The 56792-nt window shown below is 65.0% G+C and carries 56 protein-coding genes and 4 tRNA genes (2 of these 60 cut by a window edge); 19 read left to right on the top strand and 41 right to left on the bottom strand.

Annotated elements, in window-relative coordinates; genetic code table 11:
• Positions 1-430 carry the 3' portion of an EamA family transporter gene (locus tag OHB26_RS14790; RefSeq protein WP_330184736.1) on the top strand. Its footprint begins 539 nt before the window's first position, so only the last 430 of its 969 coding nucleotides appear in the window; the start codon falls outside the window, past its left edge; the stop codon is at positions 428-430.
• On the opposite strand, the gene OHB26_RS14785 is transcribed toward OHB26_RS14790, so the two are convergent.
• Positions 414-611 carry an epoxide hydrolase N-terminal domain-containing protein gene (locus tag OHB26_RS14785; protein ID WP_330184735.1) on the bottom strand — a complete coding sequence of 66 codons (198 nt, stop codon included), beginning with the start codon at positions 609-611 and terminating at the stop codon, positions 414-416. The genes OHB26_RS14790 and OHB26_RS14785 overlap by 17 nt on opposite strands.
• A gap of 95 nt (positions 612-706) precedes the next feature.
• On the opposite strand from OHB26_RS14785, the gene OHB26_RS14780 reads away from it, so the two are divergent.
• The gene (locus OHB26_RS14780; protein ID WP_330184734.1) at positions 707-1675 is read left to right on the top strand and encodes a helix-turn-helix transcriptional regulator; all 969 of its coding nucleotides are present in this window, start codon (positions 707-709) and stop codon (positions 1673-1675) included.
• A 150-nt stretch (positions 1676-1825) separates the two neighbouring features.
• Entirely contained in the window at positions 1826-2539 is a 714-nt protein-coding gene (locus OHB26_RS14775) for a hypothetical protein (protein WP_330184733.1), read from the top strand.
• Between the two features lie 10 nt (positions 2540-2549).
• Here OHB26_RS14775 and OHB26_RS14770 read toward each other — a convergent pair whose 3' ends face one another.
• The 29 genes from OHB26_RS14770 to OHB26_RS14630 all read right to left on the bottom strand — a co-directional run bounded on the left by OHB26_RS14770 (position 2550) and on the right by OHB26_RS14630 (position 31106).
• Positions 2550-3017: a hypothetical protein gene (locus OHB26_RS14770; RefSeq protein WP_330184732.1), complete on the bottom strand. Its 468-nt coding sequence runs from the start codon at positions 3015-3017 to the stop codon at positions 2550-2552.
• A 22-nt stretch (positions 3018-3039) separates the two neighbouring features.
• Positions 3040-3636: a Uma2 family endonuclease gene (locus OHB26_RS14765; protein ID WP_330184731.1), complete on the bottom strand. Its 597-nt coding sequence runs from the start codon at positions 3634-3636 to the stop codon at positions 3040-3042.
• A 159-nt stretch (positions 3637-3795) separates the two neighbouring features.
• Complete coding sequence (locus tag OHB26_RS14760; RefSeq protein WP_330184730.1) at positions 3796-7749, bottom strand: DNA-directed RNA polymerase subunit beta'; 3954 nt, start codon at positions 7747-7749, stop codon at positions 3796-3798.
• A 105-nt stretch (positions 7750-7854) separates the two neighbouring features.
• Positions 7855-11340, bottom strand: coding sequence for a DNA-directed RNA polymerase subunit beta (rpoB, locus tag OHB26_RS14755; RefSeq protein ID WP_330184729.1), 3486 nt, complete (start codon positions 11338-11340; stop codon positions 7855-7857).
• A 619-nt stretch (positions 11341-11959) separates the two neighbouring features.
• On the bottom strand, positions 11960-12697 hold the full coding sequence (locus OHB26_RS14750) for a hypothetical protein (protein WP_330184728.1): 738 nt from the start codon (positions 12695-12697) through the stop codon (positions 11960-11962).
• A gap of 12 nt (positions 12698-12709) precedes the next feature.
• Positions 12710-13582, bottom strand: a complete 873-nt coding sequence (locus OHB26_RS14745; RefSeq protein ID WP_330184727.1) for a hypothetical protein — start codon at positions 13580-13582, stop codon at positions 12710-12712.
• A gap of 138 nt (positions 13583-13720) precedes the next feature.
• Positions 13721-14983 (bottom strand): MCE family protein, encoded by a 1263-nt coding sequence (locus OHB26_RS14740; protein ID WP_330184726.1) that lies wholly within the window; start codon positions 14981-14983, stop codon positions 13721-13723.
• The gene (locus OHB26_RS14735; RefSeq protein ID WP_330184725.1) at positions 14980-16200 is read right to left on the bottom strand and encodes an MCE family protein; all 1221 of its coding nucleotides are present in this window, start codon (positions 16198-16200) and stop codon (positions 14980-14982) included. Before OHB26_RS14735 ends, OHB26_RS14740 begins: the two co-directional genes overlap by 4 nt.
• Positions 16197-17453, bottom strand: coding sequence for an MCE family protein (locus tag OHB26_RS14730; RefSeq protein ID WP_330184724.1), 1257 nt, complete (start codon positions 17451-17453; stop codon positions 16197-16199). Before OHB26_RS14730 ends, OHB26_RS14735 begins: the two co-directional genes overlap by 4 nt.
• Positions 17454-17455: 2 nt before the next feature.
• Complete coding sequence (locus OHB26_RS14725) at positions 17456-18463, bottom strand: MCE family protein (protein WP_330184723.1); 1008 nt, start codon at positions 18461-18463, stop codon at positions 17456-17458.
• The gene (locus tag OHB26_RS14720) at positions 18463-19551 is read right to left on the bottom strand and encodes an MlaD family protein (RefSeq protein ID WP_330184722.1); all 1089 of its coding nucleotides are present in this window, start codon (positions 19549-19551) and stop codon (positions 18463-18465) included. Before OHB26_RS14720 ends, OHB26_RS14725 begins: the two co-directional genes overlap by 1 nt.
• The gene (locus OHB26_RS14715; RefSeq protein ID WP_330184721.1) at positions 19548-20903 is read right to left on the bottom strand and encodes an MCE family protein; all 1356 of its coding nucleotides are present in this window, start codon (positions 20901-20903) and stop codon (positions 19548-19550) included. The genes OHB26_RS14720 and OHB26_RS14715 overlap by 4 nt, the downstream gene beginning before the upstream one ends.
• Positions 20904-20973: 70 nt before the next feature.
• The gene (locus OHB26_RS14710) at positions 20974-21792 is read right to left on the bottom strand and encodes an MlaE family ABC transporter permease (RefSeq protein ID WP_330185645.1); all 819 of its coding nucleotides are present in this window, start codon (positions 21790-21792) and stop codon (positions 20974-20976) included.
• Positions 21793-21843: 51 nt separating this feature from the next.
• Complete coding sequence (locus tag OHB26_RS14705; protein ID WP_245677148.1) at positions 21844-22551, bottom strand: MlaE family ABC transporter permease; 708 nt, start codon at positions 22549-22551, stop codon at positions 21844-21846.
• Between the two features lie 97 nt (positions 22552-22648).
• On the bottom strand, positions 22649-23707 hold the full coding sequence (locus OHB26_RS14700; RefSeq protein WP_330184720.1) for an ABC transporter ATP-binding protein: 1059 nt from the start codon (positions 23705-23707) through the stop codon (positions 22649-22651).
• Between the two features lie 257 nt (positions 23708-23964).
• On the bottom strand, positions 23965-24342 hold the full coding sequence (rplL, locus tag OHB26_RS14695) for a 50S ribosomal protein L7/L12 (protein WP_330184719.1): 378 nt from the start codon (positions 24340-24342) through the stop codon (positions 23965-23967).
• A gap of 64 nt (positions 24343-24406) precedes the next feature.
• A complete protein-coding gene (gene rplJ / locus OHB26_RS14690; RefSeq protein WP_330184718.1) occupies positions 24407-24973 on the bottom strand; it encodes a 50S ribosomal protein L10 in 567 nt (188 codons plus the stop codon).
• A 309-nt stretch (positions 24974-25282) separates the two neighbouring features.
• Positions 25283-25693, bottom strand: coding sequence for a PIN domain-containing protein (locus OHB26_RS14685; RefSeq protein WP_330184717.1), 411 nt, complete (start codon positions 25691-25693; stop codon positions 25283-25285).
• Positions 25672-25923, bottom strand: a complete 252-nt coding sequence (locus tag OHB26_RS14680) for an AbrB/MazE/SpoVT family DNA-binding domain-containing protein (RefSeq protein ID WP_330184716.1) — start codon at positions 25921-25923, stop codon at positions 25672-25674. The genes OHB26_RS14685 and OHB26_RS14680 overlap by 22 nt, the downstream gene beginning before the upstream one ends.
• Positions 25924-26149: 226 nt before the next feature.
• Entirely contained in the window at positions 26150-26860 is a 711-nt protein-coding gene (rplA, locus tag OHB26_RS14675; protein WP_067566981.1) for a 50S ribosomal protein L1, read from the bottom strand.
• Between the two features lie 114 nt (positions 26861-26974).
• Positions 26975-27409 (bottom strand): 50S ribosomal protein L11, encoded by a 435-nt coding sequence (gene rplK / locus OHB26_RS14670; protein ID WP_330184715.1) that lies wholly within the window; start codon positions 27407-27409, stop codon positions 26975-26977.
• A gap of 40 nt (positions 27410-27449) precedes the next feature.
• Positions 27450-28250 carry a transcription termination/antitermination protein NusG gene (nusG, locus tag OHB26_RS14665; protein ID WP_330184714.1) on the bottom strand — a complete coding sequence of 267 codons (801 nt, stop codon included), beginning with the start codon at positions 28248-28250 and terminating at the stop codon, positions 27450-27452.
• A 114-nt stretch (positions 28251-28364) separates the two neighbouring features.
• Positions 28365-28739 (bottom strand): preprotein translocase subunit SecE, encoded by a 375-nt coding sequence (gene secE, locus OHB26_RS14660; protein ID WP_330184713.1) that lies wholly within the window; start codon positions 28737-28739, stop codon positions 28365-28367.
• 63 nt (positions 28740-28802) lie between these two features.
• Positions 28803-28875: transfer RNA gene (locus OHB26_RS14655), tRNA-Trp, on the bottom strand.
• Positions 28876-29059: 184 nt separating this feature from the next.
• Positions 29060-30145 (bottom strand): fused (3R)-hydroxyacyl-ACP dehydratase subunits HadA/HadB, encoded by a 1086-nt coding sequence (locus OHB26_RS14650; RefSeq protein ID WP_330185644.1) that lies wholly within the window; start codon positions 30143-30145, stop codon positions 29060-29062.
• Between the two features lie 210 nt (positions 30146-30355).
• Entirely contained in the window at positions 30356-30526 is a 171-nt protein-coding gene (gene rpmG / locus OHB26_RS14645; protein ID WP_029925945.1) for a 50S ribosomal protein L33, read from the bottom strand.
• A gap of 46 nt (positions 30527-30572) precedes the next feature.
• Positions 30573-30645, bottom strand: a tRNA-Met gene (locus OHB26_RS14640).
• 75 nt (positions 30646-30720) lie between these two features.
• Positions 30721-30793, bottom strand: a tRNA-Thr gene (locus tag OHB26_RS14635).
• A gap of 230 nt (positions 30794-31023) precedes the next feature.
• A tRNA-Tyr gene (locus OHB26_RS14630) sits at positions 31024-31106 on the bottom strand.
• Positions 31107-31245: 139 nt separating this feature from the next.
• Between OHB26_RS14630 and OHB26_RS14625 the strand changes: the two genes are divergently transcribed.
• Positions 31246-31737, top strand: coding sequence for a YajQ family cyclic di-GMP-binding protein (locus OHB26_RS14625; protein WP_330184712.1), 492 nt, complete (start codon positions 31246-31248; stop codon positions 31735-31737).
• A gap of 151 nt (positions 31738-31888) precedes the next feature.
• Here the strand turns inward: OHB26_RS14625 and htpX are convergent, their stop codons facing one another.
• Entirely contained in the window at positions 31889-32791 is a 903-nt protein-coding gene (gene htpX, locus OHB26_RS14620) for a zinc metalloprotease HtpX (protein ID WP_330184711.1), read from the bottom strand.
• A gap of 178 nt (positions 32792-32969) precedes the next feature.
• On the bottom strand, positions 32970-33992 hold the full coding sequence (locus OHB26_RS14615; protein ID WP_330184710.1) for a polyprenyl synthetase family protein: 1023 nt from the start codon (positions 33990-33992) through the stop codon (positions 32970-32972).
• A gap of 313 nt (positions 33993-34305) precedes the next feature.
• Here OHB26_RS14615 and OHB26_RS14610 point away from each other — a divergent pair, with 313 nt between their 5' ends.
• Together OHB26_RS14610 and OHB26_RS14605 are read left to right on the top strand one after the other, a co-directional pair.
• On the top strand, positions 34306-35580 hold the full coding sequence (locus OHB26_RS14610; protein ID WP_330184709.1) for a geranylgeranyl reductase family protein: 1275 nt from the start codon (positions 34306-34308) through the stop codon (positions 35578-35580).
• Entirely contained in the window at positions 35577-35996 is a 420-nt protein-coding gene (locus tag OHB26_RS14605; protein ID WP_330184708.1) for a helix-turn-helix transcriptional regulator, read from the top strand. Before OHB26_RS14610 ends, OHB26_RS14605 begins: the two co-directional genes overlap by 4 nt.
• Positions 35997-36011: 15 nt before the next feature.
• Here the strand turns inward: OHB26_RS14605 and OHB26_RS14600 are convergent, their stop codons facing one another.
• On the bottom strand, positions 36012-37655 hold the full coding sequence (locus tag OHB26_RS14600) for a purine-cytosine permease family protein (protein WP_330184707.1): 1644 nt from the start codon (positions 37653-37655) through the stop codon (positions 36012-36014).
• A 225-nt stretch (positions 37656-37880) separates the two neighbouring features.
• On the opposite strand from OHB26_RS14600, the gene OHB26_RS14595 reads away from it, so the two are divergent.
• Entirely contained in the window at positions 37881-38315 is a 435-nt protein-coding gene (locus tag OHB26_RS14595) for a VOC family protein (protein ID WP_330184706.1), read from the top strand.
• A 169-nt stretch (positions 38316-38484) separates the two neighbouring features.
• On the opposite strand, the gene OHB26_RS14590 is transcribed toward OHB26_RS14595, so the two are convergent.
• On the bottom strand, positions 38485-38982 hold the full coding sequence (locus tag OHB26_RS14590) for a DUF2505 domain-containing protein (protein ID WP_330184705.1): 498 nt from the start codon (positions 38980-38982) through the stop codon (positions 38485-38487).
• Between the two features lie 93 nt (positions 38983-39075).
• Between OHB26_RS14590 and OHB26_RS14585 the strand changes: the two genes are divergently transcribed.
• The 4 genes from OHB26_RS14585 to OHB26_RS14570 all read left to right on the top strand — a co-directional run bounded on the left by OHB26_RS14585 (position 39076) and on the right by OHB26_RS14570 (position 45994).
• Positions 39076-39507, top strand: coding sequence for a DUF3592 domain-containing protein (locus OHB26_RS14585; protein WP_330184704.1), 432 nt, complete (start codon positions 39076-39078; stop codon positions 39505-39507).
• Positions 39508-39516: 9 nt separating this feature from the next.
• The gene (locus OHB26_RS14580; RefSeq protein ID WP_330184703.1) at positions 39517-40227 is read left to right on the top strand and encodes a demethylmenaquinone methyltransferase; all 711 of its coding nucleotides are present in this window, start codon (positions 39517-39519) and stop codon (positions 40225-40227) included.
• A 133-nt stretch (positions 40228-40360) separates the two neighbouring features.
• Positions 40361-44851 (top strand): bifunctional nitrate reductase/sulfite reductase flavoprotein subunit alpha, encoded by a 4491-nt coding sequence (locus OHB26_RS14575; protein ID WP_330184702.1) that lies wholly within the window; start codon positions 40361-40363, stop codon positions 44849-44851.
• 96 nt (positions 44852-44947) lie between these two features.
• On the top strand, positions 44948-45994 hold the full coding sequence (locus OHB26_RS14570) for an alpha/beta hydrolase (RefSeq protein ID WP_330184701.1): 1047 nt from the start codon (positions 44948-44950) through the stop codon (positions 45992-45994).
• Here OHB26_RS14570 and OHB26_RS14565 read toward each other — a convergent pair.
• Positions 45991-47025, bottom strand: a complete 1035-nt coding sequence (locus tag OHB26_RS14565; protein WP_330184700.1) for an aldo/keto reductase — start codon at positions 47023-47025, stop codon at positions 45991-45993. The genes OHB26_RS14570 and OHB26_RS14565 overlap by 4 nt on opposite strands.
• An 84-nt stretch (positions 47026-47109) precedes the next feature.
• Here OHB26_RS14565 and OHB26_RS14560 point away from each other — a divergent pair, with 84 nt between their 5' ends.
• Together OHB26_RS14560 and OHB26_RS14555 are read left to right on the top strand one after the other, a co-directional pair.
• A complete protein-coding gene (locus OHB26_RS14560; RefSeq protein WP_330184699.1) occupies positions 47110-47721 on the top strand; it encodes a TetR/AcrR family transcriptional regulator in 612 nt (203 codons plus the stop codon).
• Positions 47722-47739: 18 nt separating this feature from the next.
• The gene (locus tag OHB26_RS14555) at positions 47740-47973 is read left to right on the top strand and encodes a hypothetical protein (RefSeq protein WP_330184698.1); all 234 of its coding nucleotides are present in this window, start codon (positions 47740-47742) and stop codon (positions 47971-47973) included.
• 75 nt (positions 47974-48048) lie between these two features.
• On the opposite strand, the gene OHB26_RS14550 is transcribed toward OHB26_RS14555, so the two are convergent.
• On the bottom strand, positions 48049-48543 hold the full coding sequence (locus OHB26_RS14550) for a hypothetical protein (RefSeq protein ID WP_330184697.1): 495 nt from the start codon (positions 48541-48543) through the stop codon (positions 48049-48051).
• A 375-nt stretch (positions 48544-48918) separates the two neighbouring features.
• Here OHB26_RS14550 and OHB26_RS14545 point away from each other — a divergent pair, with 375 nt between their 5' ends.
• On the top strand, positions 48919-49347 hold the full coding sequence (locus tag OHB26_RS14545) for a GtrA family protein (protein ID WP_330185643.1): 429 nt from the start codon (positions 48919-48921) through the stop codon (positions 49345-49347).
• A gap of 3 nt (positions 49348-49350) precedes the next feature.
• Here the strand turns inward: OHB26_RS14545 and OHB26_RS14540 are convergent, their stop codons facing one another.
• On the bottom strand, positions 49351-50013 hold the full coding sequence (locus OHB26_RS14540) for a hypothetical protein (protein WP_330184696.1): 663 nt from the start codon (positions 50011-50013) through the stop codon (positions 49351-49353).
• Between the two features lie 18 nt (positions 50014-50031).
• Here OHB26_RS14540 and OHB26_RS14535 point away from each other — a divergent pair, with 18 nt between their 5' ends.
• Positions 50032-50199: a hypothetical protein gene (locus OHB26_RS14535; protein ID WP_330184695.1), complete on the top strand. Its 168-nt coding sequence runs from the start codon at positions 50032-50034 to the stop codon at positions 50197-50199.
• On the opposite strand, the gene OHB26_RS14530 is transcribed toward OHB26_RS14535, so the two are convergent.
• Positions 50196-50402 carry a DUF397 domain-containing protein gene (locus tag OHB26_RS14530; protein WP_330184694.1) on the bottom strand — a complete coding sequence of 69 codons (207 nt, stop codon included), beginning with the start codon at positions 50400-50402 and terminating at the stop codon, positions 50196-50198. The two genes, OHB26_RS14535 and OHB26_RS14530, sit on opposite strands and share 4 nt — an antisense overlap.
• Complete coding sequence (locus tag OHB26_RS14525) at positions 50399-51292, bottom strand: helix-turn-helix domain-containing protein (protein WP_330184693.1); 894 nt, start codon at positions 51290-51292, stop codon at positions 50399-50401. The genes OHB26_RS14530 and OHB26_RS14525 overlap by 4 nt, the downstream gene beginning before the upstream one ends.
• A 199-nt stretch (positions 51293-51491) precedes the next feature.
• Here OHB26_RS14525 and OHB26_RS14520 point away from each other — a divergent pair, with 199 nt between their 5' ends.
• From OHB26_RS14520 to OHB26_RS14505, 4 genes are all read left to right on the top strand, one after another.
• Positions 51492-51710, top strand: coding sequence for a hypothetical protein (locus OHB26_RS14520; protein WP_330184692.1), 219 nt, complete (start codon positions 51492-51494; stop codon positions 51708-51710).
• Positions 51707-52159 carry a hypothetical protein gene (locus tag OHB26_RS14515; RefSeq protein ID WP_330184691.1) on the top strand — a complete coding sequence of 151 codons (453 nt, stop codon included), beginning with the start codon at positions 51707-51709 and terminating at the stop codon, positions 52157-52159. Before OHB26_RS14520 ends, OHB26_RS14515 begins: the two co-directional genes overlap by 4 nt.
• 116 nt (positions 52160-52275) lie before the next feature.
• The gene (locus tag OHB26_RS14510; protein WP_330184690.1) at positions 52276-52539 is read left to right on the top strand and encodes a hypothetical protein; all 264 of its coding nucleotides are present in this window, start codon (positions 52276-52278) and stop codon (positions 52537-52539) included.
• Positions 52540-52577: 38 nt separating this feature from the next.
• Positions 52578-53111: a hypothetical protein gene (locus tag OHB26_RS14505; RefSeq protein ID WP_330184689.1), complete on the top strand. Its 534-nt coding sequence runs from the start codon at positions 52578-52580 to the stop codon at positions 53109-53111.
• Between the two features lie 181 nt (positions 53112-53292).
• On the opposite strand, the gene OHB26_RS14500 is transcribed toward OHB26_RS14505, so the two are convergent.
• Together OHB26_RS14500 and menD are read right to left on the bottom strand one after the other, a co-directional pair.
• On the bottom strand, positions 53293-54945 hold the full coding sequence (locus OHB26_RS14500; RefSeq protein WP_330184688.1) for an HNH endonuclease signature motif containing protein: 1653 nt from the start codon (positions 54943-54945) through the stop codon (positions 53293-53295).
• A gap of 307 nt (positions 54946-55252) precedes the next feature.
• A protein-coding gene (menD, locus tag OHB26_RS14495; protein WP_330184687.1) for a 2-succinyl-5-enolpyruvyl-6-hydroxy-3-cyclohexene-1-carboxylic-acid synthase crosses the window boundary here: on the bottom strand, positions 55253-56792 show its 3' portion. The gene runs 95 nt beyond the window's last position; 1540 of the gene's 1635 nt are visible here — the last part of the coding sequence; its start codon lies off the right edge, out of view; the stop codon is at positions 55253-55255.

Below are 56792 nucleotides of genomic sequence, written 5' to 3'. Positions count from 1 at the left end.
CTCCGGCAGTGCCGGGGACGCCGTTCCCGGCACCGTACTGGCCACCGGCGGACTCCTCGTCGGCGGCTTCGGCATCCTCATCGCGGGCCTGCTCGGCGTCGTACCGCTGCACGCCACCACCAATAGCGTTGCCTTCGAAGGCTTCACGACGCAGTGGTGGCAACCGCTGCTCGCACTCGGCGTCATCACCGCCTCGGTGGCCTATGTCACCGGTATCGCCGCCACCCGATTGCTCGGGTCGCGGCTGGCCTCTTTCGCCGCTCTCACCGAGGTGCTGGCGGCCATCCTCTTCGCCTGGGCGCTACTCGGACAGACCCCGCACGCCGTCCAATTGGTCGGCGGCGTACTGATTCTCATCGGTGTCGTGGTGGTGCGGCTCGGCGAACCCGAGCAGACTCCGGCCGAACCGACACTCAGCGAACCGCACTGAAGAAGGCGCGGATATCGGCGATATGCGCCCGCCAGTTCGCGCAGGTAGTCGACCGGGACGCCACGCGCTCCCACGCTTTGCCGGGCAGCTGCGCCGACCAGCGGACATTACCCAGGCGCTCGTGCAGATCGGCCAGATCGGCCTGCGGGACATCGATGCGGAACGGGCGAATCTCGATCATTCCATCCTCCTGAAGTGGCGACTATTGGAGCCGAGAACCACGTTAGAAAGGATCTAGGACAATCCCGGTCCTACTTTTGCGCGATCATTGAGAACATGAACGACACTCCCGCCCGGCTGCTGCGACTGCTGTCCCTGCTGCAAACCCCGCGCGAATGGCCCGGGAGTGAACTCGCCGACCGGCTCGGGGTCAGCGATCGCACGGTGCGGCGGGATATCGACCGGCTACGCGAACTCGGCTACCCCGTCGAGGCGACGCTCGGGGTGACCGGCGGATATCGGCTGGCAGCCGGGGCCGCGCTACCACCGCTGGTACTCGACGACGAGGAGGCCGTGGCCATTGCCGTCGGACTGCGCGCGGCCGCCGGACAGGCCGTGGCCGGGATCGAAGAGGCTTCGGTGCGCGCGCTCGCCAAACTGGAACAGGTACTGCCGCACAAACTTCGACGGCGGGTGCGGGTAATCGGCGCTGCCACAGCCACATTCCGAGGCGACGGCCCCACCGCCGATCCGGAGGTGCTCGCCACACTCGCCGCCACCGTCACCAATACCGAACGCGTTCGCTTCGCCTATCGCGACGCGGCGGGCAATGAGACCCGGCGCAATATCGAACCCAACGGCCTGGCCACCCAGCATCGCCGCTGGTACCTGGTCGGATTCGATCTCGATCGAATGGCCTGGCGCAGCTTCCGCGTCGACCGCATCGAACGACCGCAACCCACCGGAGCCCGATTCACACCCCGCGAACTGCCCGCCACCGATGCCGCGACCTACGTCGCCGGAGCCCGCACCGATCGGGGGAGCAAGCTCTACCGCGTCGACATCACCATCCACGCACCGCTGTATCGGATCGCCGGACGCCTGGGCGAGGAGCCCGGCGAACTCGACGCCATCGACTCCAACACCTGCCGCCTACGCGGCGAACGCGACGATGCGCCGGAATGGCTTGCCAGCCAGCTCATTTCAATCGACGCCGAATTCGAGGTGCGCGACTCACCCGAATTGGAGCACCGGCTACGAGAGGCAGCGGCCCGCGTAACCCGCGCACTGTCCCACCCCCGCTGACGGTCAGCCGAGCCACGGAATCACCCTGTCCCCGAACAGCTGTGGCGAACGGCGCATATGCGACGAAGGGGTTCCCCTCCCCCACCACCCCCGGTACGTTTCTCGGCAAACATCGGGCTCCGCGCAGCCCGCAACGCTAGGGGCACCACCATGGTAAAAACCAAGACCATTGCGCCAGTGCTACTGAGCCTCACCGCCACTGTCGCGCTCACCGCGAGCGGCGCACTCACCGCCACCGCGACCGCCGAACCCGCACCGGCACCCGCGAATTCGACCCTCCAGCTCCAGGGCACCGACCACGGTGTCGGCTACCAGGTGGCACTCACCGACGACCACCGCGCCACCGTCAGCACCCTGCAGGCCGGCCGCTTCCTGGCCACCTGGGACGGTGAGGCGATCATCGCCACCGACGACGAGGGCCGCGTATTGGCAACGGTCCCACTGAAATACGACATCGCCGGCAAGTCCGTCGAATTCGCCCCCGCGATCGACACCGACAACAAACGACTCACCCTCACCCCGGTAACCCAATCCCCCACTCCCCTACGCGATATCGACGCCCAACAGCGCTTCTTCGACGTAGTCCAAGCCAATATGCCCACCGTCCTGACCGGCGCGGCGATCGGCGGAGCCATCGGCTTCCTGCTCGGCTTCCCCGCGGGCCTGTTCGTCTTCGACATCGTCACGGCCCCCATCGGCCTGGTGGTAGGCAGCATCGTCGGCGCGGCCATCGGCCTGCAACAGGGCGGCGGCCAGGAAGCGGTGAACGCCGCCCTCACCTACGCCGACACCCTCGTCCCCGGCGCCTCCCAAGCCATCCGCCCCGCCTTCGAGGCCCTCCCCGCCCCCCAACAACCCAACTGATCAACCCTTTTCACTCCAGGAAGGTAGCGGCCACCACCGCCATACTGTTGTCGGTGTAATACCAGTCGCCATTCATCGGCAAATCGAGCTGAAACTGCACGGCATGGCCGCTACCCGGCCCGGAGTTGATCGCCCACAACGTATTCGGCAACCCCGTGGCGGTACTGACACTCCCATCCGACCAGGTGAAGGTCGCCGACGTCAGCGTCCCGCCCCCATTCCACGGCAGCAGGGCATCGAACCTGCCCGAGCCGATGCCGGGCAACAGCGAACTCGAGCAATCCCACAGCTCCGCCGTCCGCCGCACACTCTGCCCCGCGCTCCCGGTCCCCGGCACCCGCTGCGCGGTCAGCACACTCCCCCGATAACACCCGCCGAGCCCGCTGTCCGGTGCCGCCGCCGCCCCCACCACAGCCGTCGATATCAGCAGCCCCGCACCACTCAGCAGAACCGCGACCGCACTCCGAAAAGCTCCCACGCCACCCCCTCCTGCAGAGGAATCACCAAGTGACTTCGGGCAACTCGATATCGATCAGGAACGGGCGATCGACCTTTACCCGCCCCCGGTGCACACCGGTCGGTGCGTAACCACCTTCAGGCAATAGCTCGAAGGTGTAGACGACCATGGTGTCGTTCTCGTTCTCAACGCGCCAGAAGCACTTGATGCCCGCCTCCGCGTACTGCAGTGGGCGCAGCTTGCGATCCTTCGTTTTCGTCCGAGGGGATACGACCTCCACCGCGAGGTGAACATCTTCCGGTTCGAAGATCAGGCTGTCGGACCGAACGACCGTGCGAGTTATCGCGAGCACATCGGGTTCGGGGACGCTTGCCCCAAGGTTGATGCCCTTCTCTGTGCCGATCACGAACTCGGCAGGTGCGACGGCCCGTAGCAGGTGCTTCAGAATGTCGACCGCCTCGTCATGCCAATGCGTGGCGGGAGCCATCATCACGACGTCACCGTCCAGCAGCTCGAAGCGGCCATCGACAACTTCTATCAGACGTGGCAGGTCCTCGGCGGTGAATCCGCCCGACGGCGGCATGGGCAGCGCCACCAGCCGAGTCACGATCGGCTCGTCTGGGTGCGGCGCGGCGGTCATATGAGCAGGGTAGCCCGTTGGCGAGTTCATTACTTGACAGTCCCCAGAGCCAATCCGATCCGAACGGATCACTACCGACTGGGAACTTGAACCCGAAACGCATTCGGCCCCCACTCCTCGGAAGGAGCGGGGGCCGAATGGTTTTGCCCTACTAGAGCTTTAGCGGTAGTCGCTGAAGCCGTAGTCGTCCAGCGGGACCGCGGCACCGGTGGTGGTGCCGAAGCCGTCGGGGCTGTAGTAGGTGTCGTCGTAGGACGGCACCGCGTACGCGGCCTGGCGGGCTTCCTCGGTGGGCTGAACCTGGATGTTGCGGTAACGGTTGATACCGGTACCGGCGGGGATCAGCTTACCGATGATCACGTTCTCCTTCAGGCCGATCAGCTTGTCGGAGCGGCAGTTGATCGCCGCGTCCGTCAAGACACGAGTCGTCTCCTGGAAGGAGGCCGCCGACAGCCACGAATCGGTGGCCAGCGACGCCTTGGTGATACCCATCAGGACCGGACGGCCGGAGGCCGGCTCGGCACCCTCGGACACCACGCGACGGTTCGAGTTCTCGAACTCGGCGCGCTCGACGAGCGAACCGGGCAGGAACTCGGTCGCACCCGAATCGATGATGGTCACACGACGCAGCATCTGACGGACGATGACCTCGATGTGCTTGTCGTGGATCGACACACCCTGCGAGCGGTAGACCTCCTGGACCTCGTGGACCAGGTGGATCTGCACCTGACGGGGGCCCATCACGCGCAGCACCTCGTGCGGATCCGCGGAGCCCTCCAGCAGCTGCTGGCCGACCTCCACATGATCGCCGTCGGCGAGCAGACGCTCGGAACCGTCCTCATGCTTGAACACGCGCAGACGCTGACGCTTCGAGAGCTTGTCGTACAGGACCTCGTCCGACCCGTCGTCCGGGATGATCGTGATCTTGTAGAAGCGATCGTCGTCCTCGAGCCGCACGCGACCCGAGACCTCCGCGATGGGCGCCTTGCCCTTGGGCACACGAGCCTCGAAAAGCTCCTGCACTCGGGGCAGACCACCCGTGATGTCGTCACCCGCGACACCACCCTGGTGGAAGGTACGCATGGTCAGCTGGGTACCCGGCTCACCGATGGACTGCGCCGCGACGATACCGACGGCCTCACCGATATCGACCAGCTTGCCGGTCGCCATCGAACGGCCGTAGCAGGTCGCACAGACGCCGGTGCCGGTGGTGCAGGTCAGCACGGAGCGGACCTTCACCTCGGTGATACCCGCGTCGAGCAGCGCCTCGAGGGCCGGGTCGCCGAGATCGTGACCCTTCTCGATGATGACATTGCCCTTGGCGTCGAGCGCGTCGGTCGCCAGCGTACGAGCGAAGGTGCTGGTCTCGACGTGCGCGTCCCGGATGAGCGAGCCGTCGGCCTGCTTCTCCGCGATCGGCACCACGATGCCACGCTCGGTGCCACAGTCGGTCTCGCGCACGATGACGTCCTGCGACACGTCCACCAGACGACGGGTCAGGTAACCCGAGTCGGCGGTACGAAGCGCGGTGTCGGCCAGACCCTTACGCGCACCGTGAGTGTTGATGAAGTACTCCAGAACCGTCAGACCCTCACGGAAGGAGGACTTGATCGGCTGCGGGATGAACTCACCCTTCGGGTTCGTCACCAGGCCCTTCATACCCGCGAGGGTACGAGTCTGGGTGAAGTTACCCGTGGCGCCCGAGTCGACGATCGTGATGATCGGGTTGTCGGCCGGGTAATGCGCACGCAGCGCCTTACCGACCTCTTCGGTCGCTTCCTGCCAGATCTTGACCAGGGCGTTGTTGCGCTCCTGGTGGTCCAAAGCACCACGCTGGTACTTCTTCTCGATCTGATCGGCCTGCGCGTCGTAACGCGCCATGATCTCCGCCTTCTCCGGCGGAACGAGCACGTCCGACATGGAGACGGTGACACCCGAGCGAGTCGCCCAGTAGAAGCCCGCGTCCTTCAGCTTGTCGACGGTCTGCGCCACGACAATCATCGGGTAACGCTCGGCGAGATCATTGATGATCGCCGCCTGACGCTTCTTCGGCATCGGCTCGTCGATGTACGCGTAATCAGCGGGCAGCAGCTCGTTGAAGACCACACGACCCAGGGTCGTCTTCGCGGTCCACGCGTCACCACGCTGCCAGCCGTCCGGGAACAGCTCGGCCTCGATGTCCTTCGGCGGACGCTGATTGGTCAGGCGGACCTTGATCAGCGAACGCACGGTGAGCTCACCGCGGTCGACGGCCATCTGCGCCTCCGCCGGCGAGGAGTACACGCCGAACTCGGCGGAATCCTTTGCGGCAGCCCGGTATTCACCCTTCGCACCCTCTTCGAGGCGAGTCAGGTAGAACAGGCCGGTCACCATATCCAGACGCGGCATGGCCAGCGGTCGACCCGAGGCGGGCGACAGGATGTTGTTCGAGGACAGCATCAGGATGCGAGCCTCGGCCTGCGCCTCCGCGGACAGCGGAAGGTGCACGGCCATCTGGTCACCGTCGAAGTCGGCGTTGAACGCCTCACACACGAGCGGGTGCAGCTGGATGGCCTTACCTTCGACCAGCAGCGGCTCGAAGGCCTGGATACCCAGGCGGTGCAGGGTGGGCGCACGGTTCAGCAGCACCGGGTGCTCGGCGATGACCTCTTCCAGGACATCCCACACCTGAGCGCGCTGACGCTCGACCATCCGCTTGGCGGACTTGATGTTCTGCGCGTGGTTCAGATCCACCAGACGCTTCATGACGAACGGCTTGAACAGCTCGAGCGCCATCAGCTTGGGCAGACCACACTGGTGCAGCTTGAGCTGCGGACCGACGACGATAACCGAACGACCGGAGTAGTCGACACGCTTACCGAGCAGGTTCTGACGGAAACGACCCTGCTTGCCCTTGAGCAGATCGCTCAGCGACTTCAGCGGGCGGTTACCCGGACCGGTGACCGGACGGCCACGACGACCGTTGTCGAACAGCGCGTCCACCGACTCCTGAAGCATGCGCTTCTCGTTGTTCACGATGATCTCCGGCGCACCCAGATCGATCAGTCGCTTCAAACGGTTGTTGCGGTTGATCACGCGGCGGTACAGATCGTTCAGGTCGGAGGTCGCGAAGCGGCCACCGTCGAGCTGAACCATCGGGCGCAGCTCCGGCGGGATCACCGGAACGGCGTCGAGAACCATGCCCATCGGCGAGTTGCCGTTGGTCTGGAACGCGGCGACGACCTTCAGACGCTTCAGCGCGCGAAGCTTCTTCTGGCCCTTACCGGTACGGATGATCTCGCGCAGGTTCTCGGCCTCGGCCGGGATGTCGAAGTTCTCCATCAGCTTCTGGATCGCTTCCGCGCCCATGGCACCGGTGAAGTACTCGCCGTAGCGGTCCTGCAGCTCGCGGTAGATGACCTCGTCGATGATCAGCTGCTTCACCGAAAGCTTGGTGAAGGTGGTCCAGATCTCGTCGAGACGGTCCAGCTCACGCTGGGCGCGGTCACGCAGCTGACGCATTTCGCGCTCGCCGCCGTCCTTGACCTTGCGGCGCACATCGGACTTGGCGCCCTCGGCCTCGAGCTCGGCGATATCCGCCTCGAGCTTCTGGGCGCGGGCCTCGAGATCGGCGTCGCGCTGGTCGGCGACGTTCTTCTTCTCGACCTCCATCTCGGCTTCGAGCGTGGAGAGTTCGTTGTGCCGCAGTTCCTCGTCAACGCCGACGATCACGTAGGCGGCGAAGTAGATGATCTTTTCCAGATCCTTCGGCGCCAGGTCGAGCAGGTAGCCCAGGCGTGAAGGCACGCCCTTGAAGTACCAGATGTGGGTAACCGGAGCGGCCAGTTCGATATGGCCCATCCGCTCACGACGCACCTTGGCGCGAGTCACCTCGACACCACAGCGCTCACAGATGATGCCCTTGAACCGGACCCGCTTGTACTTACCGCAGTAGCACTCCCAGTCCCGGGTGGGACCGAAGATCTTCTCGCAGAAGAGGCCGTCCTTCTCGGGCTTCAGCGTGCGGTAGTTGATGGTCTCCGGCTTCTTCACCTCGCCGAACGACCACTGGCGGATGTCTTCAGCGGTCGCCAGGCCGATCCGGAGTTCATCGAAGAAGTTGACGTCTAGCACGTAACTTCCTTTCCCCTGTTCGGGTTGAGTATGAGCAAAAGTCGCTAAATCCGTTGCCCGGGAAGGCTTTTCACATGCTGAGCGGCCTTCCCGGACCGATCGCTCTTACTGCGCCAGGTCGTCGACCGTCGCAGCCTCGTTGCGGGACAGGTTGATGCCCAGGTTCGCCGCGGCGCGCTCCAGGTCCTCGTCATCGCCATCGCGCATTTCGATCGCCGCACCGTCCGAGGACAGCACCTCGACGTTCAGGCACAGCGACTGGAGTTCCTTGAGCAGAACCTTGAACGACTCCGGAATACCCGGCTCCGGGATGTTCTCGCCCTTGACGATCGCCTCGTACACCTTGACGCGGCCGACGACATCGTCGGACTTGATGGTGAGCAGTTCCTGCAGGGTGTAGGCGGCGCCGTACGCCTGCATGGCCCAGCACTCCATTTCACCGAAGCGCTGACCACCGAACTGGGCCTTACCACCGAGGGGCTGCTGCGTGATCATCGAGTACGGACCCGTCGAACGCGCGTGGATCTTGTCGTCCACCAGGTGGTGCAGCTTCAGGATGTACATGTAGCCGACCGAGACCGGGTACGGGAACGGCTCGCCGGAGCGGCCGTCGAGCAGTACAGCCTTACCGTTGTCGTCGATCATCTTCTCGCCGTCGCGGTTCGGCAGGGTCGAACCGAGCAGGCCGGTCAACTCTTCCTCGCGCGCACCGTCGAAGACGGGGGTGGCGATATTGGTGTCGGCGGGCTGGCCGATCATCTCCTCGGGCAGGCGCTTGGCCCACTCGGGAGTGCCCTCGACCTGCCAGCCGGTCTTGGCGATGTAGCCCAGATGGGTCTCCAGCACCTGACCGATGTTCATACGACGCGGCACACCGTGCGTGTTCAGGATGATGTCGACCGGGGTGCCGTCCGGGAGGAACGGCATATCTTCCTGCGGAAGAATCTTGCCGATAACACCCTTGTTGCCGTGGCGACCGGCGAGCTTGTCGCCGTCCTGGATCTTGCGCTTCTGCGCGACGTACACGCGCACAAGCTCATTCACGCCCGGGGGCAGATCGTCGTCGTCGTCACGCGAGAACACGCGCACGCCGATGACCTTGCCGGACTCACCGTGCGGCACCTTGAGCGAGGTGTCGCGAACTTCGCGAGCCTTCTCACCGAAGATGGCGCGCAGCAGGCGCTCTTCGGGGGTCAGCTCGGTCTCGCCCTTCGGGGTGACCTTGCCGACCAGGATGTCGCCGTCACGAACCTCGGCGCCGATGCGGACGATGCCACGCTCGTCGAGATCGGCCAGGACCTCATCGGAGACGTTCGGGATATCCCGGGTGATCTCCTCCGCGCCCAGCTTGGTGTCGCGAGCATCGATTTCGTGCTCCTCGATGTGAATCGAGGTGAGCACGTCATCCTCCACGAGGCGCTGCGACAGGATGATCGCGTCCTCGTAGTTGTGGCCTTCCCACGGCATGATCGCCACGAGCAGGTTCTTGCCGAGCGCCATCTCACCGTTCTCGGTGCAGGGGCCGTCGGCGAGCACATGCCCGGCCTCCACGCGGGTGCCCTCGTCCACGATCGGACGCTGGTTCGCGCAGGTGCCCTGGTTGGAGCGCTCGAACTTGCGCATGCGGTACGAGCGGCGGGTGCCGTCGTCATGCATGACGGTGATGAAGTCGGCCGAAACCTCTTCCACCACACCGGCCTTCTGGTTCACGACCACATCACCGGCGTCGACGGCGGCGCGCAGCTCCATACCGGTGCCGACCAGCGGCGACTCGGAACGGATCAGCGGCACGGCCTGACGCTGCATGTTCGCGCCCATGAGGGCACGGTTGGCGTCGTCGTGCTCGAGGAACGGAATCATGGCGGTCGCGACCGAAACCATCTGGCGCGGCGAGACATCCATGTAGTCGACCGCGGAGGCGGCGACGTACTCCATCTCCTCGTTGCCGTGGCGGGCGAGGACGCGCTCCTCGAGGAAGTTGCCGTCCGCGTCGACCGGCGAGTTCGCCTGGGCGCGGATGTGGCGGTCTTCCTCGTCGGCGGTGAGGTACTTGACCTCATCGGTGACGCGGCCGTTCTCGACCTTGCGGTACGGGGTCTCGATGAAACCGAACGGGTTGACCCGCGCGTACACCGACAGCGAACCGATCAGGCCGATGTTCGGGCCTTCCGGGGTCTCGATCGGGCACATGCGGCCGTAGTGCGACGGGTGGACGTCACGAACTTCCAGGCCGGCGCGCTCACGGGACAGACCACCCGGGCCCAGCGCCGACAGACGACGCTTGTGGGTCAGACCCGAGAGCGGGTTGTTCTGGTCCATGAACTGCGACAGCTGCGAAGTTCCGAAGAACTCCTTGATCGCGGCCACGACGGGGCGGATGTTGATCAGGGTCTGCGGCGTGATGGCCTCGACGTCCTGAGTCGTCATACGCTCGCGCACAACGCGTTCCATACGGGAGAGACCGACCCGGATCTGGTTCTGGATCAGCTCGCCCACGGTGCGCAGACGACGGTTACCGAAGTGGTCGATGTCATCGACGTCGACGGGAACCTCGGCGCCGCCGGGGGCGGTCATCATGCGATCGCCCTGGTGCAGGCGCACCAGGTACTCGATCGTCGCGACGATGTCTTCCTTGGTCAGCGTCGAGCCGGTGACCGGCTGGTCCAGGTTCAGGCCCAGCTTCTTGTTGATCTTGTAGCGACCGACGCGCGCCAGGTCGTAGCGCTTCTCCTTGAAGAACAGGTTCTCCAGCAGGGTCTGCGCGGACTCCTTGGTCGGCGGCTCGCCCGGACGCAGCTTGCGGTAGATATCCAGCAGCGCCTCGTCCTGACCCGGAGTGCTGTCCTTCTCCAGGGTGGACATCATGATCTCGGAGAAGCCGAAGCGCTCCACGATCTCCTCGGCGGTCAGGCCGAGGGCCTTCAGCAGCACGGTGACCGGCTGCCGGCGCTTGCGGTCGATACGCACACCGACGGTGTCGCGCTTGTCGACATCGAACTCCAGCCACGCACCACGCGAGGGGATGACACGCACGGAGTGCAGCGTCTTCTCGGTGGACTTGTCGATGGAATCGTCGAAGTACACGCCCGGCGAACGAACCAGCTGCGAAACGACAACACGCTCGGTGCCATTGATGATGAACGTGCCCTTGTCGGTCATCATCGGGAAATCACCCATGAAGACCGTCTGAGACTTGATCTCACCGGTGTTGTTGTTGATGAACTCCGCGGTCACGAAGAGCGGCGCCGCGTAGGTCATGTCCTTGTCCTTGCACTCCTCGATGGAGGCCTTGACCTCTTCGAAGCGCGGGTCGGAGAAGGAGAGCGACATGGAACCGGAGAAGTCCTCGATCGGCGAAAGCTCTTCGAGCACCTCCTCGAGCCCACCGAAGGGGTTGACGTCGCCTCGGGCGACTGCCTTTTCCCGCCAATCCGGTGAACCGATCAGCCAGGCGAACGAGTCGGTTTGTAGATCGAGAAGACCCGGAACCTCGAGGGGCTCACGAATCTTCGCGAAAGACACCCGCTTCGGGGCTCCGGGAATACCGGCCTTGGTCTGGGTGGAGACTGCCAAGATGCGTCCTTCCAGCACCTCACGCGCGTCGCGTGGTGGTCCGCGACCGTCGCTTGTCTGCTACGAATTCCGCTGGTTACAACCCGAACGAAACCCGAACAGCAAACAGCGGAAGTAACACCGGAAGGTGGAACTTTCGTCGATGCGATCGAGGTATGGACAGGAGGCAGCCAGCGCAACGTCCAAAACTACACCCAAACCTACGGGGGTGTCAAAGTACCACCCGTGGTGAACCCCGGAGGGCTAACGCGCCGAAGCGTGTCGCGGTGGTGATCACACCGCATCGCTACGGGTGAAGACCGCGTCGCGGGCCGAATCGAACACCGCACGGCGGTGAGATCGGGTACCGCTGAGCGAGGCTGTCACACCATCTGCCGACCGGGCTCGGTGTCCGCTGGCTGCGTTCCTCGAGCACCCTGCCGGCGTCTGATTCCCCTGTGACAGCCGCCGCTGTTGTGAATAGCGTGACGGGTCGGACGAAACTCGTCAAGTGGCGCGAGAAGTTGACAAACCGCGAGATCCCCTGCCCCAGTACAAGATCACCCGGCGACGTCGCGCAATGAGTGCCCGGAGAACGCCGCAGGCCCCGAAAATCGGGGCCTGCGGTCGGGAATGTCCCGGGGGACGGCGGGTCGGATCAGCGGTCGGCGATCTCCGAGGCCAGCCATTTGCCGCCCACCTTCTGCATGTGCAGCACGATCGGACCGGCCGCCAGCGGCTGCGGCTTACCGTCCTTGATGGCGGCGATACTCAGGTTGACCAGCAGTTCCGCCCGATCGCCGGTGAGCAGCGTCACGCCGATGGGGTCGGCGGTGGCCTTGGTGTCGGTCTGGGTCTGCTTGATCGCGTCGATGCCGGTGTCGAGCAGTTTGTCCTTGTCGAACTCTTCGAGCATCTTGCCGGTCATGACCGCGCGGGCGGTATCGCGGAACTTGTCGATGTCCTTGGCGTTGTAGCCGTAGATCGTGGTCAGCGCGTCGCGGGCGGCGGCCTTCACCTGATCGGTGGTGGCGTTGTCCACATAGGCCTTGTTGCCGTCGTCCACACCGGGGCGCACCGCGCCGACGATGGCCAGGGCGGCCAGCAGCACCGCCGCGGTGCCGCAGATGATCGCGACCCGCCAGGTGCGCCAGAAATCGCCGGGACGGGCCGCCGGGCGCTTGGACCGCTCGGGCTGGTTCTTCGACAGGCTGGGGCCGCGCTGGGCCCCGGTGCGGGCGGTGCCACGGGCGCCGGTGTCACGCTTGGAACCCGTTGCGCCGCGCGATGATTCGGTCTCGCGCAGATCGGCGGCGGTGGTGCGGGCGCCGCTGCTGCGCTGGGCCGCCGGGCGGCGCTTGGAGCTGACGCGATTGACGGGGCGTCGATTTGCCATGATCGCGGTCTCCTAGTTACCCGGCTGCGGTGCGGGCTGCGTGGTCGGGTCGGCGGGGGCCTGCTGGGCCGGGGCGGCGCTGCCGATGGTGACCGGATCGGCCACCTGCTGCACCTGATCGGCTTTCCACACCCCGTCCTTCAGCACCACATCCAGCGACCAGGTGTAGCGCAGGCGACTGGCGGGCTTGCCCGCACCCGATTCGGTCACCTCCAGGACCACCAGGGCGCCGGCCTGATCGCGCTCGGAGTTGAGCTCGGTGATCGCGCCGCCGACGACCTTCGAGGTGGTGTTCACATTCGAGTCGGTGGCGGTCTTCTTGATCTGCGCGTCGTTCTTGGTGGAGGCGTCCAGCAGGTCGCCGGTCATCGAGGAGCGGGCCAGGGCCAGCGAACCGTCGATATCGCTCAGGTTCATCGAGGTGATGTTGATGGCGGCTTGCTGGGCCGCAGCCAGGGCGGCGTCACGGGCCTCGGCGCGCGGTTTGTCGCGCATGAGTCCGCCGACGATCCAGCTGCCGCCGAACCAGGCCGCGGCGACCGCGGCCACGACCAGTAGGGCGATCGAGGCGATGGTGACGATCTGCCGCGGAGTGCTCACCGGCGCGGCCGAACCGGCCCCGGACGGATCGGAACTCGTTGCGGCAGCGGCAGATTCGCGAGCCTTGCGGACCTTTGCGGGTGCGTCGCCGGATTTGCCGAGCGCCACCGTATCGGCGGAATCGGCGGTGGCCGTATCGCCGGACTCGTCGAGGACGACGGGATCGGCCGGTGCCTCCGGCGCGGAGTCAGCTGGGGAGCTCGACTCCAGGGTGGTCTCGTCCACCGGTTCGCCGACCGGCTCGTCGAGGGCCTCACCCTGGTTGCTGTCCTTTTGCTGGCTCACGCCGCCACCATACTTTCCTCTCCGCGCCGAACCACGTCGGCTGTGCGCATTACCACGCCGGAAGCGTGCGCCATCGGGGTTCGACGGCGCACGGAACCGTGCTCGATGGGACGCGCTGCCGAGTTCCGGCGGGGCGCGTCACCGCTTGGTGGTCACGCCCATGAGCGTGGCCAACTGATTGGCGACCGGATTCAGATTGAGCTTCTCCGGGTCGTACTTGGGCTTGTCGTCCCACGGCTGGGCGACGCTGGGGTCGGCCAGTTCGGCGCGCGCGCCACCGCGGACGGCGGACTCACTGCCTTGCGGCGCAATGCATTTCGCCTCGGTGTTGAACGGGAAGTCGTCGCGCGAATCATCGAAATTCGGGTTCTGCGCCTTCATCTGGTCGATGATGGCCTGCGTACCCTCGTAACCGATGGTGCACGGCGGCGGATTGTTGGTCTCGAGCACCAGTCCGAAGTGGGTGGTGCCGTCACCGGGTGCGGTCGCCGATGCGCCGATGGACAGCAGCGGCAGCATCTGCAGCACCGGTCCGAGCGCGTAGAACTTGGGCGAGATGGTCAGCAGCAGGGTGCGCAGATTGGTCAGGTCCTGGGTCAGGGCCGGACCGCTCTCCTGCAGCAGCTTCTGCAGCTGATCGCCCGCGCTGGTGCTGGTGCCGATGAGCCGCCGGATATCCGGATCGCTCGAGCGCAGCTGCTCGGTGAGCTTGTCCAGACCGTCGCTGAAGTTCAGGATGGCCGGGCCCTGCTCGGATTGGGTGGCGAGCACTCCGCGCGCCTCGCGGATCAGCGCGATGGTCTGCGGCAGGTTCTCCACACCGGTGGTGGTGAACTTGTTGAGCGAGTCCACCAGCACCTTGAGGTCATTGCCCTTGCCGTCGAAGGCTTTACCCAATTCGGTGACGGCGGTGCTGAGCGCCGCCAGGTCGGTGGTCTGGGCGAAGTGGTCGACGCTGGCGAGCAGGGTCTCCACCGGCAGCGGCAGTACCGCACCGGTGATGATCGAGCCGTCCTTCAGGTAGGGCGCGCCATTGTTGGTGGGCTGCAGATCCACATACTGCTCGCCGATGGCGGAGCGGTCGGCGATGATCGCCTTGGCGCTGGCGGGGACCTTCGGCTTACCCGAGTCCATCTCCAGGGTGATGACCACGCCGTCGGGGGTGATGTCGAGATCGCCGACCCGGCCGACGGGGACACCGCGGTAGGTGACCTCCGCGCCCTTGGACAGGTTGCCGGTGCCCGCCGCCTGCTTATCGGTGTCGTCGATCTGCAGGGTGACCTTGTAGAGCCCGAAGCCGAGCATATTGTTCAGCCGCACGTACTTCGCGCCGACGAAGGCGACACCGAGCACGGCGATGATCACGAACAGGATCAGCTGATTACGTACCAGACGGCTCATCGCGGACCCACTCCCAGCTGTTGCAGGATCGATCCCAGCGGATCGTTGGGCAGCGCGACCGCGGGCATCACGGTGGGCGGCAGCGGCAGCAGTGAGACGGTGGGCCAGCCACCGCGCGGACCGTTGCCGTTGTAGTACGGGTTGGTCGGGTCCACGTTCACCTGTCGCCCCTGCGGCGGGATGTACACCGGATCCGGTTTGCCCACACCGAGATTCGACAGCAGGGTGCCGACCTCGAGGTCCACCGACAGCCAGGTGTTGACCTGACCGCCGAAGGCGGACTTGATCGCCTCGTCCGGGAACGGGTAGGTCGGGATGAGCGGGAACGCGGTCACCAGATCGCCCGCGGACTTACCGAGCTCCTGCAGCGTGGGCCGCAACGAGCTGAGATCGGTGATCAGATTGTCCTTGGAGTGATCCAGCACGTCGAAACCGGCCTGGCCCACCCGATCCAGCTGGGTGAGCAGCGCGATCAGTTGTGGCCGTTGCTCATTGAGGATCTTGACGCCCTGCGGCAGCTCATCGAGGATCTTGCCGATCTGCTCGGTCTGCCGGCCGACCCGGGTGGAGAGCGTATCGAGCCCGTCCAGCGCCCGGGTGATGTCGTCGACCTGCTTGTTCAGCCCGTCGATGAGGGTATTGGCCTGCTCCAGCAGTGAGCGCACCTTGCCGTCGCGACCGTCGAGGGCCTTGTTCAGCTCCACCACGATGGGCTGCAACTGCGCCACGCCACCGCCGTTGAGCAGCAGTGAGAGTGCGCCGAGCACCTGCTCCACCTCGGTGGCGGTGCGGGTGTTCTCGACCTTGATGGTCGAGCCGTCCTTCAGCCGCGCCGGATCGGGATTGTTTGCGGGAGCGGACAATTCGACGAATTTCTCGCCGAGCAGATTGGACTGCTTGACCTCCGCGCGAGCATTGGCGGGCAGGTTCACATCCGAGTTCACCACGGCCTTGATGCTGGCGGTCCAGCCGTCCGGGGCGAGTTCGATCTTGTCGACCCGGCCCACGGCCACACCGTCGACCTTCACGGTCGACTGCGGTACCAGATCCAGCACATCGGAGAAGCGGATATCCAGATGCATCGGATGGTCACCGACGCTCGGACCACCGGGCAGCGGCACGCTGAACGCGCCATTGCCACCGCAGCCCGCGGCCACCACGGTCACCGTGCCGAGCGCGGCGGCCACGGCAGCGGTGCGAAAACGCTTGCGGCTCATCGCTGTCCACCCTCCTGCTGTGACGGCGGCTGCTGATCGGACGGCACACCGGGCACCGTGCCGGGCACCACATTGCGCTGCTCGTTATCCGCGCCGAGGATGCCGAACGGCAGCACCAGCGACGGCGTCTTCACACCGGCGGTGAGCTGATCGGTGATCGTGGTGCAGTTGTCCAGAATCGGCTTGAGCTGACGCGAGATGGCATCGAACTTGGGATCACCCGGCCGCAGTTTGCCCAGATCCAGCATCTTGCAGATCACCCCGAACGGGTTCTGCAGATCGGTGAAGTTGGGCCGCATATCCAGGGTGCCGGTCTCACCGTTGTGGACATTGATCAGATTGCTCAGCGCGGTCGGAATCAGCGGCAGCGCCTTGGCCAGATCATCGCGCTGATCGGCGAGGGTCTTGGTGAGCGAGGTCAGCGCATCGGCGTTGTTCTGCACCAGTTCCCGATTGTTGTCCACGAATCGGGCCACATCGCCGAGCGCGACCGAGAGCAGATTGAGCGCGTCACCGAGATCGCGGCGCTCATCGGAGAGGAAGCCGGCCAGCGACGACAGCTGCGAATTGAAGGTGCGCACCTGCGCGTCGTTATCGCCGAGCATCTGCACGAACACCTGCAGGTTCTTCACGGTATCGAAGATGTCGGTCCGTGAATCCGACAGCGCCGCAGCGGCTTTGGAAAGCTGCGTGAAGCTGTTGGCGAGCGCGTCGCCATTGCCCGCGAGGTTCTGCGCGGCGGTGCGAGCGAGCTCGTTCACCGCGCCGTCCTTGTTCGCGCCGTTGGGGCCGAGGGCATCGGAGAGTTCGGTGATGCTCTTGTACAGCCGGTCCACCTCGACCGGGGTGGCGGTGCGGTCCTTGGGGATGGTCGCATTGCGCGCCATCTTGGGTCCGCCCTTGTACGCGGGCGCGAGCTGGATGTACCGGTCCGAGACCACCGAGGGGGTGATCTGCGCGGCCTTGGCATCGGCGGGTACGTCGTATTTGCGGTCGACGTTCAGCACGACCTTGACCTGTTCGCCCTCCGGCGTCACCGAGGCGACCTTGCCGACGGGCACGCCGAGGATGCGGACGTCCGAACCCTCGTAGATGCCGACGGACTTGTCGAAGTAGGCGGTGATGGTGGTGGTGTTGAGCTTGTCCAGCCCCCACCAGGCCAGTCCGGCTGCGAGCACGGCCAGCACCGCGACTCCGGCGATGACCTTGCTCTTGGCACTGGACGCCTTCAGGGCGGTCAGCGGATTCGACATTGCTAGCCTCCCATCTTTCGGATCGGCGCCCGGTCACCCGGCACATCGGGCAGGGCGGGCGGGATCAGGTTGGTGATCACCGCGTCGAACCAGCGGCCGGTGCCGAGCACATTCGCGTACAGCCCGTAGAACGGGGCCGCCAGCGTCAGCGTCTTGGAGATATCGGCCTGGTGGGCGTTGAGCAAGTCGATGGTCTTGTTGAGGTTGGTCAGCGCGGGGCCGATCTGCTCCTCGTTGTCGTGCACCAGCGCGGTCAGCTCCGCCGCAATGGTTTTCGCGCCGGTGAGCAACTGCGCGATGGACTGCTGGCGCACATTCAGCTCGGCGAGCAGCTGTCCGCCATTGCCGATCAGCCGCTCGAACTCGGCATTGCGATCGGCGAGCACCTGGGTGGTCTTCTTGGTCGCGCCGAACAGCTTCTTGAGCTGATCGTCGCGCTTGGCCAGGGTCTCCGAGAGCCGGGCGACACCGTCGATGGAACCGCGGATATCAGCCGGCGTGCCGGAGAAGGCCTCCGAGAGCACCCGGAAGCTCTGCGCCAGCTGATCGGTCTTGGTGTCCTCGATATCGGCGGCGGCATCGCTGAACGCGTCCACCACGTCGTACGGGGAGACCGTGCGGGACAACGGAATATCCTTGGCCGGATCCGCCGCATCGGAGCCCTTGGGGTCCAGCGCCAGATACTTCTGCCCGAGCAGCGTCTTGATCTGGATGGACGCGGTGGTCTCATTGCCGATCCAGGCGTCCTGGGTGCGGAAGTCCACCAACACCCGGTCGCCGGCCAGGCGCACATCCTGCACCGAACCGACCTTCACACCGGCGATGCGAACCTCATTGCCCTTCTTCAGCCCGGCGGCCTCGGAGAATTCGGCGGTGTACTTCGTCCCCGCGCCCAGAATCGGCAATTTGTCCAGGCTGAACGCGGACATGGTCACCAACAGCACCAAGACCAGGCCCAGTCCGCCCATGAACGCCGGACTGCGCTTACCGAGCACTACCCGATCGTCCATCAGCGGCCTCCCTTCCCATGGCAGCGCGGAGCCGGATTCGTATAGATCGGCTGATTGACGGTCGGCATGTTCTGAATCGCCGCGGGCAGATTCAGCTGCGGCGCGTCGGCCGTACCCGGCCCGGCCACAATGTCGATACCGCACAGATAGAACTGGAACCAGGAGCCGTAGCTCGCGGCCCGACCCAATTTGTCCATCTTGATCGGCAGATTCGTCAGACCCTCGTTGACCTCGTCGGAGCGATCGTTGAGCGTGCCGGTCAACTGGTTCAGACCCGCGATCGCGCCCTGCAGATTCGGCCGCACCGGCACCAGCAGATCGGCGGTGGCCGAGGCCAGATTGCCCAGCGAGGTGACCGCGGAGCCGATGGTGCCGCGCTCGGCGTTCAAACCGGTGACCAGCGCCTCGGTATTGACGATCAGCTGATCCAACTGGCCGTCGTGCTCATTCACCGCGGCCAGAATGGCATTGAGATTGGTGATCACCGAACCGATGACGGCATCCTTGTCGGCGATTTTGTTGGTCAGCGCGGCGGTATTGGCGACCAGATCGGTGATGGTGCCCTTCTCGCCCTGGAACACCTGAATGATGTTGTAGGACAGCTTGTTCACATCATCCGGGGTGAGCGTCTGGAACAGCGGCCGGAAACCGTTGAACAGCTCGGTCAGATTCAGCGCGGGCTTGGTGCGCTCGAGCGGAATCGTCGCGCCCTTGTTGAGCTTGCGACCCTGCTCCCCCGCACCCTGCTCCAGCGCGATGTACCGCTGTCCCACCAGGTTCCGGTACTTGATCGCCGCGGTGGTGGAGGCGGGCAGCCAATTGCGGTCGGTGACCTCGAACTCCACATTCGCCAGCCGCTTGTCGACAATGGACACCTTGGTCACCTTGCCGACGCGCACACCCGCGATACGCACCTCGTCACCCGGATTCAACGACGTCACATCGGTGAACCGGGCATTGAACTTGGTACCGCCGCCACCGTAATTGGCGATGGTCAGCGCCAGCACGCCGGTGGCGAAGACCGTCACCAGAATGAAGACGATCAGTTTGGTCAGCGTGCCGCCGAGACCGCGCAGCAGATCCCTCATCGAATGCTCACCTCGCTGCCGCGGAAGGCCGGGGCCGCGATGCGCGACATCCAGCTGGGCACCTGGTCCGGCGAGACGCCATTGGCCGCACCGTAGATCGAGTTCAGGGTCTGCTGCTCCTGCGGAGAACCGGCGGTGGTCGGCGCGTGCGGGCCGAAAACCTTGTACTGCGGGGACGGCATGATCCCGATGTTCTGATCACCCGGGGTCCGGCTGGGCACCTGGTAGGAGCCGTCATTGGCGGAGCCGTCGGTGTACTGGCCCGGATCCACGGTCAGCGGATACTCCGGAATGCACAGCGCGCCACGGGGATCGAACCAGCGCGGCTCATCCTGATTGGGCACATAGCGGCCGCGCGGATTGACGATCTCCACCGTCACGCGCGAACCGGGCAGATCGGTGCCCTTACCGAACAGCTCGTCGATGCGCGGCTTCATCTGCGCGAAGTTCTTCAGCGCACAGGTGTAGCCGGGCGAGAACCTGGCCAGCGCCTCCAACGCGGGCCGCGAATCCGCCGCCACATCGATGATGTTGTCGCGGTTGGCGACCAGGAAGTCCGCCAGATCCGAGGAGCTGGGGGTCAAAGTGGCCAGCATCTGATCGATATCCGGGCGCTTCTGCACGATGGTCGCATTGGTGGTGCGCAGATTGTCCAGCGCGTCCACCAATTGCGGTGCGGCATCGGAGTACACCGTCGCCACATCGGCGAAGCTCTTCAAATCCTCCTGCAGCGTGGGCAATTCGGTATTCACCTGGGTGAAGATGTCGTCCAGGCGATCGATGGTCTTGCCCAGCTCCGCACCCTGACCCTGCAACGCCTGCGAGATCGCACCGAGCGTGGAGGCCAGGTACTGCGGCGGCAGCGCCTGCAGCAGCGGCAGCAGATGATCCAGCAGCTGGCTCACCTCGATGGCATGGCCGCTGGTGTCCTGGTGCAGGGTCATCCCCGCGGTGAGGAATTTGCCGTCCGGCTGCTCCGGCCACACCAGATCCACATAGCGCTCACCGAAGAGGGTTTTGGGCAACAGGCGCGCGGTCACATTGGCCGGAATCTTGCCGGCCTTGGCCGGATCCAGCGCCAGGTCCAGCGTCACCTGATGGCCGTCGTACGAACTCGACCGCACCTCACCGACATTCACGCCGCGGACCTTCACATCGGCATTGCGGGTCAGCGCATTGCCGACGGTATCGGTCAGCAGATTCACCCGCACGGTATCGACGAACTGCTTGTTGTAAATGGCGATCGTCGACCACAGGAACAGCGCCACCACCAGGAAGAACAGCAACCCCATGGTCCGCTTGCGCAGCTTCTCGGTCCGACGCCAGAACAGCACCCGCTCTGGATTGCTCATGCTCCACCCATCCGGCATGCACGGGGGCCTTGCGTGGTTACGCAAGCTGCCGCCTCCAGGCCCTGACCGTTCATCCCGCCACCCGCACCGTCGTGGTCGTGCCCCAAATGGCAAGGCTGAGGAAGAAATCGAGCACATTGATCAGCACGATGGCCGCACGCACCGCACGCCCCACCGCCACACCCACGCCCGCCGGACCACCGCTGGCATTGAAGCCGTAGTAGCAGTGCACCAGGATGATCACGAACGCGAAGACGAGCACCTTCAGGAATGAATAGATGACATCTTCGGGTGGCAGGAACAACTGGAAGTAGTGGTCATACGAACCACTGGATTGCCCGTTGAAATAGATACTGATCAACCGCGACGCCACATAGGTGCCGAGCAGACCGACGATATACAGCGGAATGACCGCCACGAAGCCCGCGATCACACGAGTGGTCACCAGGAACGGCACACCGGGCACCGCCATCACCTCGAGCGCGTCGATCTCCTCGGAGATGCGCATGGCGCCCAATTGCGCGGTGAAACCACAACCGACCGTCGCCGAAAGCGCAAGCGCCGCAACCAGGGGCGCGAGCTCACGGGTATTGATGTACCCGGTCAGGAAGCCGGTGAGCACGCCCGAACCGAGCGAATCCAGGGCCTTGAAACCCTGCAGACCCACGACCACACCGACCGACGCCGACATGAAGACGATGACACCGATGGTGCCGCCGATAACCGCCAGCGCACCCGAACCGAAGGTCACCTCGGCCAGCAGCCGCATGACCTCCTTGCGGTAATGCACGACGGTCTTCGGAATCGAGGAGACGGCCCGGGTGTAGAACGACATCTGATCGCCCGCGCGGTCGACCAGGTTCACGGGCGCTTTGAGCGCACCGGTCATCCGGCGCGCCCCCCGCTGAAATGCGTTGGTGCGCTGCGAAACAACCATGGATCACGCGCCCTTGGCCGGGACGACCTGAAGGTAAATCAGGGTCAGCACCAGGTTCAGGAAGAACAACACCAGGAACGTGATAACCACGGACTGGTTCACGGCGTCACCTACTCCTTTCGGGCCCCCCTTGGGATGCAGACCCTTGTAGGCGGCGATGACGCCTGCGACGAGTCCGAAGATCAGGGCCTTGATCTCGCCGATCCAGAGGTCGGGCAGCTGAGCGAGCGCGGAGAACGAAGCCAGGTAGGCGCCGGGCGTACCGCCCTGCAGACCCACGTTGAAGAAGTAGCCGCCGCAGATGCCGACGACCGCCACCAGACCGTTGAGCAGCAGCGCGACCAGCATCATGCCGAGTACGCGCGGAACCACCAGGCGCTGAATGGGATCGATGCCCAGCACCTCCATGGCGTCGATCTCCTCGCGAATGGTGCGCGAGCCGAGATCGGCGGCCACGGCGGAGCCGGCGGCGCCGGCGATGATCAGGGCGGTGACCACGGGAGCGGCTTGCTGCACGGTAGCGAGCACGCTGGTGGCACCGGTGAAAGCCTCCGCGCCGAGCTGCTTGATGAGCGAGCCGGTCTGCAGGGCGACCACCGCGCCGAACGGGATTGCCACCAGGGCGGCGGGGAGGATCGAGACACTCGCGATGAACCACGACTGCTCGATGAACTCCCGCCACTGGAAAGGCCGACGGAAAGTCTTGCGCATGACATCCAACAGCAGCGCAAAAATGTTGCCGGCCTGGGCAAGACCCGACTCGACCGGGGTGCGCAGCCGCGTCAGGGTTTGATTCACGGGCGGTATGTTACCCGTTAGTCAGGTTCTGTCGAACCGTGGTGTCATACCCGCCCGTGTAGGCGGGCATCACCTGTGTGTCGGCATCGCCGTTCTCCTCCATGGAGTGGCGAATCGCCTCCTGCGCGGCGGGCGGCAGGGTGTGCAGAATCTGGCGCACCCGCTCACGACGGCGACCCACGGCGGCACGCACGGGCATACCCGGCTGCGCCTTCATCTGCGGGATGATGCCCTCGACCTCTTCCGCGCCACCGGCGTGGTGACCGGCGTCGAACATGGCCTGCTCGCGGGCCATCTGCGATTCGTCCTTCTCCTCGGACATACCGATCGGGCCCTGCATACGGCCGTTGAGGAACTGCTTCACCACCGGCTCGTCCGAGGTCAGCAGCACCTCGCGGGGGCCGAACATGACCAGGTTGCGGCGGAACAGCATGCCGATGTTGTCCGGCACGGTACGCGCCAGGTTGATGTTGTGCGTGACGATCAGAATCGTCGCGTCGATCTGCGCGTTGATATCGATCAACAGCTGCGAGAGATAGGTCGTACGAACGGGATCCAGACCGGAGTCCGGCTCGTCGACGAGGATGATCTGCGGGTCCAGCACCAGGGCGCGGGCCAGTCCGGCGCGCTTACGCATACCACCGGAGATCTCACCCGGGAGCTTGCCCTCCGCACCGAGCAGACCGGTCAGCTCGAGCTTCTCCATGACGATCTTCTTGATATCGGATTCGCTCTTCTTCGTGTGCTCACGAAGCGGGAACGCGACATTGTCGAAGAGGTTCATCGAGCCGAAGAGCGCGCCGTCCTGGAACAGGACGCCGAACAGCTTGCGAATCTCGTACAGCTCCTTGTTGGAGCAGGTGGTGATATCGGTGCCATCGATGTAGATGGAGCCGCGCTCGGGGCGCAGCAGACCGATCAGCGACTTCAGGAAGACCGACTTACCGGTACCGGAGGGACCGAGCAACGCGCTGACTTCCCCCGACGGCAGCGTCAGCGAGACGTCCTGCCAAATCCGTTGCGAACCGAACGACTTGGTAATGCCTTCGGTCCTGACCTCGACGCCCACGCGTACCTCCACAATTCTCCGACGAGCGCCCCACTGCGGCGCACCACGAATTTTTCAATGCGCGGTGTGGCGCATCACAGTAGGTCCGGTCACTGTATCGCATAAGCCCCGTCTCGGACACCGAGACCTGACCGGTCAGTAACGAAACATTTCATTCCGGCCGATCACAACGCAATTACAAGGAGAGAAATACACGAAAAGGGCGGTCCCCCAACGGGAACCGCCCTTTCACAGACGTGCTAGACGCCCGACAAGAATTACTTGACGGAGATCTTGGCGCCGGCCTCTTCGAGCTTGGCCTTGGCGGCCTCGGCGGCCTCCTTGTTGACCTTCTCCAGGATGGCCTTCGGGGCGCTCTCGACGAGGTCCTTGGCTTCCTTCAGGCCCAGGCCGGAGACGATCTCGCGAACGACCTTGATGACCTGGATCTTCTTGTCGCCGGCCGACTCGATGATGACATCGAACTCGTCCTGCTCTTCGGCAGCCTCGGCCGGGGCAGCGCCACCGGCGACCGCGACGGCGACGGGGGCAGCGGCGGTGACCTCGAACTTGTCCTCGAACGCCTTCACGAACTCGGAGAGCTCGAGCAGGGTCATGGAACCGAAGGTTTCGAGCAGCTCGTCAACGTTAGCCATTGATGTTTCCTTTCGATGGGTTCATCACCGCGCGAGCGGCGACGAATAGGTTTGGGGTGGTGACTTATTCGGCGTCGGCCGCGGGAGCCTCGGCGGCGGGAGCGGCAGCGCCACCCTCGTTCGCCTTCTTCTCCTCGAGGGCCGCGAACAGACGAGCAAGCTGGTTGCCGGGGGCTGCGAACAGCCCGGCAGCCTTGGACAGGTTGCCCTTCATGGCGCCGGCCAGCTTGGCCAGCAGGACCTCGCGGGACTCCAGGTCGGCGATCCGCTCAACTTCGGCAACGGACAGCGCGACGCCGTCCATGTAGCCGCCCTTGATGATCAGCGCCTTGTTGTCCTTGGCGAAAGCCTTGAGCGCCTTCGCGGCTTCGACCGGCTCACCCTTGATGAAGGTGATAGCGGTCGGACCGACGAACAAGTCATCCAGGCCTTCGACGCCAGCTTCGGCAGCGGCGCGCTTGACCAGGGTGTTCTTGGCGACGGAGTAGGTGGCGTCCGCGCCGAGCGCACGACGCAGCTCGGTGATCTTGCCGACCGACAGTCCACGGTATTCCGTGACAACGGTGGCGGTCGAACCCTTGAACTGCTCCGTGATCTCCGCAACCGCGGTGACCTTTTCGGGTTTTGCCATACTTCGCCTCCTCTCTGGATGGTCGGTTCGTATATGAACTACCGACTTCCGCCAGGGGCCAGCGATAAAGCAAACGCCCCGCGGACGCAGAGTGGTCCCGGGGCGTGAAAGAAACACAAGGCGAGTGACTCGCAGTGGTTTCCCCTACCTCGGCTCTCCCTGCGTGGGCCGCCAGCAGTAACGCTGGACCTTCGACTGCCCGGGGGCAGCAACCAACGGTCTTCGGTAGAACGATGTGGGGTGATCACCGAACGTGCCGGCGACCGTGGACCAGCATAGCGGACGTGCATCTATCCACCAAAACGGGCCCTACGGCTCGATGCGATCGATCGTCTCGACCTTGCTGATTCCCTTGTCGAACGAGGCGATACGCGCTCCGGGAGCTGCCTCGGCGAGCGCGACCAGATAGGCATCCGCAAACGAAAGACGATAGTGCTCGTAGACATCAATGGCTCGAATGAGCAGGGCTGGATCGTCCGTAGCGATATTCCTGGAACTCACCAGCACTCGCGCGAGCGCCGCGACCTGGGGGCGGGCGACCTGATAGACGCTCTGCAATACATAGACCGTCTCGGCCAAGATCAGATCCGGCAGGTGCAGCGAATCCGCTTGCGCGAGAAAGGCTGTGGCTCTTCGGCCCATCTCAGGTGGCTCCTGGGTGAGATGCCGGATCAGCACATTCGTATCCAAGAAGACCGTCACGGCTCGCCCGCCCGCCATTGCTCCGCCCAAGCCGCTTCGCGAATCTCCTCCCAGGACTTGCCGCGGACCGCGGGTGGCACTGGGACGCTACCGGCCAATTCGAGTAGGTCCGGAGTACGGGCCAGCACCACGACCTGCCCCTCGACTCGGAACAGCACATTGTCACCGGCACTCAGATCGAGTGCGTCGCGGATCGCCTTGGGCACAGTTAGCTGGCCCTTCGAAGTCATACGAGCTACAGCGTCCATGACAACTCCTTACTTCGCCCAAAAAGTAAGGATATCGCACGCCCTGCGGGAAAGCGAAGGGCCGGTACAGGTTTCCCTGTACCGGCCCTAGGTCGCGATGCGGTATTTCGTAAGGATCGGGGTAACTCCTGGGGCACCCCCAGAATGGTTTCCCCACCTGACTGTTACTACGCGTGCGCTAGTCCGCACGGCTCTCAGCCGTGCGCCGAAGTCGCGGAGAGGCGGATCAGTCTTCTTCGGCGAAGTTGCGGGTGCGGTTCACGTCCACCGGGATGCCCGGTCCGGTGTTCGTCGAGAACGTCACCTTCTTGAGGTAGCGGCCCTTCGCGGTGGAGGGCTTGACGCGCAGGATCTCGTCGAGAGCGGCGCCGTAGTTCTCCGCCAGCTTCTTGTCGTCGAAGGACGCCTTGCCGATGACGAAGTGCAGGTTGGCCTGCTTGTCGACGCGGAAGTTGATCTTGCCGCCCTTGATGTCGTTGACGGCCTTGGTCACATCGGGGGTGACGGTGCCGGTCTTCGGGTTCGGCATCAGGCCACGCGGGCCCAGCACGCGAGCGATACGACCGACCTTGGCCATCTGATCCGGGGTGGCGATCGCGGCGTCGAAGTCCAGCCAACCGCCCTGGATGCGCTCGATCAGGTCCTCGGCGCCAACGGCGTCCGCACCGGCGGCCTCGGCCTCGGTGGCCTTGTCGCCGACCGCGAACACGATGACGCGGGCGGTCTTACCGGTGCCGTGCGGCAGGTTGACGGTGCCACGGACCATCTGATCGGCCTTGCGGGGATCGACGCCCAGACGGACGGCGACCTCAACGGTGGCGTCGGTCTTGGTGGTGGCGGTCTCCTTCGCGAGCCGCACAGCGGCCAGCGGGGCGTAGAACGCCGACTTGTCGACCTTGGCGGCCGCCTCGAGATAAGCCTTGCTTCGTTTTGCCATGTTGTTCTGTCCTGTTCGTAAGTTCAGACGTGGTTTGCGGGCCTGGCCGGCCCTCCCACGGGAGTTGCAGCCGAGTGGCTACTCCGATCATTTCGAGCGACCTACAAGCAGTCGCTACGACGTGACGGTGATACCCATCGAGCGAGCGGTACCGGCGATGATCTTGGCGGCCTGGTCGATATCGTTGGCGTTCAGATCTTCGGCCTTGGTCTTGGCGATCTCACGGATCTGATCCATGGTGACCTGCGCGACCTTGTTGCGGTGCGGCTCGGCGGAGCCCTTCTGCACACCGGCGGCCTTGAGCAGCAGCTGCGAGGCAGGCGGGGTCTTCAGCTTGAAATCGAAAGAACGATCTTCGTAGACCGTGATCTCGACCGGGATGATGTTCCCGCGCTGCGACTCGGTCGCGGCGTTGTAAGCCTTGCAGAACTCCATGATGTTCACGCCGTGCTGACCCAGCGCGGGACCAACGGGCGGAGCCGGATTGGCCGCACCGGCCTTGATCTGGAGCTTGATAAGCCCAGAGACCTTCTTCTTCTTCGGGGGCATCTTTCTTCCTTGGTTAGGTTCTTGCGGTTTGCAAGTCTGATCAGATCTTGGCGACCTGAGTGAACGCCAGCTCGACCGGGGTCTCGCGACCGAAGATCGATACGAGCACCTTGAGCTTCTGCTGCTCGGCATTGATTTCGGAAATGCTGGCCGGAAGGGTGGCGAAGGGGCCATCCATGACGGTGACCGACTCGCCGACCTCGAAGTCCACATCGATGGTGGGCTTGATGATCGGGGTCTCGCCCGAGGTCTCGCCGGAGCCGGAAGCGGCTGCCGCGGTGGGCTTCTGCTGCTTGGCGGCCGGGACCAGGAACTTCACCACATCATCGATGGACAGCGGGGACGGGCGCGAGGTCGCGCCGACGAAACCGGTCACACCGGGGGTATTGCGGACCGCGCCCCAGGACTCGTCGTTCAGCTCCATGCGGACCAGGATGTAACCCGGCAGCACCTTGCGATTGACGTTCTTGCGCTGGCCGTTCTTGATCTCGGTGACCTCTTCGGTCGGTACCTCGACCTGGAAGATGAAGTCCTCGAGACCGAGGTTCTGCACGCGGGTCTCGAGATTGGTCTTCACCTTGTTCTCGTAACCGGCATAGGAGTGGATCACGTACCAGTCGCCGGGGGCGCGACGCAGCGCGGCCTTCATCTCGGCTACCGGATCGGCGGGCTCGGCATCGACGGGAGCGGCCAGCTCATCGGCGGTCGGCTCATCGGCGGTCGAGTCGTCAGCGGCTTCCTCCGCGTCGGCGGGGTCCTCAAATTCCTCGACGTCGGTGGTTTCCTCCACCAGATCGTCGACCTGGAATTCGTCGGTTGTGCCGTTCTCCGGGGTGCTCACTGGGGCACTCGCTTCCTTGTCGTCACGTAATCCTCTGCGCGCCGGGGCTTACCCAGGCGGATGGTCCCGTCCCCCGCCTCTGCTCGGGGAGCGGTTACCGGCGCCGACGGTCAGCTAGCCGAACAACCAGCTGACACCCTTGATGAACGCCACATCCAACCCGCTGATGAACGCGATCATGAAGATCACGAACACCAGAACAACGCTCGTATAGGTGACCATCTGCTTGCGGTTGGGCCAGATGACCTTGCGCAGTTCCGCGATTACTTCTTTGAGGAACTTCACCAGGCGCTTGAACGGATTGCCCGCACCGCCACCGGCCTTGCCGGACTTCTTGTTCGCCTTGGCCGTTGACGCAGGACGATCGATCGTCGCTACATTCGTCGCCGCCGACGCATTTCGACGCCGGGCGGAACGCTTGCCGCTCGGACGAGCCACTGCGGCGGTGTCATCGCCATCTTCGTGGCGAGTATCCCGCTCGTCGCTCACGTCGATCCTTCCTCGTCGCTGTACTGACCGTTTCGAGCGACCCGCAAGCGATCGCTACGCGTGCAGGGGCGACAGGACTTGAACCTGCAACCTGCGGTTTTGGAGACCGCTGCTCTGCCAATTGAGCTACGCCCCTTCGGTTGGACGTCTGTTGCTCGTCCGACCACAGTATCTCTTCAGTTGTACTACGGGGTCGTCGCGCTATGCCTTTACATACATGCGCGCCGCTCCTCGGAGCAGCGCGCATCGGCTGGTGACCCCAGATAACCGAGTCTACGGTATCTCACGCAGCAATCGCCAATCGGGGGTCACCGGTCGAATCAGGCCAATTGGACGGTCGCGGTGGCGCGGCCGAAGATCTTGCGGCCCTCCGATTTCGCCACGATGGCGACCACGGCGGTGCGGTTCTCCGCATCGATCGACTTCACCTTGCCGGTGTATTCGATCTCCGCGGCCTTGTCCACGGGCACGTACACCGGACTGGTGAAGCGCACGTTGTACTCCTTCACCGCACCCGGATCGCCGAGCCAGGAGGTGACGAAGCCGCCGCCCAGACCCATGGTCAGCATGCCGTGCGCCACCACGTTCTCCAGGCCGACGAGCTTGACGACCTCATCGCTCCAGTGGATCGGATTCGCATCGCCGGAGACACCGGCGTAGTTGACCAGATCGCCGCGGGTGAGCCGCACCACGCGGGTGGGAAGCAGATCTCCGACGGCCACATCCTCGAAGCGGATGGCGTGCTTGCTCGGGGTGATCTTGCCGCTGCCGGGCAGGGTCACCGGCACCGGCTGCGGTTCGAGATCCGCGACCTGCAGGGTGCGCGGCTTGTGATCCGGGGTCTCCTCCGGGCCGACGCCGTGCATCAGCACATTGCGCACCGCGTCACCGACGTTGGGGTCGATATCACCGCCGCTGCGGCCGATGAGGGTGGTGTAGGTGGTGAGCACCAGCTCGTCGTTCTGATCGACCACATCGTTCTTGGTGACGATGATGTCGCCGCCGAACGCCTGCCGGAACGAGTGCAGGTACACGATGCAGGTGAGCTGGTCACCGGCCTTGATGGGCCGGTGGAACTCCAGGATCTGATCGGTCTGCATGATCTGGCTCAGGTCGTAGCCGGTGACGATCTGCTCGAAGAGCTTGCGCTGGGCCAGGATTCCGACCAGGGAGATGAAGCTGAGCGGGGCCACGAGGCCGTCGTAGCCGTACTCCTGAGCGACATCCTCATCCCAGTGCACCGGGTGGTAGTCCTGCACGGCGCGGGCGTATTCACGCACCTTCTCGCGACCGACCTCGTAGTAGTCCTCCACCCGGTAGTGGTGGCCGACCATGGCGGCGGCGTGGGCGGCAGGATCGAAAGCCTCACCCTGGGTGACCGTTTCGGTGTCGGTATTACTGACCATCTCGGCAGTATCGCTGACCAATTCGATCTCGGTGTTGATTGTCACGGCAGAGAGTCACCTATCTGATCCCTTTTCCGGGGACCGGCAGAGCGCTGAACCACCGCTATATACACCAAGTGCCGGACCGGGCGCCACTGTTCTCTGGTAGGGAGAACGTAGTGACGAGCCGATCCGGCACTTCTTCCACGCGGTAGAACGCGCGGGGTTAAGTTAGCGAGACTCGCGGTGGGCCCGGTGGGTACCGCAGTTCGGGCAGAACTTCTTGAGTTCCAGACGATCCGGGTCGTTACGCCGGTTCTTCTTGGTGATGTAGTTACGGTGCTTGCACTGCTCGCAGGCCAAGGTGATCTTTGGCCGGATATCAGTGGACTTCGCGGCCACGATGCGCCCTCTTTCCGGTAAGCCTGATGTGGTTAATCAGTATGGGTAGCGATGGCCGGACTTGAACCGGCGACACAACGATTATGAGTCGTTTGCTCTACCAACTGAGCTACACCGCCATGCGAGGATTCGCGGCGGCGATAGCCCGGTCCATCGATCTGGATGCCGAGTCGGTCACCACCGGCAATCCGGCGAGCCCCCTAACGGAATCGAACCGTTGACCTTTTCCTTACCATGGAAACGCTCTGCCGACTGAGCTAAGGGGGCATGTCTGCTTTGCTCCGGTCTTTCGAACCGGGCGCTGAAGACTTGAACGAGGTTACACAACATCTCACCCACTCTCCAAACCGTGTGGTCAGAAGAGGTTTTCACACCGTTTCGAGTGGGTACTCCCCTCCCAAGGCCGTATGGCGGTCGACAACGGCGTCGACCGCACCCGGCCGGGTCACACAGAATGCACGAAACCCCCCGAGACATCGTCTCGGGGGGTTTCGCGGTGGCAGATGTAGGATTCGAACCTACGTAGGCTTTCGCCGACGGATTTACAGTCCGCTCCCATTGGCCGCTCGGGCAATCTGCCTGGGTACGCCTTGCAGCGCGGTGACGAGAATACATCGAACACCCGCCCCGATTGCAAACCGGCTGGAAAACGCGGTGCCGGACGGACTACCTTCGGCGAGGCAACCCTCAATTTTCCGATCTCGGACAGGAGCACAAGCGTGGCCGATTCGTCGTTCGATGTCGTCAGCAAGGTCGACCGTCAGGAGGTGGACAACGCGCTGAACATCGCGGCCAAAGAGCTGGCCACCCGCTACGACTTCCGCGGTACGGGCGCCAGCATCGAATGGTCGGGCGAGGAGAAGATCATCCTCACCGCCGACTCCGAGGACCGGGTCAAGGCCGCGCTGGATGTCTTCAAGGAGAAGCTGATCCGCCGCGATATCTCGCTCAAGGCGTTCGACGCGGGCGATCCGGCGGCCTCCGGCAAGGTGTACAAAATCACAGGCGAGCTGATTCAGGGCATCAGCACCGAGCAGGCGAAGAAGATCGCCAAGAAGATCCGCGATGACGGGCCCAAGGGCGTCAAGGCGCAGATCCAGGGCGAGGAGCTGCGGGTCAGCAGCAAGAGCCGCGACGATCTGCAGGCGGTGCAGTCACTGCTGCGCAATGGGGACTTCGAGGTCGCCCTGCAGTTCGTGAACTACCGGTAATACCAGCGGAATCCGCGGGGGCTGGTCCGCTTCCCGAAAGGTCCGGGCGAAACCAGCCCCGTCATCCCGGCGCGTTTTGGCCGGGATCCACACCGTCAGCGCAAGTACCGCAGGGTGTGGATCCCGGCCGAAAGCATGCCGGGACGACGGATCAGTACTCGCGTGGGCCCGTGGTGGGGCCGCTGGTGCCGCCCGCCATCGCTTCGAGGCGGGCGATGCGATCCGCCATGGGCGGGTGGGTGGAGAACCAGCGCGCCATTTTGTCGCCGGCGCGGAACGGGTTGGCGATCATCATGTGTGACTGTGCGGTCAGCTGCGGCTCCGGAGGCAGCGGGGCGGCTTGCACCCCGCGTTCGAGCTTGCGGAGCGCTGACGCCAAAGCCAGGGGGTCGCCCGTGAGGGCTGCGCCGTCCTCGTCGGCTTGATATTCGCGCGAACGTGAGACCGCGAGTTTGATGAGCGAGGCCGCGATCGGTCCCAGCAGTGAAACCAGCAGGATGCCAATGACATTCGGCCCCTCGCCGTCGCGATTGCCACCGAAGGCGCTGGCGAAGAAGGCCAGGTTGGCCAGGCCGGAGATGACCGAGGCGAGCGCGCCCGCGACCGAGGAGATCAGGATGTCGCGGTTGTAGACATGGGAGAGTTCATGACCCAGCACCGCGCGTAGTTCGCGCTCGTCCAGGATCTGCAGAATGCCGGTGGTGCAGCAGACCGCCGCATGCCGCGGATTGCGGCCGGTGGCGAAGGCATTGGGCGCGTTGGTGGGGCTGATGTACAGCCGCGGCATGGGTTGCCTTGCGGCGGTGGCCAATTCGCGCACGATGCGATACATGATCGGTGCTTCGAGTTCGGTCACCGGTTGGGCGTGCATGGCCTTCAACGCGAGTTTGTCGCTGTTGAAGTACGCGTAGGCGTTCATGCCCACGGCCAGCAGAATCGACAGGATCAGGATGGTCGGACTGCGGAACATGGCTCCGGCGAACACGATCAGCGCCGACATGCCGACCAGCAGTCCGAAGGTCTTCACACCATTGGCGTACCCGTGCGAATGCAACTGTCCCGCCTCTCCGCGTCTTCAGGCCTGCCACTTACGTGCCGCGAGACTCAGTTCCAGGACTCACGCCGGGTGCCCGGCCTGTTTGGGCGTACCCGAGGAGTTACCGCACCTCACGAAATCAGTTGTCACTTTGCGTAACAGCTGGTCAACGCCTCGGGTAGGCCAGAAGTTCCCGCTAACCGACCCGTTCGATGGTGTAACGAACCAGCCGCTCCAGGGCCTCGTTGGCCGGACCGCCGGGCAGGGCGGAGAGTTCGGCGTGCGCGATATCGGCGTAGCCCTGCAGTTTCTCCTTGGCCAGCACCATGCCGCGTGAGCGGGAGAGCAGGTCAAGGGCCTCCTCGACCTCGGCGTCGGTCTCCAGCGGGCGGGCCAGCAGTTTGCGCAGGCGGTCACCCTCGGAGCCCTCGTCCCGCAGGGCGTACAGCACGGGCAGGGTGTGCACGCCCTCGCGCAGATCGGTGCCCGGGGTCTTGCCGGACTGCTCGGACACCGAGGAGATGTCGATGATGTCGTCGGAGATCTGGAAGGCGGTGCCGACCGCGTCGCCGAGTCGGGCCAGACGCTCCACGTGTTCGAGGTCAGCGCCGGAGAAGGTGCCGCCGAAACGACCCGAGGCGGCGATGAGCGAACCGGTCTTCTCCCAGACCACGCGCAGGTAGTGCTCGACCGGGTCCTGGGAGTTGCGGGCGCCGATGGTCTCGCGCATCTGCCCGGTGACCAGTTCGGCGAAGGTTTCGGCGATGATGCGCACCGCGTCCGGGCCGAGCGTGGAGACCAGGCGGGAGGCGTGCGCGAAGAGGTAGTCGCCGGCCAGGATGGCGACACTGTTACCCCAGCGCGAGTTCACACTGGGCGCACCGCGGCGGATCGGGGCCTCATCCATGACATCGTCGTGGTAGAGGGTGGCCAGGTGTACGAGTTCGACCACCGTCCCCGCGATGATCAGGTCCGGACTGTCCGGATCAGGGCCGAGCTGACCGGTGAGAATGGTGAACAGCGGCCGGAATCGCTTACCGCCCGCCTTGGCCAGATGCAGCGCCGCCTCCTGCAGGAAATCCTCCCCGTCGGACAGCTCGGTGATCAGCAGGTCCTCGACCTCGACCAGGCCCTTACGCACTGTTACCGCGAGCTCGGGATCGCCGAGATCCACCCCTGCCACCACCGTGCTCTCATCGCTCACAGCCGATGCGCTCATTTCATCTCCCAGTGCCGCGTCCGACCCCACGCCAAAGAACCTAGCGTGTGGGCTCTGTTCCTTCTGCCTCCGCTCCGCTCCGGCGGGTTCGCGGCCCTGTAAGCTCACTTCTTCCCTCCCTCCGCTCCTCCGCCTCGCTCCCCCGCTCCACTCGGTCCAGAAGTGAGCCGGGCCGCGAACAACCGGCGGAATCCAGCAAAATGTGGGCTTCGGCACAGTGTCCGTGGGTTTCTTCCCCCGGCCTGGGGTCCAGCCTGCCGCAACTCGTGGTCTCCGTCGACAGCTGTTCCGCCGGGCTGCAAGTATTAGGGCCATGGGTTCAGCGGAAATCGCGCCGGAGCAGGGGCACTCGTCGGATGTTCTGCCAGCGCATGCCGATGTGCTGGTGGTGGGCGCCGGACCGGCGGGTTCGGCCGCCGCGGCATGGGCGGCACAGGCGGGGCGCGATGTGCTGCTCACCGATTCGGCGGTCTTCCCGCGCGATAAGACCTGTGGTGACGGGCTGACGCCGCGCGCCACCGCGGAGCTGGAGCATCTGGGGCTCGGCGACTGGGTGCGCGCGCATACGGTCAATCACGGCCTGCGCATGGCCGGGTTCGGGCGTGAGGCGCTGCTGCCGTGGCCCAAGGGGTCGTTCCCGGTGTACGGAAGCGCCGTTCCGCGAACCGAACTCGACGACAAGCTGCGCGATACCGCGGTGAAGTTCGGTGCCCGCATGGTCGAGGGCGCGAAGGTGGTGGAGGTGGCGCGGGACGGGGATCGGGTCACCGGGGTCACCGTCAAGACCGAGGGCGGGCTGCGCGCGGTCTCGTGCAAGGTGCTGATCGTCGCCGACGGCGTGCGGTCGCCGGTGGGAAAGCTGTTGGGGCGCACCTGGCATCGCGAGTACGCGTACGGGACCGCGGCGCGCGCGTACATCAAGTCCGAGCGGCATGACGATCCGTGGATCACCTCGCATCTGGAATTGCGGGACGGCGACAATGAATTGGTGCCGGGCTACGGGTGGGTGTTCCCGCTCGGCAATGGCGAGGTCAATATCGGGGTCGGTTCACTGGCGACCGAGCGGCGACCCTCGCATATCTCGCTGAAACCGCTGCTGCAGCACTATGTCTCGCTGCGCCGGGAAGAGTGGGGTTTCGAGGGTGAGGCGCGCGCGGTCGCTTCGGCACTGCTGCCCATGGGTGGTGCGGTATCGAATGTGGCCGGGCGCAATTGGGCGCTGGTCGGCGATGCGGCGGGCTGCGTGAATCCGTTGAACGGTGAGGGCATCGACTACGGACTCGAAGGCGGACATATGCTTTCGGGCCTGCTGGACGCACCGGATCTGACCCGTATCTGGCCCGAGCTGCTGCGTGAGCGGTACGGCCGCACCTATTCGGTGGCGCGGCGGCTGGCGGCGCTGGCCACGCATCCGCGGGCGGTGCCGTTCGGCGGTCCGCCGGTGATGCGGTCGCAGTTGTTGCAGCGCACGGCCGTTCGGGTGATGGGCAATCTGGTGACCGATGAGGATCTGGATCTGACCGCCCGACTGTGGCGGGGTGCGGGGCGCGCGTCGATGCGATTCGACAAACTGCAGCCGTTCGCGTGACGCCCCGGCCGGTTCCCGAGGAGCTGCTTCCGCAGCTGCGGCGGGCCCGGGATCTGGCCGACCGGAATTACGCGGAGCCGCTGGATCTGGCGGCGCTGGCGGCGGCCGCGGGGGTGTCGAAGTATCACTTCCTGCGCTGTTTCGCCGCGACCTACGGTAAGACGCCCGCGCTGTATCTGGCCGAGCGCCGGATCGAGCGGGCCCAGGATCTGTTGCGCGCCACCAATATCACCGTCACCGAGGCGTGCATGATGGTCGGCTACAGCAGTCTGGGTTCGTTCAGTCGTAAGTTCACCGAGCTGGTGGGGATGTCGCCCTCGGAGTATCAGGCCAAGTTCGCCGCCGAGGGCGCTCCCCATATTCCGGGCTGCTACATCTTCATGCACGGTCTCTCGGATCGGAAACCGCCGCTGTAGCAGCCCTTTTCACGGCTACTGCGGTGGCAGGACGTGAATGCCGGTCTTATCGGTCGACAGTGCCAGTGAGCTGATGTACTGGATTTCACCCTCCGGTCCGGGGACCGGGGAGGCGATCATGTCCGGGCGTTCGAAGTCCATACCGGTGATGTGGCAGGTGAGCGTCGCACCGGAGGGGTTGCCGTGTTCGTCGAACATGGGCGCGGCGATGCCGTCGTCGGTGCGGCGCAGGTAGTACTTGCCCTTGGTGAGAATCGCGGTGAGCGGAGTGGCCACGAAGGACACGATGACCGCGATGATCGGCGAGTAGGGCTTCAAGGTCTCACCGAAGAGTCCGAAGAAGGTCATGATCGACAGCACGGCCGAGAGTCCGAAGCCGACCAGGCCGACCGGGTTGTAGTCGTAGAGCATGCCGCGCCGGAACTCCGGCTGCTTGGGCGAGATCTTCAACAGGTACTTGTTGACCGCGATATCGGTTGCGACGGTGACGATCCAGGCGATACCGCAGTTGGCGTAGAAGCCGAGAATATTGTTCAGGAAGTCGAACATATCGGCTTCCATGAGAATCAGCGCGATGAGCAGATTCAGGCCCAGGAAGACCAGGCGGCCCGGATAGTTCTTGGTGATGCGGGTGAAGGAGTTGGTCCAGGCCAGCGAACCCGAATAGGCGTTGGTGACATTGATTTTGATCTGGCTGATGACCACCAGCACCACGGCCAGGGTCATGGCGAGCCAGGCGGGCATCATGTCTCGGTAGATCTCCAGGAACTGGTGCACGGGCTGATTCGCGATATCTTGCGCGCCGGGCAGATTCGCGATCAGGTACACCGCGAGGAACAGACCCACCACCTGCTTGACCGCGCCGAACAGCACCCAGCCGGGGCCTGCCAGCAGCATCCAGCCCCACCAACCGCGCTTGTTCTCCGGGGTTTTGGGCGGCATGAAGCGCAGGTAGTCGATCTGTTCGGCGATCTGCGCGATGAGCGAGAGGCAGACGCCCGCGGCGAGCAGCGCACCGGTCAGGCTCACGCCCTGGCCGTCCTTACCGCCGTAGGACAGGAAGGTGCCGACCGAATCCGGGTGCCGCACCAGCAGGAACGCGAACGGCAGCACCATCAGGATGAGCCAGAGCGGGGTGGTCCACACCTGCAGTTTGGTGAGTGTCTTCATGCCGTAGATGACCAGCGGGAAGATCAGCAGTGTGGAGGCCAGATAGCCGAGCGGAAGTGGTACGTGCAGGCCGAGTTTCAGGCCCTGCGCCATGATCGAGCCCTCGAGCGCGAAGAAGATGAAGGTGAAGGACGCGAACACCACATTGGTGACGATCGAGCCCTTGTAGCCGAAACCGCTGCCGCGGGTGATCAGGTCCAGATCGATGTTGTAGCGCGCGGCGTAGTAGGCCAGCGGGAATCCGGTCAGCATGATGACGATGGCGAAGAGGCCGATGCCCAGCAGTGCGTTTCCGGTGCCGTTGGCGATGCCGATATTGGCGCCGATGGAGAAGTCGGCCAGATAGGCGATGCCGCCGAGCGCCGAGACGCCGACGACGGCCGGACTCCAGGTGCGGTAACTGCGCGGGGCGAAGCGGAGGGTGTAATCCTCCAGCGTCTCCTTGGTTGCCGCGACGGAGTTCGCCGCGCGGGTATCGACTTCGACCACCAGTACTCCCTTGATCCGGCTCGTAGCGAGCTGTTTCCGAGATCAAGACTTGTGGGCGTATGTAGAGGTGGCTTTGCCGAACAGTTTCCCGCGGGTTACGTCACACTCACCGTCGTGGACGCGCGGTACGGACTGGATGCGGTGCGCTATCGGCTGGCGAACCGGGCGCGCGACACCGCAATTTCGGAGAAGCGCGGCGGGCGGCCGGGTCCATAGCCTGATGCCATGACAACGATTACGAACGTTTCCCTCGCCACCGTCTACGTAACCGATCAGACCGCGTCCAAGCGGTGGTACATCGACAAGCTCGGTTTCGTGGAGGTCAGCGATATCACCATGGGCGACAACGGTTTTCGCTGGGTGACGGTGGCGCATCCGGATCATCTGGAGCTGGAGGTCACGCTCATGATTCCGGGGCCGCCGCTGGATGAGAATCTGGCCGGGGCGATCCGCCGGTCGCTGGCCAACGGCACGCACGGCGCGCTGGGATTGCGAACCGAGAACTGCCAGAAGACCTTCGAGGAGCTCACCGCCAAGGGTGTGGAGTTCGTCCAGCCGCCGTCCGAGCGCCCCTACGGCGTGGAGGCGATCATTCGCGATAACTCTGGCAATTGGCTGGTGCTGACCGAACCGCGCGAATTCGACCCCGGTCGCGCGTAGCGCTCCCACCCGACTTGGCCGCGCCCGCAAGAGCACGACCAAGTCGGATGAGCCCAATGTTCGCGGCCCGGCTCGGTTCTGGAGCGAGGGAGCGCAGCGACTGAGTGGAGGAGTGAAGAACCGAGCCTAAAAGGGCCGCGAACCCGCCCGGAGCGGAGCGCAGGGCAAATTAGACACTTGCGAACCAGGCCTCGACGGACTTGCGCTCGCTGTTCATCACCTTCTCCAGCAGGTTCTCCACCAGCGGCTCGATCGCGCCACCTACCAGGGGAACCTTGACGGCGACGGTGCCCGCGGCCTCGATCTCGGAACCCTCGGCGGTGGGCCGCAATTCGAAGGTGCCCTCCATCTCGGTGGTGATGCCGCCGGAAGCGCCCTGGAAGGCGCCCTTGGCGGTATCGCCCTCGAGTGCGCCCCAGGTGTCGGTGCGCTCGAGCATGAGGTCGCTCTTGAGAACCTTCTTGACCAGGCCGGGAATCTTGTCTTCTGGTGCTTTTTCGGTCATATGAATGCGAATGGTGCCGGGGCCGTCGGGATGCGACAGCTCCAGTGTTGCGGTGGTGGCGTCCGCGAAGCGGGCGTTCCACATCTCGTCGTTGGTCAGTGCCCGGTGAAGCTCTTCTACCGGAACGCTGTACTGCACGGTGAAGCTGAATTTACGGGACATGGCGGCAACCGTAGTCCAGTCATGGAATAGCCTGGTGAAGTGTCGGAAACCAGCCAGTCTGTCAGCCGGGCTCAGCACTTCCGTCGGGCTCGGATGACGATCGCCACCTTCGCCTGTGCGATCAGTGTCCTCGCGCTGCTGCTGGTGCTGGCGGCTTGGCGCGATGATCACCTCATCAGCTCGGATATGGGCGTGACCAGCGCCGAAGTACTGTCGGCGGGCACCTTGCGGTCGGCGGTCACCTTCGTGACACCCGATGGGGAGACACATAACCCGAAGGTCGGCGTGCTGTATCCGACCAAGCTCACCCAGGGTGAGCGCATCAATGTCGAGTACCGGCGCGGCGATCCGGACCTGGTTCGGGTGGCGGGTCGCGATGCGCGTGTCGCGGTCGTCCCCGCACTGTCGGTGATCCTGGTGGCGTGGCTGGTCGCGATCCCGGTGCTGTGGCTGCTGGGTTCGCCGCCGAAGGGGTGGTTCGGCGCGGCTCGGAGGCGATGGTCGAGGTCGCGCGTCGCGGGCTAATGTGCGGGTGTGGCGAATACAGAGCGGGAATTGGTTCGGGCCTCGTTGGACAAGCAGCCGCATGAGGTTGCCTCCATGTTCGACGGTGTCGCGAAGCGGTACGACCTCACCAATACGCTGATTTCGGTCGGTCAGGACCGCTACTGGCGCTGGGCGACGCGGAAAGCATTGGCGCTGCGGCCCGGTGAGCGGGTACTCGATCTGGCGGCCGGGACCGGGGTCTCCACGCTCGAGCTCTCCAAGTCCGGGGCGTGGTGTGTGGCCGCCGATTTCTCGCAGGGCATGCTGGCCGCGGGCCGCTTCCGCAGGGTGCCGATGGTCGCGGGCGATGCCATGGCGCTGCCGTTCGCTGACGAATCCTTCGACGCGGTCACCATCTCTTACGGGCTGCGCAATGTCGCCGATCCGGATCTGGCGCTGCGTGAGATGCTGCGCGTCACCAAGCCGGGCGGCCGGCTGGTGGTGGCCGAGTTCTCGACCCCGACCTTCGCACCCTTCCGAACCATCTACATGGAGTACCTGATGAAGGCGCTCCCGGCGGTGGCGAAGAAGGTCTCGAGCAATCCCGACGCCTATGTATATCTGGCCGAATCGATTCGGGCCTGGCCGACGCAGTCGCAGCTGGCCTTGCGCATTGCCGATGCGGGCTGGTCGCAGGTGAAGTGGCGCAATCTCTCCGGTGGCGCGGTGGCCCTGCATCGTGGCTACAAACTGGGCTGACCAGCCTTTCGGGTGTCCTTCCTCACAACATTCGCGCACCTCACGGCGGCCGTGAACGGTTGTGAGGTGGATTGTCACCTGGCGATAACCTTCGGTAAATCCGGCGCAATCGGGGATGACGAAGATCGGAGTCATGCCTGATTCCAGCGCTACCCCGCCGAGCATTCGAACCGCGTGCTCATACTGCGGAGTGGGCTGCGGTATCACCGTGCGGACCGAGACCGATACCGCGGGCGCGCGGGTTATCGCGAAGGTGAGCGGCGACAAGCTGCATCCGGTGAATGCCGGGCGACTCTGCACCAAGGGCGCCACGCACGCCGAGCTGATGCGGGCTCGGGGTCGGATGGAGTCCGCCCACCGGCGTCCCGAGCGCGGACAGCCACCGGTACCGCTGCCGGTCGACGAGGCGGTGCTGGAGGCGGCGCGGCGGCTGCGCGCGATTCTCGACGAGCACGGGCCCGATTCGATCGCCATGTACGTCTCCGGGCAGATGTCCATCGAAGCCCAGTATCTGGCAACGAAATTGGCCAAGGGGCACCTGCGCACCGTGCATATGGAGGCGAATTCGCGGCTGTGCATGGCCAGTGCGGCCACCGGATACAAACAGTCGCTGGGTGCGGACGGACCGCCCGGATCGTATGACGATGTCGATCACGCCGACCTGTTCTTCGCCATCGGCGCGAATATGGCCGACTGCCATCCGATTCTGTTCCTGCGCATGGCCGAGCGGCTCAAGGCGGGCGCGAAGCTCATCGTGGTGGATCCGCGGCGCACCGATACCGCCGCGCGCGCGGATCTGTTCCTGCAGATCAAGCCGGGTACGGATCTGGCGCTGCTGAACGGGCTGCTGTACCTGCTGGTCGAGAACGGCGCCATCGACGCGGAATTCATCGCCGAGCACACCGAGGGCTGGGAGTCGATGCCGGAGTTCCTGGCCGACTACTCCCCCGATCTGGTCGCGCAATTGACCGGGGTCCCGGAGGCCGATATTCGCACCGCCGCCGAATGGATCGGCGCGGCCGGTGCGTGGATGTCGCTGTGGACCATGGGCGTGAATCAATCCACGCACGGCACCTGGACCAGCAATGCCATCATCAATCTGCATCTCGCGACGGGGGCGATCTGCCGCACCGGGTCCGGGCCGTTCTCGCTGACCGGGCAGCCCAATGCCATGGGCGGGCGCGAAATGGGTTATATGGGACCGGGATTGCCCGGTCAGCGCAGCCTGCTCGCGCCCGCCGATCGCGAATTCGTGGAGAAGGCTTGGGGATTGGAGCCCGGGACTATTCGCACCGAGGCCGGGCCGGGGACCGTGGACATGTTCCGCGGGCTCGCGGACGGCAGTATCAAGGCGTGCTGGATCATCTGCAGCAATCCCGTTGCCTCCATGGCCAATCGGCGCAATGTGATCGCCGGGCTGGAGGCGGCGGAGCTGGTGATCGCACAGGATGTGTACACCGATACCGCCACCAATGCCTACGCCGATCTGCTGCTGCCCGCCACGCTCTGGGCGGAATCCGATGCGGTGATGGTGAATTCGGAGCGCAACCTGACCCTGCTGCGCCAGTCGGTGGAGCCGATCGGTGACGCGCGACCGGATTGGCGATTGATCGCCGATATCGCCGAGGCCATGGGGTTCAGCGGGTTCGACTACCGCGACAGCGCCGAAATCTTCGAGGAGATAACGCGATTCACGAATCCCGCGACGGGATACGACCTGCGCGGAATCAGTTACGACGCCCTGCGCGAGGGTCCGATGCAGTGGCCTTGCCCCGATCCGGCGCGGCGGCGTAATCCGATTCGGTATGTGAACGACGGCAGCAGCCAGGAGCTGTTCATCGATGCCGAGGGACGGCAGCCGCGGCTCGCCTTCGCGACCCCCAGTCGCCGGGCGGTGTTCTATCCGCGCCCGCATCTGCTGCCCGCCGAGATGCCGGATGACGATCACCCGTTCGTGCTCAATACCGGTCGGCTGCAACATCAATGGCACACCATGACCAAGACCGGAAAGATCGCGAAGCTGGTCAAACTCAATGGTGCGCCCTTCGTGGAGGTGCATCCCGAGGATGCCGCCACCCTCGAAGTCCGCGCGGGCGATCAACTCGAGATCGCGTCCCGGCGCGGGCGGGCCGTACTGCCGGTGCGGATCAGTGATCGGGTGCTGCCCGGGAACTGCTTCGCGCCATTCCACTGGAATGACGAGCAGGGCGAATACCTGACCATCAATGCCGTCACCAATGACGCGGTCGATCCGGCCTCGCTGCAACCGGAGTTCAAGGCGTGTGCGGTGCGGCTGCGCAAGGTCGCGACAGTCTCCTCCCCCGCCCGGCCCGATACCGGCGCGACGGGAGCTCCGAACCGATCCCCACAGGATACGAACGGATTCGAACAGAGTCTGAGCGGACCCGATGGAGGCCGATTCGGAAGTCGGCACGGGTCGTACGGAACGCATGCGGGTGGCCCGGACGGGACGCATCCGCTGTCGGCCATGCTCGGCCTGGAACGCCCCGCCGCACCGACGCTCAGTGAGGCCGAGCGCATCTACCTCGGCGGCTACCTCGCTGCCCTGCAATCGCTTCCGGTGACCGGGGTTCCGGTGCTGCCGGAGACCGCGCCGATCTCCCCCGGCAGCCGGATGTGGATCGACGGTCTGCTGGCGGGCATGTATTCCCGCGGGCCGCAGCCAGGGACGGTAGCGTCGCAATATCAGCCGGATGCCCTATTCGGCTCTGCCACAGCTGATTTCGGCACGGACAGCGGCGCGGCCGCGGTCACGCGAACCGTGACAGTGCTCTGGGCCTCACAGACCGGCACCGCGGAGGAGTTGGCGGCGGCCGTCGCGACCCGGCTCACCGACGCCGGGTTCACCCCTCGGCTACTCGATATGGACGCCGCCGAGCTCACCGACCTGACCGGCGATGCACTCCTGATCAGCAGCACCTTCGGTGACGGCGGGCCGCCGGACAATGGCTCGGACTTCTGGGATCGCCTGACCGACAGCGAAATCCGGCTGCACAGCCTGCGCTACGCGGTCTTCGCGCTCGGCGACTCGTCCTACGACGACTTCTGTGGCCACGGCCGAAAACTCGACGAACTGCTGGCGAAACGCGGAGCGAAACGCCAACTTCCGCGCGTCGACAGCGAGCCGGATCACGAGACACTGTCGGCACAGTGGCTCGATGACGTGATCGCGGTCCTGGGTAGCGAAGGCACCACGGGCACAACCGGATCCATCGCCAGCCCAGCGCCCGAGTTCGGCCCTCACTCGGCCGGGTCGAGCGGATTCGGCGCCGGCTCGGCGGGATCCGGCGAATTCGGCGCGGGTACCGCGGCGGGATCCAGTGGATTCGGTGCGGGCGCCAGGGGTTCGAGCGGCTTCGACTCCGGCACAACCGATTCACCCGGTCGCGCACGAGGCGGCGCGGACGTGGGCGGGGCGTCCGGGGCGACGAGCGGCCGCGGAATGGCACGCGCCGCCGTCGCGACGCTGCCCGCGGCACCATTCACCCGCAATGCGCCGGTGCGGGCGGCGCTGGTGCGCAATGAGCTGCTCTCGCGGGCGGGGTCGGGAAAAGAGGTGCGGCAGTTCGGGTTCGATCTACGCGGTCTCGACGCGACCTATGAGGTGGGTGATTCGCTCGGTATCCGGCCCGCCAATTGCGATGCGCTGGTGACGGAGTGGCTCGCGGTCACCGGGTTGGACGGGAATCGGGTCATCGAGGTCGACGATGCGGAGCTCACGCTCGCGGACGCGCTGCGCACCCGCTACGACATCACCAAGGTGAGCACGGATCTGCTGTCCTTCATCGCGGAACGCAATACGCATCCGCGCCTGGCGAAGCTGTTGCGCAAGGACAATCGCAATGAGCTGGACGGTTATCTGTGGGATCGGCAACCGGTGGATGTGCTCCGCGATTTCCCCGCCGGAGCGGATCTGGTGGAGTGGCTCGGTGTGCTGAAAAAGCTACAGCCAAGGCAGTATTCGATCTCCTCTAGTCCACTGGTGAGCCCGCATGAGGTGCAATTGACGGTGGGTGTGGTGCGCTATGGCGAACCGGTGGCTCCGGGTTCGGCGCGGCGCGGTGGTGTCAGCTCCACCTTCCTGGCGGATCGGGCCGCGCTGGAGGTGCCGATTTTCCTGCAGCGCGCACCGCATTTCCGGCCGCCGCTGGATCCGAACGCGCCGATGATCATGGTCGGCCCGGGGACCGGGATCGCGCCGTTCCGCGGGTTCCTGCAGGAGCGGCGAGCACTGGGCAGCAAGGGCCGCAATTGGTTGTTCTTCGGTGATCAGCACGCCGCCGATCACTTCTACTACCGCACCGAGCTGGAGGATATGTTTCGCTCCGGTTTCCTGACCCGGCTCGATCTGGCGTTCTCACGGGATCAGCGTGAGCGAATCTATGTGCAGCACCGCATGATCGAGCACGGGGCCGAGCTGTGGTCGTGGCTGCGCGACGGCGGGCACTTCTACGTGTGCGGTGATGCCGCGCGCATGGCCAAGGATGTGGATGATGCCCTGCTGAAAATCGCTCGCATTCACGGGAAATTGAGCGAGGACGCGGCGCTGGCGTTCAAGAAGCAACTGGTCGCCGAGAAACGCTACGTACGCGACGTGTACTGATTCGCGCCCGCATTTCTCGGGGCAGCGCAGCGGTGGATTCCCGCGCCCACCACCCCTAACATGTGAAACGTTGTATTTTTCATGGAGGGGCGGGTCTTGAACCTACGAATCACCGGGCGAATCGCATTGGCGGCCTTGGCGGCGATCGTATCGATCGGAGCGATCGGATATCCCGCGACCGCGGATACCCCCGCGGCCGAAACGGTGAGCACCACGGCGAAAGCGCCCGACGGTTCCTACATCAAGAGCGTCGAGGTCAAAGACGCCCGTAACGTGCGGCTGACCGTCTTCTCGGCCGCCATGAACCAGAGCTTCCCGGTCGATGTGCTGCGCCCCGCCGACACCTCCGCGCCGCGGCCCACGCTGTACCTGCTCAATGGCGCGGGTGGCGGCGTCGACAACGCCACCTGGCAATTGCGCACGGACGCACTGGATTTCCTCTCCGACAAGAACATCAATGTGGTGCAGATCGTCGGTGGCGCGTTCGCCTGGTACACCGACTGGGTCAAGCCCGATCCGTCACTGGGCGTGAACAAGTGGGGCACCTACCTGGGTGATGAGCTGCCACCGCTGATCGACGCGGCGCTGAATACCAACCGGGTCAATGCCATTGCCGGCATCTCCATGGCGGGGCTGCCGATTCTGAATACCGCTATCTCGCATCCGGGCATGTTCCGCAGTGCGGCGTCGTACAGCGGTCTCTATCAGACCACCACGCCGATCGCCCGCCAGGCGGTGAAGGCGGTTACCGAGCTGTACGGTGGCGGCGATGTCACGAATATGTGGGGGCCGGAGAACGATCCGTTGTGGGCCGCCAATGACCCCACGCTGAATGCCGAAAAGCTGCGCGGTATCAATCTTTTCATCTCCTCCGGCACCGGAATACCCGGAATCTGGGATATTCCGGGCGGTAAATTCCGGATGGAGCAGCCCTCGGAGACCCCGCAGGTGGTGGCGCTCGGCGGCTTCATCGAGGCGAATGTGGAATTGTCCACCGTCACGTTGCAGCAGAAGCTGGATTCGCTCGGCATTCCCGCGACCTTCAATTACCGCCCCACCGGCACACATTCGTGGGGTTACTGGCAGGACGACCTGAAGACCTCGTGGCCGGTGCTGGCGGCGGGGCTGTACTCGGCGCCTTAGACGGCGGGCGGATTCAGGCGCGCGAAGTCCGGGAGCCGGTAATAGGGGTAGTAGGGGTACGGCGGAGTCACCGCGCTGGCCTTGTCAAGGCGCGCGATCTGTTCGGCGTCCAGGTTCCAGCCGACCGCGCCGAGGTTCTGCCGCAGTTGCTCCTCATTGCGCGCGCCGACGATGACGGTCGCCACGGAGGGCCGGGTGAGCAACCAGTTCAAGGCGATCTGCGGGACGGTGCGGCCGGTCTCGGCGGCCAGTTCGTCAAGTACGTCGACCACGTCGAAGAGCTTCTCCTCATCCACCGGCGGTCCGGCCTGGGCGGTCTGATGCAGGCGACTGCCCGTCGGAAGTGGTTGTCCGCGACGGATTTTGCCGGTGAGGCGGCCCCATCCGAGCGGGCTCCATACCACCGCGCCGACCCCTTGATCGACACCGAGCGGCATGAGCTCCCACTCGTAGTCCCGGCCGACCAAGGAGTAGTAGACCTGGTGGGCGACATAGCGCGGGAAGCCGTATCGATCCGCCGACGCAAGGGATTTCATGAGTTGCCAGCCCGCGAAGTTCGATGCGCCGATATAGCGGATCTTGCCCGCGCGCACCAGATCATCCAGTGCCGCAAGGGTTTCCTCGACCGGGGTACCGGCGTCGAAGGCGTGCAGTTGGAACAGATCGATGCGGTCGGTGCCGAGCCGAGTGAGCGAACCCTCCACCGCCTTGATGAGGCGGGCGCGGCCGGAACCCGCGTCATACGGTCCGGGACCGGTGGGCAGGGAGGCCTTGGTGGAGATGAGCAGATCGTCGCGGCGGCCCCGAATCGCCTCTCCGAGAACCTCTTCCGACGCACCGTCGGAGTAGACGTCGGCGGTGTCGAACATGGTGACGCCCGATTCCAGACTGATGTCCACCAGACGGCGCGCCTGCCGCGCGTCGGTATCGCCCCAGGCGCTGAACAGTTCCCCGCGCCCACCGAAGGTGCCCGCGCCGAAGCTCAAAGCCGGAACCAGCAGACCTGATGCGCCGAGTCGACGGTACTCCATTGCCCTACTCCTAACGGAACTACAGTTTCATTAACACCCCGAACGCTACACTCCTCTCGACACAAATGGAACTGGAGGCCCATTATGGAGCGGGAACCGACCATCCCCGGCTCGATTCGCCCAGGTGGGCGCACCGCCCGCATACGCGATGCGGTACTGCGCGCGGCCGGGGATCTGCTCGCCGAACGCGGCTTCGCACATCTGGACCTGAGTGAGGTGGCCGCCCGCGCCGAGGTCGGCAAGACCACCGTCTACCGCCGCTGGCGCACCCCCGCCGGACTGGTCGCGGACCTGCTCGTCGATATGGCGGAAACCTCACTCCCGCACAGTGATACGGGCTCGCTGCGCGGTGATCTGCGCGCCAATGCCGACCTGGTGGCGAACACCCTCACCGACTCTCGCCAGGGGCCCCTCTTCCGCGCGCTGATCGCCGCCGCCACCACCGACGACGCCACCGCCACCGCCCTGCACGCCTTCTACGACACCCGCCTGGCCGAATGGTCCCCCTGTATCGAATCCGCCCGCGCCCGAGGCGAGGTCCCACCCGGCACCAATCCCCGAGCCGTCCTGTCCGCGGTCTCCGCCCCCCTCTACTACCGCATCCTCACCAGCTCCGCACCGCTGGACGAGAACACCATTTCCGCCGCCGTCGAATCTGCCGTAATCGCCGCTCAGACAGGCGTTTTCGTTATATAGGCCCGGTAGAATCGATAGATGAAGGGTGATCGCGTGGAGATTGTCGTCGACACCGGCGACGGTTCCCGAAATTACGAAGTAGTAGCCAGTAGGGCCGGTCGGCGAGTAGAGGTCCGCATCGCACGCGGTGTGGTCGAAGTCAGCGAGGTGACGCGCACCGGCACAGCCGTTCGCACCGCCCGTTTCATATCGAGTCGCGTCCTGGCATTGGTCGAACATCCCGCCGACAAAGGCCCGCTGGACGGCGAGTAGCCGCCCCGCCGGAGCCTCCGTGATAGACCAGTCGGCCGATCATCAGCCGAAACCAGCGCGTACGGCCCCGAGGGATCAGCGGGTGAGCATCAGCGGCTGATGAGGCAGCAGTTCCACGAGGGCGACCAGGTCACCGTAGGGAACGGAGCCGTTGGCGAATCGATGTGCCATGCGCGCCAAGGTGGTTCGCGCTCCGTACTTGATTCGCATGCCCTCCTGCATGCGGGCGGCCGATTGGGCGTCACCGACGACCCGGGCGATGCCGTAGTGCTGGCGGGATCCGAGGGCGGGGCGTCCCCGCCAGTCGCCGGACTGGATTACCACCCGGCCGTCATCGGCCAGCTGCTGGGCCTCCGAGCCGTAGGAGGAGAGCAGGAAGGCCAGGCGGCCGAATTCGGCGGGCACCACCAGGTGGGGGGTGGTGGCGATGGTGCCGGGGCCGACCGCCCGTGTCACCAGGACGGACTTCGCGTCCCACCACAGCGAACCCTCATACCAGGGACTGGAAGCGCTGTGCGGCGTATCGGGTGTCGACTGGACATTTGTTTCCGGTGCGGTACGCGATCCCATTCCCACAAGAGCTCCAAACCAGTTGTCGTGCGGTGCCTTTCGAACCAAATCCAGATCGAATCCGGCGACGCCCACGACCATTCCACCCGCGTGTCGGGCTGAGAATCGCCGTAATTGTCCCGATCCCGAGGGTAGTCACGTCCCCGAATCCGTGCCACCACCCCCACACGGCGGGTCCGCCGAAACCGGGTCCGACCGCCTTCGCGGCCGGTGTCAGCGGGGTGTCAGTCGGGCGTCAGGTTCCTGCAAGCGCCGCCGGTGACAGTGGTCCTCGTGAACAGCACAGCACTTGCCGCCTCCGGCCCGCGGATGACCTACGGGGACCACACGCTCCTCGCCGGCATCGACCTGACCAGCGGTCCCGGCCTGCGCTCGATGCTGCGCGGCAATGGCATCGACCGCGTCGGCGAATTCCTGCGCGGCGATCACGCCGTCGCCCAGCTGATCCGGTTCGCACTGGTCGGCGGGGCGAGCAATATCGCCTACGTGCTGCTGTTCATGGCCATGAACAGCAGCGGCCCGCTGGTCGCCAATATCGCTGGCTCGATCGTGAGCACGATCATCGCGAATGAACTGCACCGCCGATTGACCTTCCGCGCCGCCGGGCGGGTCGGCTGGTTCAACGCCCAATGGGAGGGCGGCGGACTCGCGCTGATCGGCCTGGCGGTCAGCACGGCCGCGCTGGCCGGTCTCCAGTTCTGGGCTCCGGGTCTGAGCGAGCTGGCCCAGTCCGGCGCGGTGGTCGCCATCATGGCGGCGGTGGGTGGCCTGCGCTTCCTGGCCCTGCGCGGCTTCGTCTTCTGAACGCTACGACTCGGTGCCGGACATCTCCACGGTGATTTCCCCGCCCAGCTGATACCCCTGCTCCAACCGCAGTTTGTCACCGCTCCAAAACCGGCCCGGGTCATACCAATTCGGGCGTTTGGCGGGCAGCAGACCCATGCCCTGATAGGTCAGGGCGACAATCTCGGCGCAGTACGCGTTCTCCAGTCCGGCCTGTTCGGTTTCGTGCTTCCGCAACCGCTTCGGCACCGGCACCCGCCCGCGAATCCAACGACCCGCCAGTGCGCTGGTGGACGGAAACGGCATCCCGTCCAGGCGCGCCACCACCCGCAGCGCCGCATCCTCCATCTCACGGGTGACGGGCCGATCCAACTGCCGCAGCCACCCCTGCTGCTCGTACTCCCCCGTCCAGCGCATTACAGCGGCCCGCAGATCATGCAGCTGCGCCCCACGGTGATGGTTTCCGGACCAGATATCCGGCAGCGATCGCCCGAGTTCGGCATGCCACATCAGCGGCGGCAGATCATCGACGACGATCGCCATCCCCACATGATTCACCGGACTGTTGGTCAATCCCCGAATCGCCCGATCGGCTCCGGAATGCCCTCGGAAAAGCCATAGATCCCCGGTGCGCGTCAACTCGACCGCGGCATCCAACCCGAGACTTCCACCCGCTACCCCAGACACGCCAACTACCCTAAACGCATGCGCTATTGGAAGATACTGGGACTGGCCGGAGCCGCAGGTGTCGCCGCGACCGGCGTGGTCATAGTCCGCTCCGAACGCAAACGCCGCGCCTACACCCCGGACCAGGTCCGCGACCGCCTGCACTCCCGCCTCGCCGACCAGTCCGACCCTGAAACCAGCAGTTAAGGACGGTCGAAGCGGCCGGACTTCACGGCGTCGTTGAAACGGTCCCAGGCGAACCCGTCGAAGACCAGGACCGGGCTGGCGGTCCCCAACTTCGAGTCGCGCACTCCGACTCGAGTGTCATCCTGGTAGACCTCAACGCAGTCGTTGGCATTCGAAGATCGACTGGACTTGTACCACTGCCGAACGGGCGGTTGATTATTCACGCCTCGTACTCCTTCGCAACTCGCAACACCATGTCCCGGGTGTCGTCTTCAGACAACGCTACCGCCCGCAACACCGAGATCGCTTCCTGATATCTGGCAACGACTTCGGGTTGCTCGTGATAGAGCGCACCGACCGCGCCTTCGAGGTAGACAACTGTCGGTTCGTTCAAACCGCTTTCCAGGCACGGGAATTCGAGCATGTGGAACGATTGGATCGTCAGACCCCGGTGTGGTCCGGCACCGAACGGGACCACACGGATACTGATGTTGTCGCGGTTGCCGACCTCCGCCAGCCAGCGCATCTGCGCGGCCATCACAGCAGGCGAGGCGGGTTGGTGCCGCAGCACCGCCTCGGACAGCAGTGCGTCCATGGCGAACTCGCCCTCGGTCAATCTGACTTGCCGCTTTTCGGCCAACTCGATCCGGCGCTCGACATTGACCGCAGACAGCCCGGGAACTTCCAGACGAGCGAGCGCCCGGCGGTAGTCGGCCGTTTGCAGCAACCCTGGAACCAGGACGAGCTGGTGTGCGGTGGCGCGATTGGACGCCGCCTCCAAACGCAGGAAGTGCGGGAAGTGCGACGCGAGCTGATCCGTGTACGGCTGCCAGAACCCCTTCGAATTGCCTTGCAGCTTATCCTGTTTCGCCTGCTCCCTCACTTCACCCCAAAGCCGCAACGCCTCGGCGTGGACCTCCGGCGTCACCCTGTACAGGTCGAGTAATTGACCTATCTGCGCCGTAGCGATCTTGGTGGGGATTCCCTCTTCCAGACGCAGCAAGGTCTGCTTCGACGTCTCGATGTGCAGCCCGGCCGACAGCGCGCTGACCTTTGCGCCGTCACGGATTTCACGCAGAAACTTTCCGAATGCTCTGCGGGAAACGGTGCTCATTTCATTAGCCTCGCTATCCGGGTTGGCACTTTTTGGGCCGCCCCAATATGGCCCTCCAACAGGATTTCACGGGCCGACCAATTCTCGCGGTGCATTGGATCAATTCGATGTCTACTTGAGCAGTACCTCCCGGCGACGACCTCGGCCAAGCCGTCGCCATTCGACAACCAGAGCGAATACCGGCAAAGGGGACATTCAAATGCTTTGGGAATCTTGGGTTTTACTCATCCTGTTCATCGGCGGCCTGATCACCATCCTCACCGCTCTGGCGGCAGACCTGCGCGAAAGTGACTGCCACCAAGGCCAACCGGCGGGGTTCCGGTTCGAATTGTCCACTGGCAGTAGTTATCCCATGATGGTCCGACCCGCGCACGGACGGCACCGCGCCGTCGACGCGACCGGTCGGTGGCGGCGATGACGGGCGTGTACTCCCGACTCGATCATCACCCCGTATCGGCATATCGAGTCGACCTGCGTTATCCGCAGGGCGTGCGAGCGCTGCTGTATCCACATCGCAATTGCATTGCCGGAATTGGGCACAATGCGAAGAGTTGCGGTCGATTGCGGCAGCTGCTCGAGATCGCCGACCGCAACGAATGGCATTGGGCGGAGCAGATAGTCAATTCGGAACCGAGGAGTACGGAAACGGCGGAAAGATACGGTCCGCGCCTGAAGATGCTCGAGGCGCACACCGTCGGGGAGTCCGAAAGCCGGATGTCGCAAACCGAGGCAATCGAAGCCAGGGTGCACCACCGCGACTGCGACCCACCCTGTGAACGCGCCCGTGCCGCATCCGAGCGATTGCGGAAAGACTTCGCCGAGAAGCCCGCGACGATTCTGCGATTCCCGGATCGCATCGACCTCTGAACCATCATCGGGCAGACGCGCATACGCGGGCGGGTTGCCGAGTCCGGTCCGGAAGTGCATCCTCGAAGGTGCCCGACTTCACCCGGCTCAGCCGATACGGAGGAGAGGAGCATCCGATGACCGAGCGTATCGACGGTGTGCCCGAGGCCGACTACGTCGAACAGCACACCCCGGCATTCCCCGCCGACGCCGCCTATCCCGACGCGGACGCCTATCCCGACAAGGACGTCCTGGCGGACACCCCGCTGGAAGCAGATTCCGAGCTGACGCCACTGACCACCGGCGACAGCAACTGGAATGCCGATGAGGGAGATCTCATCGAGCAGTCGATCCCCGTCCCGATGGATGATGATTACGAGACCGAGGACGCGGGAGACTGATCGAGCGACCCGGCCGAATACGGGAGTAACCTGCCGAGGTGACGGATGCTTCGCATCGACCTCTGCTGTTTCTCGACATCGATGGACCATTGATCCCGTTCGGCCTAGCGCCCGAATCCGATGCGTCCCCGCCTCCCGTCACAGCACAGCCAGCCCTTTCGAATCCCCTCGCGCAGCGCGTCGATCCTGCGCTCGGCCCGCTGCTGGCCGCACTTCCCTGCGAACTGTTGTGGGCCGCCACCTGGATGGATGAGGCCAACCGCTCGATCGGCCCGCTGCTGGGGCTACCCACGTTGGAAGTCGTCGCGTGGCCGGACGAATCGAATGATCGCGTCGATGAATGGTTCGGGTTGCATTGGAAAACCCGCACACTGGTCGAGTTCGCGGCGGGCAGACCGTTCCTCTGGATCGATGACGAGATCGGTGACAGCGACCGGGAATGGGTATCGCGCGAGCATCCTGGCCGGGCGCTTCTGCATCGCGTGGACCCGTGTATCGGGTTGCGGCCCAATGACTTTGCGGCCTTTATCGAATGGTTCGGGCCCACACCAGAGATCGTGGTCGTGAGATAGGTAACGGGGATGGGCACGGGGCCTTCGTAGCGGACGGTGGAAACGCTTTAGTTCCAGCGGGGTTCGGCAGATGGCCACGATTTTTCGGAGTGGGAACCTTGGGGGACGTACCCGGCTTTCGCTCCCCCATTGGGTGCCGCGTTCTCACCTTCCAGCCTGGCTGGGAGGACCTGGTCGCCTTTTAGGACCACGACGAACAAGGACACATTAATCGCACGTTTCGGACGTACCCCACATCTAATTCGGCTTCCTCAGAAGGGGGGGGCGCGTCGCTATATTCCGGGGCATTCGCCTGCGGGCGTGCGGGTTTGCGGCGGCGTTGAGCGGGGGTGCAGTAGACGTGCACCAGTTCTGTGAGTTCGTTCATCACTCGGCCCGGATTCAATAGGGGCTCAACCGGTTCGGGGGTCGGGACGCCTTGCGCTGTGATGGGTGGGACGTGGACTCGGGGGAAGAGGAATTTCATTCCCTCGGGGGTTGTGGTGACCGATTCTCCGGTGGGAGAGCGCCATTCGACTCGGCGGTTCGGGTGGTGGATGATCTGCCAGCCGTTGGCACCGTTGTCGGCCAGGGTCTTGAGGCGGTGGTGGCGACGGCAGCGGCAACCGAGGTTGGCTTCGGTGGTGCGGCCACCGGACTCGGGGGCACCGTGGTCGAAGCGGTCCTGATGGTCCAGGTCGGTGGCCGCTGCGGGCACCATGCAGCCGGGCGCGCGGCAACCACCATCGAGCGCGCGCACCTTACCCGCGAGACGCGCGGCCGGGCGGTAACGCGTCTCCGACTCGGCACCAGCGGATTTCGCGCTACCCGATTCGACGGCATAGTGAGAATCCGTGGCGGACACATCGGGGGCGGAGGCGGGGGCGGTGATGATGTCGAAGTGGGCGTGGCGGGCGATCTGGCGGGCCAGGTCCGCGTCGATCGCACCGAAACCCGCCAGCAGCGCGGGGTTGTCGCGCAAACCCGCGAGAGTCTCGGCGGAGACACCCACCTGCACAAGGGCTTTGCGCGGCACGGCGGGAAAATCGGCGGTGGCCGCACGCGTGGTGGCGGACAGATCGGCAGTGGCGGCGCGCGCGGCGGCAAGCTGCTCCGGGGTGCCCGTGCGGGGGCAGGTCGGGTCGGCGCACTGGCAGCACAGGCGATTGCTGCCGTCCGCCAAGGCGACGAGGGCATCGGCGCGGCGCTGGTTCGCAGTGCGGGGATCGTTGCCACAGCACTGTGTGCAGGACATTTCCCGCAGCCGCTCGTACAGGGCCTGCGCACCTGGGGCGGGCAGGACACCATCGAGTATCGCGGTGCCGTTGTCCGCGGCACGCACCATCACATAACGCTCGGCCTCGGCGGCCTTGCGGCGCTCGGCCTGCCCCGCCGGATCGAGCTCGAGCAGCCAGCGGCGCAGGGTGCGCTTGACCCGCGACGGGTCCGCGGTCTCCGCATAGGCGGCGATCCGCGGTTCCACCAGCGCCACCAGCTCTTCGGAGGCATTGAGAAGCACCTCACGAATCGCGCGGGCACGCGGCAGATCGATCCGCCCGGCACAAAAGGCTTCCCGCACATGCGGCAGGCGCGCATCCAAATCCAGCCCGAACCCGATCAACACATCGGCCTGCCGTTGGGAAACCTTCAGCGCGACAGCGATTTCGGTGGCGGCGTCCTCCCCCGCGTGCACCGCCCGCACCCCGAGCTCGAGCTGCTGTGCCCGGCGCAGCCGATACAGCTGAGCCATCAATTCGGCTTCCTCGGCCTGCCCCGCAGCTATCCTCGAGTGCACCGCCCGCAACCGCTCCACCAAGTCGTAGCTGGTGAGCCCGATAGCAGCGATTTCGCCCATACGTTCGATCTTACTGCGCCACAACGCAACACGCGTGCCCCTCAAAGACAACACACCGAGCGAATGATCAGCAAATAACGATCGAAATCTTTTTGCGTTTTGCTCTTTCTCGAAAACGCAACCACGGCAGGTCTTCCGGTCCAGAACGTAGGTTCTCAACCAAAGTCCGGTAGCTGAAGCCGGGTACGGCAGGCGAGGTTCCCACTCTGAGAATTCGTGGCCATCCCCCGAACCCCGCTGGAACCCAAAGCCCCCACCCAAGTCCGCTACGAAGGCCCCGAGCCGATCCCACCGCACCCCGTGAGAGTCAGTTGGCGATGCCCGCGCGGACCGTGGCGTGCAGTTCGCGGAGGCTGGAGCGTTCGGTGGCCACCTCCAAAACCCTTATGCCGTGGGCGTTTTCGGTCAGCGCCTGGGCCAGTTGGTTGGGGTCCACCTGGCGGTGCGGGACTCGGTAGGCGGCGCACAGGGCTGCGAGGTCCATGCCGTGCGGGGTGCCGAAGACGCGTTCGAAAACGCCCGCGTACTGGGGATCACCCTGTTCGAGGAGTTCGAAGATGCCGCCGCCGTCGTCATTGGCCACCACGATGGTGAGGTCTTCGGGGCGGGGTTCGCCCGGGCCGACCAGCAGGCCGGAAGCGTCGTGCAGGAAGGTCAGGTCGCCCATGAGGGCGACCGTGCGGCCGGGGTGGGTCAGGGCCGCGCCGACCGCCGCCGAGACGGTGCCGTCGATACCGGCCACGCCGCGGTTCGAGAGGACTCGGATGCCGGGGCGGGGGTGCGAGACCAGGGCGGAATCGCGGACCGGGTTGGACGCGCCGAGTAGGAGTTGGTCACCCTCGTGGAGGGAATCCATGACCACGGCCGCGACGTGCAGGCCGGTCGGTTTGGGGTGGCCCGCGAGTTCGGCCCGGACCACCGCGACCGCCTTCTCGTTCAGATCGTGGCACTGGTCGAGCCATTCGGCGCGCGGCTTGCCGTAGGTGACCGCGCGGGTGCCGGTGCCGACCACATTGCCCGAGACATCGGGCCAGCGCGGACCGGTGGTCAGGGCGTAGACGGTGACCTCGGGGTCGGCCAGCACGTTGGAGACCTGGCGGTGCAGGGTCGGACGGCCGGTGATGATGGCCTGTTTCGGCTTCAGCAGACCCAGTGCGAGGGGATGCAGCGCCGGACCGTGCATGGGCGCGGTGGGTTCGGCGACCGTCGGCAGCGCGGCGAGTTCGGGACGATGCCCCGCGCCGTGACCGGAGATGACGACCGTATCCAGGCTCAGATCGATATCGAGGGGTACGTCCAGGGTCGCGTATTGCGTTGCGGTCCACGGGCGATCGTCGGGGCGGCCCAGGGGCAGCGGATCACCGACGGCCATATCGGGGACGAGGGGTTCGCGCAGCGGAATGTCGAAGTGCACGGGTCCGGCATTGCCGGAGCGGGTACCGCGCGCGGCGGCCAGCACGCGACATACGGCCGAGCGCCACAGACTGTTCTGCCGCGGGTACAGCTCTTCGCCGATTTCGACCTCGGCGAGGCCGAGGCTGATGGTCGCGCGCACCTGGCTGCCGAAGAGCCCGAGCTGTTCGACGGTCTGATTGGCACCGCTGCCGAGCATCTCGTACGGCCGATTGGCGCTGAGCACGATCAACGGCATGCGCGCGTAGTTCGCCTCGAGCACCGCCGGGCCGAGATTGGCGACCGCGGTACCGGAGGTCATCACGACCGGTACGGGTCGTCCGCTGGACGCGGTGAGGCCGATGGCCAGGAATCCGGCGCTGCGCTCATCGATCCGCATATGCAACCGAATCCGCCCGGCCGCGTCGGCGGCCTGTAATGCGAAGGCGAGCGGG

The organism is Nocardia sp. NBC_01503, assembly GCF_036327755.1.
Classification (GTDB): domain Bacteria; phylum Actinomycetota; class Actinomycetes; order Mycobacteriales; family Mycobacteriaceae; genus Nocardia.
The sequence above is the reverse complement of the archived record's forward strand: the minus strand, read 5'-3'. Positions and strand labels throughout refer to the sequence as shown.

Bases quoted from the DNA above. Each gene is read 5' to 3' on its own strand.
- OHB26_RS14500 (WP_330184688.1), bottom strand. From the start codon at position 54,945: ATGGGCGAAATCGCTGCTATCGGGCTCACCAGCTACGACTTGGTGGAG.
- OHB26_RS14740 (WP_330184726.1), bottom strand. From the start codon at position 14,983: ATGAGCCGTCTGGTACGTAATCAGCTGATCCTGTTCGTGATCATCGCC.
- OHB26_RS14590 (WP_330184705.1), bottom strand. From the start codon at position 38,982: ATGTCCCGTAAATTCAGCTTCACCGTGCAGTACAGCGTTCCGGTAGAA.
- OHB26_RS14615 (WP_330184710.1), bottom strand. From the start codon at position 33,992: ATGAGCGCATCGGCTGTGAGCGATGAGAGCACGGTGGTGGCAGGGGTG.
- OHB26_RS14775 (WP_330184733.1), top strand. From the start codon at position 1,826: ATGGTAAAAACCAAGACCATTGCGCCAGTGCTACTGAGCCTCACCGCC.
- OHB26_RS14545 (WP_330185643.1), top strand. From the start codon at position 48,919: ATGCTGCGCGGCAATGGCATCGACCGCGTCGGCGAATTCCTGCGCGGC.
- OHB26_RS14720 (WP_330184722.1), bottom strand. From the start codon at position 19,551: ATGAGGGATCTGCTGCGCGGTCTCGGCGGCACGCTGACCAAACTGATC.
- OHB26_RS14520 (WP_330184692.1), top strand. From the start codon at position 51,492: ATGCTTTGGGAATCTTGGGTTTTACTCATCCTGTTCATCGGCGGCCTG.
- OHB26_RS14595 (WP_330184706.1), top strand. From the start codon at position 37,881: ATGACAACGATTACGAACGTTTCCCTCGCCACCGTCTACGTAACCGAT.
- OHB26_RS14725 (WP_330184723.1), bottom strand. From the start codon at position 18,463: ATGGACGATCGGGTAGTGCTCGGTAAGCGCAGTCCGGCGTTCATGGGC.
- OHB26_RS14560 (WP_330184699.1), top strand. From the start codon at position 47,110: ATGGAGCGGGAACCGACCATCCCCGGCTCGATTCGCCCAGGTGGGCGC.
- OHB26_RS14585 (WP_330184704.1), top strand. From the start codon at position 39,076: ATGACGATCGCCACCTTCGCCTGTGCGATCAGTGTCCTCGCGCTGCTG.
- OHB26_RS14735 (WP_330184725.1), bottom strand. From the start codon at position 16,200: ATGAGCCGCAAGCGTTTTCGCACCGCTGCCGTGGCCGCCGCGCTCGGC.
- OHB26_RS14710 (WP_330185645.1), bottom strand. From the start codon at position 21,792: ATGACCGGTGCGCTCAAAGCGCCCGTGAACCTGGTCGACCGCGCGGGC.
- OHB26_RS14715 (WP_330184721.1), bottom strand. From the start codon at position 20,903: ATGAGCAATCCAGAGCGGGTGCTGTTCTGGCGTCGGACCGAGAAGCTG.
- OHB26_RS14535 (WP_330184695.1), top strand. From the start codon at position 50,032: ATGCGCTATTGGAAGATACTGGGACTGGCCGGAGCCGCAGGTGTCGCC.
- OHB26_RS14650 (WP_330185644.1), bottom strand. From the start codon at position 30,145: ATGGTCAGTAATACCGACACCGAAACGGTCACCCAGGGTGAGGCTTTC.
- OHB26_RS14515 (WP_330184691.1), top strand. From the start codon at position 51,707: ATGACGGGCGTGTACTCCCGACTCGATCATCACCCCGTATCGGCATAT.
- OHB26_RS14565 (WP_330184700.1), bottom strand. From the start codon at position 47,025: ATGGAGTACCGTCGACTCGGCGCATCAGGTCTGCTGGTTCCGGCTTTG.
- rplL (WP_330184719.1), bottom strand. From the start codon at position 24,342: ATGGCTAACGTTGACGAGCTGCTCGAAACCTTCGGTTCCATGACCCTG.
- OHB26_RS14765 (WP_330184731.1), bottom strand. From the start codon at position 3,636: ATGACCGCCGCGCCGCACCCAGACGAGCCGATCGTGACTCGGCTGGTG.
- OHB26_RS14525 (WP_330184693.1), bottom strand. From the start codon at position 51,292: ATGAGCACCGTTTCCCGCAGAGCATTCGGAAAGTTTCTGCGTGAAATC.
- OHB26_RS14780 (WP_330184734.1), top strand. From the start codon at position 707: ATGAACGACACTCCCGCCCGGCTGCTGCGACTGCTGTCCCTGCTGCAA.
- rplA (WP_067566981.1), bottom strand. From the start codon at position 26,860: ATGGCAAAACGAAGCAAGGCTTATCTCGAGGCGGCCGCCAAGGTCGAC.
- OHB26_RS14610 (WP_330184709.1), top strand. From the start codon at position 34,306: ATGGGTTCAGCGGAAATCGCGCCGGAGCAGGGGCACTCGTCGGATGTT.
- rplJ (WP_330184718.1), bottom strand. From the start codon at position 24,973: ATGGCAAAACCCGAAAAGGTCACCGCGGTTGCGGAGATCACGGAGCAG.
- OHB26_RS14705 (WP_245677148.1), bottom strand. From the start codon at position 22,551: ATGCGCAAGACTTTCCGTCGGCCTTTCCAGTGGCGGGAGTTCATCGAG.
- OHB26_RS14750 (WP_330184728.1), bottom strand. From the start codon at position 12,697: ATGGCAAATCGACGCCCCGTCAATCGCGTCAGCTCCAAGCGCCGCCCG.
- OHB26_RS14555 (WP_330184698.1), top strand. From the start codon at position 47,740: ATGAAGGGTGATCGCGTGGAGATTGTCGTCGACACCGGCGACGGTTCC.
- OHB26_RS14550 (WP_330184697.1), bottom strand. From the start codon at position 48,543: ATGGGATCGCGTACCGCACCGGAAACAAATGTCCAGTCGACACCCGAT.
- OHB26_RS14575 (WP_330184702.1), top strand. From the start codon at position 40,361: ATGCCTGATTCCAGCGCTACCCCGCCGAGCATTCGAACCGCGTGCTCA.
- OHB26_RS14510 (WP_330184690.1), top strand. From the start codon at position 52,276: ATGACCGAGCGTATCGACGGTGTGCCCGAGGCCGACTACGTCGAACAG.
- OHB26_RS14785 (WP_330184735.1), bottom strand. From the start codon at position 611: ATGATCGAGATTCGCCCGTTCCGCATCGATGTCCCGCAGGCCGATCTG.
- rplK (WP_330184715.1), bottom strand. From the start codon at position 27,409: ATGCCCCCGAAGAAGAAGAAGGTCTCTGGGCTTATCAAGCTCCAGATC.
- OHB26_RS14680 (WP_330184716.1), bottom strand. From the start codon at position 25,923: ATGGACGCTGTAGCTCGTATGACTTCGAAGGGCCAGCTAACTGTGCCC.
- OHB26_RS14685 (WP_330184717.1), bottom strand. From the start codon at position 25,693: ATGGCGGGCGGGCGAGCCGTGACGGTCTTCTTGGATACGAATGTGCTG.
- OHB26_RS14730 (WP_330184724.1), bottom strand. From the start codon at position 17,453: ATGTCGAATCCGCTGACCGCCCTGAAGGCGTCCAGTGCCAAGAGCAAG.